Annotated in this window: 61 protein-coding genes (2 of these 61 cut by a window edge); 4 read left to right on the plus strand and 57 right to left on the minus strand. The window is 38.2% G+C overall.

Features of this window, described 5'->3' with window-relative positions; translation table 11 throughout:
- Together recU and U8D43_RS03915 are read left to right on the plus strand one after the other, a co-directional pair.
- A protein-coding gene (recU, locus tag U8D43_RS03910; protein WP_335869679.1) for a Holliday junction resolvase RecU crosses the window boundary here: on the plus strand, nucleotides 1–483 show its 3' portion. Its footprint begins 162 nt before the window's first position; only the last 483 of its 645 coding nucleotides appear in the window; its start codon lies beyond the left edge, outside the window; the stop codon is at nucleotides 481–483.
- A 10-nt stretch (nucleotides 484–493) separates the two neighbouring features.
- Nucleotides 494–3,145 (plus strand): PBP1A family penicillin-binding protein, encoded by a 2,652-nt coding sequence (locus U8D43_RS03915; RefSeq protein WP_335869680.1) that lies wholly within the window; start codon nucleotides 494–496, stop codon nucleotides 3,143–3,145.
- A gap of 35 nt (nucleotides 3,146–3,180) precedes the next feature.
- On the opposite strand, the gene U8D43_RS03920 is transcribed toward U8D43_RS03915, so the two are convergent.
- From U8D43_RS03920 to U8D43_RS04005, 18 genes are all read right to left on the minus strand, one after another.
- On the minus strand, nucleotides 3,181–3,699 hold the full coding sequence (locus tag U8D43_RS03920; protein WP_335869681.1) for a YpoC family protein: 519 nt from the start codon (nucleotides 3,697–3,699) through the stop codon (nucleotides 3,181–3,183).
- The gene (gene nth / locus U8D43_RS03925) at nucleotides 3,689–4,354 is read right to left on the minus strand and encodes an endonuclease III (RefSeq protein ID WP_335869682.1); all 666 of its coding nucleotides are present in this window, start codon (nucleotides 4,352–4,354) and stop codon (nucleotides 3,689–3,691) included. The genes U8D43_RS03920 and nth overlap by 11 nt, the downstream gene beginning before the upstream one ends.
- A gap of 18 nt (nucleotides 4,355–4,372) precedes the next feature.
- Nucleotides 4,373–5,074, minus strand: a complete 702-nt coding sequence (locus tag U8D43_RS03930; RefSeq protein ID WP_335869683.1) for a DnaD domain-containing protein — start codon at nucleotides 5,072–5,074, stop codon at nucleotides 4,373–4,375.
- Nucleotides 5,075–5,329: 255 nt separating this feature from the next.
- A complete protein-coding gene (gene asnS / locus U8D43_RS03935; protein WP_335869684.1) occupies nucleotides 5,330–6,622 on the minus strand; it encodes an asparagine--tRNA ligase in 1,293 nt (430 codons plus the stop codon).
- A 215-nt stretch (nucleotides 6,623–6,837) separates the two neighbouring features.
- Nucleotides 6,838–7,314: a cell wall elongation regulator TseB-like domain-containing protein gene (locus U8D43_RS03940; RefSeq protein ID WP_335869685.1), complete on the minus strand. Its 477-nt coding sequence runs from the start codon at nucleotides 7,312–7,314 to the stop codon at nucleotides 6,838–6,840.
- A gap of 12 nt (nucleotides 7,315–7,326) precedes the next feature.
- Nucleotides 7,327–7,497 carry a YpmA family protein gene (locus U8D43_RS03945; RefSeq protein WP_335869686.1) on the minus strand — a complete coding sequence of 57 codons (171 nt, stop codon included), beginning with the start codon at nucleotides 7,495–7,497 and terminating at the stop codon, nucleotides 7,327–7,329.
- Between the two features lie 204 nt (nucleotides 7,498–7,701).
- Nucleotides 7,702–8,511, minus strand: coding sequence for a ComEC/Rec2 family competence protein (locus tag U8D43_RS03950; RefSeq protein WP_335869687.1), 810 nt, complete (start codon nucleotides 8,509–8,511; stop codon nucleotides 7,702–7,704).
- Nucleotides 8,512–8,593: 82 nt separating this feature from the next.
- Entirely contained in the window at nucleotides 8,594–11,374 is a 2,781-nt protein-coding gene (gene dinG, locus U8D43_RS03955; protein ID WP_335869688.1) for an ATP-dependent DNA helicase DinG, read from the minus strand.
- A gap of 687 nt (nucleotides 11,375–12,061) precedes the next feature.
- A complete protein-coding gene (gene panD / locus U8D43_RS03960; RefSeq protein WP_335869689.1) occupies nucleotides 12,062–12,448 on the minus strand; it encodes an aspartate 1-decarboxylase in 387 nt (128 codons plus the stop codon).
- The gene (gene panC / locus U8D43_RS03965; protein ID WP_335869690.1) at nucleotides 12,441–13,313 is read right to left on the minus strand and encodes a pantoate--beta-alanine ligase; all 873 of its coding nucleotides are present in this window, start codon (nucleotides 13,311–13,313) and stop codon (nucleotides 12,441–12,443) included. Before panC ends, panD begins: the two co-directional genes overlap by 8 nt.
- Nucleotides 13,313–14,149, minus strand: a complete 837-nt coding sequence (gene panB / locus U8D43_RS03970) for a 3-methyl-2-oxobutanoate hydroxymethyltransferase (RefSeq protein ID WP_335869691.1) — start codon at nucleotides 14,147–14,149, stop codon at nucleotides 13,313–13,315. The genes panC and panB overlap by 1 nt, the downstream gene beginning before the upstream one ends.
- A gap of 220 nt (nucleotides 14,150–14,369) precedes the next feature.
- Nucleotides 14,370–15,356, minus strand: a complete 987-nt coding sequence (locus U8D43_RS03975; RefSeq protein WP_335869692.1) for a biotin--[acetyl-CoA-carboxylase] ligase — start codon at nucleotides 15,354–15,356, stop codon at nucleotides 14,370–14,372.
- Nucleotides 15,329–16,534, minus strand: a complete 1,206-nt coding sequence (locus U8D43_RS03980) for a CCA tRNA nucleotidyltransferase (protein ID WP_335869693.1) — start codon at nucleotides 16,532–16,534, stop codon at nucleotides 15,329–15,331. The genes U8D43_RS03975 and U8D43_RS03980 overlap by 28 nt, the downstream gene beginning before the upstream one ends.
- Before the next feature lie 12 nt (nucleotides 16,535–16,546).
- Nucleotides 16,547–17,677: an N-acetyl-alpha-D-glucosaminyl L-malate synthase BshA gene (gene bshA / locus U8D43_RS03985; RefSeq protein ID WP_335869695.1), complete on the minus strand. Its 1,131-nt coding sequence runs from the start codon at nucleotides 17,675–17,677 to the stop codon at nucleotides 16,547–16,549.
- A 2-nt stretch (nucleotides 17,678–17,679) separates the two neighbouring features.
- Nucleotides 17,680–18,393: a bacillithiol biosynthesis deacetylase BshB1 gene (bshB1, locus tag U8D43_RS03990; RefSeq protein ID WP_335869696.1), complete on the minus strand. Its 714-nt coding sequence runs from the start codon at nucleotides 18,391–18,393 to the stop codon at nucleotides 17,680–17,682.
- A 1-nt stretch (nucleotide 18,394) separates the two neighbouring features.
- Nucleotides 18,395–18,796, minus strand: a complete 402-nt coding sequence (mgsA, locus tag U8D43_RS03995; RefSeq protein ID WP_335869697.1) for a methylglyoxal synthase — start codon at nucleotides 18,794–18,796, stop codon at nucleotides 18,395–18,397.
- A gap of 11 nt (nucleotides 18,797–18,807) precedes the next feature.
- On the minus strand, nucleotides 18,808–19,602 hold the full coding sequence (gene dapB, locus U8D43_RS04000; RefSeq protein WP_335869698.1) for a 4-hydroxy-tetrahydrodipicolinate reductase: 795 nt from the start codon (nucleotides 19,600–19,602) through the stop codon (nucleotides 18,808–18,810).
- Entirely contained in the window at nucleotides 19,599–19,919 is a 321-nt protein-coding gene (locus U8D43_RS04005) for a nucleotide pyrophosphohydrolase (protein WP_442893554.1), read from the minus strand. The genes dapB and U8D43_RS04005 overlap by 4 nt, the downstream gene beginning before the upstream one ends.
- Nucleotides 19,920–20,094: 175 nt before the next feature.
- On the opposite strand from U8D43_RS04005, the gene U8D43_RS04010 reads away from it, so the two are divergent.
- Nucleotides 20,095–20,967 carry a YitT family protein gene (locus tag U8D43_RS04010; RefSeq protein WP_335869700.1) on the plus strand — a complete coding sequence of 291 codons (873 nt, stop codon included), beginning with the start codon at nucleotides 20,095–20,097 and terminating at the stop codon, nucleotides 20,965–20,967.
- Between the two features lie 342 nt (nucleotides 20,968–21,309).
- Here the strand turns inward: U8D43_RS04010 and U8D43_RS04015 are convergent, their stop codons facing one another.
- The 32 genes from U8D43_RS04015 to U8D43_RS04170 all read right to left on the minus strand — a co-directional run bounded on the left by U8D43_RS04015 (nucleotide 21,310) and on the right by U8D43_RS04170 (nucleotide 49,913).
- Nucleotides 21,310–21,984 carry a zinc metallopeptidase gene (locus U8D43_RS04015; RefSeq protein WP_335869701.1) on the minus strand — a complete coding sequence of 225 codons (675 nt, stop codon included), beginning with the start codon at nucleotides 21,982–21,984 and terminating at the stop codon, nucleotides 21,310–21,312.
- A 55-nt stretch (nucleotides 21,985–22,039) separates the two neighbouring features.
- On the minus strand, nucleotides 22,040–22,828 hold the full coding sequence (ypjB, locus tag U8D43_RS04020) for a sporulation protein YpjB (protein WP_335869702.1): 789 nt from the start codon (nucleotides 22,826–22,828) through the stop codon (nucleotides 22,040–22,042).
- Nucleotides 22,829–22,891: 63 nt separating this feature from the next.
- Nucleotides 22,892–23,494 (minus strand): lipoprotein heptaprenylglyceryl N-acetyltransferase LhaT, encoded by a 603-nt coding sequence (lhaT, locus tag U8D43_RS04025; protein WP_335869703.1) that lies wholly within the window; start codon nucleotides 23,492–23,494, stop codon nucleotides 22,892–22,894.
- Between the two features lie 111 nt (nucleotides 23,495–23,605).
- Nucleotides 23,606–24,370, minus strand: a complete 765-nt coding sequence (locus U8D43_RS04030) for a menaquinol-cytochrome c reductase cytochrome b/c subunit (protein WP_335869704.1) — start codon at nucleotides 24,368–24,370, stop codon at nucleotides 23,606–23,608.
- A gap of 51 nt (nucleotides 24,371–24,421) precedes the next feature.
- On the minus strand, nucleotides 24,422–25,096 hold the full coding sequence (gene qcrB / locus U8D43_RS04035; RefSeq protein ID WP_335869705.1) for a menaquinol-cytochrome c reductase cytochrome b subunit: 675 nt from the start codon (nucleotides 25,094–25,096) through the stop codon (nucleotides 24,422–24,424).
- Nucleotides 25,097–25,110: 14 nt separating this feature from the next.
- Entirely contained in the window at nucleotides 25,111–25,617 is a 507-nt protein-coding gene (locus U8D43_RS04040) for a QcrA and Rieske domain-containing protein (protein ID WP_335869706.1), read from the minus strand.
- Between the two features lie 147 nt (nucleotides 25,618–25,764).
- Nucleotides 25,765–26,226, minus strand: coding sequence for a YpiF family protein (locus tag U8D43_RS04045; RefSeq protein ID WP_335869707.1), 462 nt, complete (start codon nucleotides 26,224–26,226; stop codon nucleotides 25,765–25,767).
- Nucleotides 26,227–26,348: 122 nt separating this feature from the next.
- Nucleotides 26,349–26,891, minus strand: a complete 543-nt coding sequence (locus U8D43_RS04050) for a ReoY family proteolytic degradation factor (protein WP_335869708.1) — start codon at nucleotides 26,889–26,891, stop codon at nucleotides 26,349–26,351.
- Nucleotides 26,892–26,925: 34 nt separating this feature from the next.
- The gene (locus tag U8D43_RS04055; protein ID WP_335869709.1) at nucleotides 26,926–28,188 is read right to left on the minus strand and encodes a tetratricopeptide repeat protein; all 1,263 of its coding nucleotides are present in this window, start codon (nucleotides 28,186–28,188) and stop codon (nucleotides 26,926–26,928) included.
- Between the two features lie 25 nt (nucleotides 28,189–28,213).
- Nucleotides 28,214–29,110 (minus strand): hypothetical protein, encoded by an 897-nt coding sequence (locus U8D43_RS04060; RefSeq protein ID WP_335869710.1) that lies wholly within the window; start codon nucleotides 29,108–29,110, stop codon nucleotides 28,214–28,216.
- A gap of 124 nt (nucleotides 29,111–29,234) precedes the next feature.
- Entirely contained in the window at nucleotides 29,235–30,524 is a 1,290-nt protein-coding gene (gene aroA / locus U8D43_RS04065; RefSeq protein ID WP_335869711.1) for a 3-phosphoshikimate 1-carboxyvinyltransferase, read from the minus strand.
- Nucleotides 30,525–30,534: 10 nt separating this feature from the next.
- On the minus strand, nucleotides 30,535–31,635 hold the full coding sequence (locus tag U8D43_RS04070; RefSeq protein ID WP_335869713.1) for a prephenate dehydrogenase: 1,101 nt from the start codon (nucleotides 31,633–31,635) through the stop codon (nucleotides 30,535–30,537).
- A 10-nt stretch (nucleotides 31,636–31,645) separates the two neighbouring features.
- Nucleotides 31,646–32,743: a histidinol-phosphate transaminase gene (gene hisC, locus U8D43_RS04075; RefSeq protein WP_335869714.1), complete on the minus strand. Its 1,098-nt coding sequence runs from the start codon at nucleotides 32,741–32,743 to the stop codon at nucleotides 31,646–31,648.
- A gap of 292 nt (nucleotides 32,744–33,035) precedes the next feature.
- Nucleotides 33,036–33,407 (minus strand): chorismate mutase, encoded by a 372-nt coding sequence (gene aroH, locus U8D43_RS04080; RefSeq protein WP_335869715.1) that lies wholly within the window; start codon nucleotides 33,405–33,407, stop codon nucleotides 33,036–33,038.
- Between the two features lie 3 nt (nucleotides 33,408–33,410).
- Complete coding sequence (gene aroB, locus U8D43_RS04085; protein WP_335869716.1) at nucleotides 33,411–34,493, minus strand: 3-dehydroquinate synthase; 1,083 nt, start codon at nucleotides 34,491–34,493, stop codon at nucleotides 33,411–33,413.
- Nucleotides 34,494–34,496: 3 nt separating this feature from the next.
- Entirely contained in the window at nucleotides 34,497–35,660 is a 1,164-nt protein-coding gene (gene aroC, locus U8D43_RS04090; RefSeq protein WP_335869717.1) for a chorismate synthase, read from the minus strand.
- A gap of 137 nt (nucleotides 35,661–35,797) precedes the next feature.
- Nucleotides 35,798–36,574: a CheR family methyltransferase gene (locus U8D43_RS04095; RefSeq protein WP_335869718.1), complete on the minus strand. Its 777-nt coding sequence runs from the start codon at nucleotides 36,572–36,574 to the stop codon at nucleotides 35,798–35,800.
- 146 nt (nucleotides 36,575–36,720) lie between these two features.
- Nucleotides 36,721–37,167 carry a nucleoside-diphosphate kinase gene (gene ndk / locus U8D43_RS04100; RefSeq protein WP_335869719.1) on the minus strand — a complete coding sequence of 149 codons (447 nt, stop codon included), beginning with the start codon at nucleotides 37,165–37,167 and terminating at the stop codon, nucleotides 36,721–36,723.
- A gap of 101 nt (nucleotides 37,168–37,268) precedes the next feature.
- Nucleotides 37,269–38,231 carry a heptaprenyl diphosphate synthase component II gene (gene hepT, locus U8D43_RS04105; RefSeq protein WP_335869720.1) on the minus strand — a complete coding sequence of 321 codons (963 nt, stop codon included), beginning with the start codon at nucleotides 38,229–38,231 and terminating at the stop codon, nucleotides 37,269–37,271.
- Nucleotides 38,232–38,245: 14 nt separating this feature from the next.
- Nucleotides 38,246–38,956, minus strand: a complete 711-nt coding sequence (locus tag U8D43_RS04110) for a demethylmenaquinone methyltransferase (protein WP_335869721.1) — start codon at nucleotides 38,954–38,956, stop codon at nucleotides 38,246–38,248.
- Between the two features lies 1 nt (nucleotide 38,957).
- Entirely contained in the window at nucleotides 38,958–39,761 is an 804-nt protein-coding gene (locus U8D43_RS04115; RefSeq protein ID WP_335869722.1) for a heptaprenyl diphosphate synthase component 1, read from the minus strand.
- A 285-nt stretch (nucleotides 39,762–40,046) separates the two neighbouring features.
- A complete protein-coding gene (mtrB, locus tag U8D43_RS04120; RefSeq protein ID WP_335869723.1) occupies nucleotides 40,047–40,274 on the minus strand; it encodes a trp RNA-binding attenuation protein MtrB in 228 nt (75 codons plus the stop codon).
- Between the two features lie 20 nt (nucleotides 40,275–40,294).
- Nucleotides 40,295–40,861 carry a GTP cyclohydrolase I FolE gene (gene folE / locus U8D43_RS04125; protein ID WP_335869724.1) on the minus strand — a complete coding sequence of 189 codons (567 nt, stop codon included), beginning with the start codon at nucleotides 40,859–40,861 and terminating at the stop codon, nucleotides 40,295–40,297.
- 719 nt (nucleotides 40,862–41,580) lie between these two features.
- A complete protein-coding gene (hbs, locus tag U8D43_RS04130) occupies nucleotides 41,581–41,853 on the minus strand; it encodes a non-specific DNA-binding protein Hbs (protein WP_335869725.1) in 273 nt (90 codons plus the stop codon).
- Nucleotides 41,854–42,586: 733 nt separating this feature from the next.
- A complete protein-coding gene (spoIVA, locus tag U8D43_RS04135; protein WP_335869726.1) occupies nucleotides 42,587–44,065 on the minus strand; it encodes a stage IV sporulation protein A in 1,479 nt (492 codons plus the stop codon).
- A 194-nt stretch (nucleotides 44,066–44,259) separates the two neighbouring features.
- Nucleotides 44,260–44,967 carry a YphF family lipoprotein gene (locus tag U8D43_RS04140; protein ID WP_335869728.1) on the minus strand — a complete coding sequence of 236 codons (708 nt, stop codon included), beginning with the start codon at nucleotides 44,965–44,967 and terminating at the stop codon, nucleotides 44,260–44,262.
- Nucleotides 44,968–44,989: 22 nt separating this feature from the next.
- Nucleotides 44,990–45,187, minus strand: coding sequence for a DUF2768 domain-containing protein (locus U8D43_RS04145; protein ID WP_335869729.1), 198 nt, complete (start codon nucleotides 45,185–45,187; stop codon nucleotides 44,990–44,992).
- Between the two features lie 498 nt (nucleotides 45,188–45,685).
- Nucleotides 45,686–46,741: an NAD(P)H-dependent glycerol-3-phosphate dehydrogenase gene (locus U8D43_RS04150; RefSeq protein WP_335869730.1), complete on the minus strand. Its 1,056-nt coding sequence runs from the start codon at nucleotides 46,739–46,741 to the stop codon at nucleotides 45,686–45,688.
- A gap of 18 nt (nucleotides 46,742–46,759) precedes the next feature.
- Entirely contained in the window at nucleotides 46,760–48,070 is a 1,311-nt protein-coding gene (gene der / locus U8D43_RS04155; protein WP_335869731.1) for a ribosome biogenesis GTPase Der, read from the minus strand.
- Between the two features lie 160 nt (nucleotides 48,071–48,230).
- The gene (locus U8D43_RS04160; RefSeq protein WP_335869732.1) at nucleotides 48,231–48,416 is read right to left on the minus strand and encodes a capping complex subunit for YIEGIA; all 186 of its coding nucleotides are present in this window, start codon (nucleotides 48,414–48,416) and stop codon (nucleotides 48,231–48,233) included.
- Entirely contained in the window at nucleotides 48,413–49,309 is an 897-nt protein-coding gene (locus tag U8D43_RS04165; RefSeq protein ID WP_335869733.1) for a YIEGIA family protein, read from the minus strand. The genes U8D43_RS04160 and U8D43_RS04165 overlap by 4 nt, the downstream gene beginning before the upstream one ends.
- Nucleotides 49,302–49,913 carry a YphA family membrane protein gene (locus U8D43_RS04170; protein ID WP_335869734.1) on the minus strand — a complete coding sequence of 204 codons (612 nt, stop codon included), beginning with the start codon at nucleotides 49,911–49,913 and terminating at the stop codon, nucleotides 49,302–49,304. Before U8D43_RS04170 ends, U8D43_RS04165 begins: the two co-directional genes overlap by 8 nt.
- A gap of 98 nt (nucleotides 49,914–50,011) precedes the next feature.
- On the opposite strand from U8D43_RS04170, the gene U8D43_RS04175 reads away from it, so the two are divergent.
- On the plus strand, nucleotides 50,012–50,146 hold the full coding sequence (locus U8D43_RS04175; RefSeq protein ID WP_335869735.1) for a YpzI family protein: 135 nt from the start codon (nucleotides 50,012–50,014) through the stop codon (nucleotides 50,144–50,146).
- A gap of 804 nt (nucleotides 50,147–50,950) precedes the next feature.
- Here U8D43_RS04175 and fni read toward each other — a convergent pair.
- From fni to ypeB, 7 genes are all read right to left on the minus strand, one after another.
- A complete protein-coding gene (fni, locus tag U8D43_RS04180) occupies nucleotides 50,951–52,000 on the minus strand; it encodes a type 2 isopentenyl-diphosphate Delta-isomerase (RefSeq protein ID WP_335869736.1) in 1,050 nt (349 codons plus the stop codon).
- A gap of 11 nt (nucleotides 52,001–52,011) precedes the next feature.
- Nucleotides 52,012–53,148 (minus strand): 30S ribosomal protein S1, encoded by a 1,137-nt coding sequence (rpsA, locus tag U8D43_RS04185; protein WP_335869737.1) that lies wholly within the window; start codon nucleotides 53,146–53,148, stop codon nucleotides 52,012–52,014.
- Nucleotides 53,149–53,274: 126 nt separating this feature from the next.
- Nucleotides 53,275–53,856, minus strand: a complete 582-nt coding sequence (locus U8D43_RS04190) for a lysophospholipid acyltransferase family protein (RefSeq protein ID WP_335869738.1) — start codon at nucleotides 53,854–53,856, stop codon at nucleotides 53,275–53,277.
- The gene (cmk, locus tag U8D43_RS04195; protein ID WP_335869739.1) at nucleotides 53,853–54,533 is read right to left on the minus strand and encodes a (d)CMP kinase; all 681 of its coding nucleotides are present in this window, start codon (nucleotides 54,531–54,533) and stop codon (nucleotides 53,853–53,855) included. The genes U8D43_RS04190 and cmk overlap by 4 nt, the downstream gene beginning before the upstream one ends.
- A 900-nt stretch (nucleotides 54,534–55,433) precedes the next feature.
- Nucleotides 55,434–55,622, minus strand: coding sequence for a DUF5359 family protein (locus U8D43_RS04200; protein ID WP_335869740.1), 189 nt, complete (start codon nucleotides 55,620–55,622; stop codon nucleotides 55,434–55,436).
- Nucleotides 55,623–55,684: 62 nt separating this feature from the next.
- Complete coding sequence (locus U8D43_RS04205; RefSeq protein WP_335869741.1) at nucleotides 55,685–56,335, minus strand: flagellar brake protein; 651 nt, start codon at nucleotides 56,333–56,335, stop codon at nucleotides 55,685–55,687.
- A 108-nt stretch (nucleotides 56,336–56,443) separates the two neighbouring features.
- Nucleotides 56,444–57,671, minus strand: the 3' portion of a protein-coding gene (gene ypeB / locus U8D43_RS04210) for a germination protein YpeB (protein ID WP_335869742.1). It continues 122 nt past the right edge of the window; 1,228 of the gene's 1,350 nt are visible here — the last part of the coding sequence; its start codon lies beyond the right edge, outside the window — the gene reads right to left on this strand; the stop codon is at nucleotides 56,444–56,446.

Genomic DNA, 57,671 nt, shown 5'->3' on the forward strand with positions numbered 1-57,671 from the left:
CGAGCGGTTATACATAAAAAACCTACTCCTGTTCAAATTGTTCAAGTGGATTACCCTAAACGGAGCGCTGCAGTTATTAAGGAAGCCTATTTCAAACAAGCTTCCACCACCGATTATAACGGTGTCTTCAAAGGTATGTATATCGATTTTGAAGCTAAGGAAACAAAAAATAGAACTTCTTTTCCGTTAGCTAACTTTCACACTCATCAAATACAGCATATGAAAAAAGTTATACAACAAAACGGAATCGCCTTTGTTATTTTACGTTTTTCTTCTACTGATGAAGTATTCCTGCTTCCTTTTCCAGTTCTTCTGTTTTACTGGGAGCGAATGGACAAAGGTGGAAGAAAGTCGATGACAAAAGAGGAGATTACTGAACATAGTCACGCTATTATAATTGGCTTGCAACCTAGACTGGACTACCTTAAAATTCTGGATAAATTATCATTTATGCTAAACGAACCTTTTAATGAAAGAAAGTGAGGAAATATCAATGGCTGGTGACTATAAGTCAAGAGAAGAACGCCGCAAATCCCAGCAAACATCTAAGAAGAAAACGAAGAAAAAGCGCTCGATTTTAAAAAAGCTATTTCTGTTTATGTTTATCTTAGGACTACTGGGATTAATAACTGGTGGTGGATTGTTTGCTTATTATGTAAGTGATGCACCTGATTTGGATGAAGCAATTCTAAAAGACACCCTTTCATCCGAGATTTACGATATGAACGGAGATCTCGTCACAAAAATAGGATCAGAAGAAAATCGAAAATATGTTGAATTTGATGAAATTCCTCCAACCATGAGAGATGCGATTATTGCAACTGAGGATGTTCGCTTTTTTGATCATCACGGGATTGATCCGATCCGTTTGGGTGGAGCTGTTCTAGCTAACATTACCCGTGGTTTTGGTTCTGAAGGAGCCTCGACTATTACACAGCAAGTCGTAAAGAACTACTTTTTCAGTACCGATAAAACATTAGAAAGAAAAGCAAAAGAAGCATGGCTTGCCATTCAACTAGAACAAAAATATGAAAAAGAAGAAATTTTCGAAATGTACGCCAATAAAATTTTAATGGGTGGTCGTATTTACGGGATTGCAACTGCCTCAGATTACTACTATGGAAAGGAATTAAGTGAATTAGAACTTCATGAAGCTGCCCAGCTCGCTGGAATGCCACAGAGTCCTAATAACTATAATCCGTTTGTATATCCAGAAGATGCTCAAAAGCGCCGAGACATTGTGTTAAAGCTCATGAACCAACATGGAAAAATTACCGAAGAAGAGATGAATGCAGCTCTGGAAATTAATGTAACCGAAACACTTCTTAAAGAAGAAGAAAGAGCATCCGCTGAGGAAGAAGATTATAATATTTTTATTTTCATGGTGATTCAAGAAATTGAAAAACAAGGATATGACATCTCTGATGGATTGAAGATTTATACTACTTTTGATCCAGATGCTCAAAAACAAGTAAATAGCGTCCTAACGAATGACAGTATTCTTAGCTATTCCTCTAGGGAAGAGCTTGCGAACACACTTCAAGCTGGTGTCACGTTATTAGATACGCAAACAGGCGCAGTTCGAGCAATAGGTAGCCGAGGAAAAGAGTCGGTTGATTGGGGCTACAATTTTGCCACTCAAGCAAGTTTACAACCTGGCTCGGCAATCAAGCCCTTGATCGATTATGCACCTGCAATCGAAAATTTAAATTGGTCAACTTACCATTTGATTGATGATGAACCTTATGAAGGAGATAAAGGATGGTCACCAAAAAACTGGGATAAACAATTTAAAGGACCCATCACTATGAGGGAGTCTGTCTGGGATTCTCGAAACATCCCTGCGATAAAGACTTTTAAAGAAGTAGGTCCTGAAAAAGCGAAGAAATTCATTAATGGTTTAGGCATTGACTTAGAAAATTACTATGAGAGTGCCTCAATTGGTGGTGCCGCTGGTACTGATGAAATGAAAACTAGCCCTCTTCAGATGGCTGCTGCTTTTGCTGCTTTTGGAAATGATGGTTTGTATAATGAACCTCACTCTATTTCACGAATTGAACTTCGCGATGGTTCTGAGGTAGATTTTACTTCTGAGCCTACCATAGCGATGAAGGATTCTACTGCATATATGGTTACCGATATGCTAAAAAGTGTAATCGATCATCCGAGTGGCACTGGAAGAAGCACAAAAATTTCTGGTCTTCCTTTAGCCGGAAAGTCAGGTACAACAAACTTCGAGGATGCTCAACTTGAAGAGTTAGGTATTAGTTCTCGAAATGCACCTGATTCGTGGTTTGTTGGTTATACCACGAACTACACCTTGTCCGTCTGGACAGGTTATGATGATAAAAAAGGCTATTTAACACCAGAAGAAAGACAAAGCGTAACTCAAGCTGGAATTTTCCGAAGCATCATGAGCCACGTATCTCAAGGTGTCGACACGGCCGATTTTAAAAAACCTGCCTCTGTCATTGAATCACCGGTTGAAGTAGGCTCAAATCCAGCCAAACTTCCAAGTGAGTACACACCAAAAGATAAAATCATTTATGAATTGTTCGTTCAGGGAACTCAGCCAACGAATTATTCAAAACAATTTGATAAAATTGTTTCACCACAAAACTTAAAGGCAAAATATAAGAAAAAAGAAAATTCTATTGAATTAACTTGGAAATACGACCATAAAGAAAACAAAGATGTACAATTTCAAGTATCCGGCTCCCTTGATGAAGGTCCTTTTACAGAGCTTACGACTACAAAAGAATTAGGTTTAAATGTTGAAAATGTTCAGCCAGGCGGAATTTATCAATTCCAAGTGATTGCTGTTGCAGGTGAACAAGCAAGTGAACCGATTTCCATACTCATTGAAATACCTGAGGAAAAACCTTCAAATGACGATGAAGAAAATGATGATGGTAACGGCGAAGAAGGTAATGGTGACGGTAATGGTAATGGTAATGGTAATGGTGACGGTGACGGTGACGGTGACGGTGACGGTGACGGTGACGGTGACGGTAATGGTGACGGTGATGATGACGATAATGGTGACGGTGATGGTGATTCATCAGGAGGGGAAGATGATGAACCGGTAGATGGTAACGAAGGTGATGACTCCTCAGAAGGGAATGAAACGACCACAACGTCATAAATATGATATAAAAAAGAAGATCCGCCTACCAATTATTAAGCAGGCGGTCTTCTTTTTTTGATGGCTATTTTTTTCATTCCTTGTTTGTATTGCTCATTCATCAATTCATTTAGCTGTATAAATGAAGGGTAAGCCACTGGTCTAGCAATGACAAAATCTAGCCTTTCAATTACATTCACTGGCTTATAGGAATACTCTAAAATTGACTTTTGCCAGCTATCCAATGAGACCGGTTTGTCATTGCTCCAAAATAAAAGCTTAAACAAGAGAGAGACCCCTTTTTTCATTTTTACGTCTAACTCGTTAGATCGCTCAGCAAATAGTGAATTTAATTTATTTTGTATACATTCCCACTCTGAAAAAATTTCTTTAAGATAATTTTCTGGATTTTGCCAAGGAAAAGGCTCATCACTTTTTTCGTTCGTGTAATACATAATTTCAAATGGAAAAAGCTCGTGTATCCAATTGGAATTCCTTCCAATGTTTTGTTCGACTGAACAAGAAGCTTGAAAAAAAAGCGGATGAATTAATTGTGACGGAATATTACACTCCATGAGTAATCTCCTTCTTTTTCAACCTCTTCTTCCCTTCCCTGCAAAGGGGCAGAAGTGGACACTCGACACACTGTGGATTTTGGGCTTTACAATGATAACGACCAAAGAAGATGAGACGGTGATGCGTTACGTTCCACTCTTTTTCTGGAATTTTCCTCGTTAATGTTTTTTCTACTTCTAAGACATTATCCTTCCAACGACAAATACCTAACCGTTTACTGACTCGTTCAACATGAGTGTCAACCGCCAATGCGGGAACATGAAAAGCAACGGATAGAACAACATTAGCTGTTTTCCGACCAACTCCGGCTAAACCTACTAAATCCTCGCGAGTATTTGGTACTACTCCATCATGCTTTTCTAATAGTTGAGTGCAGAGAGTTTGTATGTTTTTTGCCTTGTTTCGAAACAACCCAATAGATTTAATATCTTGCTGTAATTCCTCAATCGAAACGTCAAGATAATCTTGTGGGGTTTTGTATTTTTTAAATAACTCCTTTGTAACCTTATTGACTAAGACGTCTGTGCACTGTGCTGATAGAGCAACGGCAATAACGAGTTCAAATGGATTGTCATGTACAAGCTCACAATGAGCTTCTGGATACATTTTTTTCATTTCATCTAGACAGAACCGAATTTGGTTTATATTTAACATAGCTTCTCCACCTTATTACTATTGCTCCAGCCAATTATAAAACGGAACGGATTTATTTCTTGGTATTTCTTTTTTCTCTCGTTGTGGTTGTTTTTGTCGAAAGCGTTCGCTATGTGCTCTTGCTTGTTCGATTGTGTTCACACCACTTTTCTTCCACTCGAACAAAATGCGATCAATATACCTAAAATTGACTTTTCCTGAAATCACCGCTTCTTTAAGCGCTGCTTTAATAATGGTTGTATTTTGATGATCTTGATCTATCCACATGGAAAGTGTTTCTACTTCAATTGGAGATAAGGGTCGTCCAAATTCTTGTTCAAAAGCTTTGTATAAATCACCTTCATCCATCAAGTTTTGTTGAAGATTACTTGATTTTTCTTCTAGTTCTAAAGTAGATATCATTTTTTCCCAGAGCGATTGAAGTGAATATTGCTCATATCGAATCCCTTCAGGAGAAGTCCCCTCTTCGATTGTTAGAAGACCTTTTTGTAAGAGTTGACGAAGAATCGAACTACTGTGTTCCGACGATATAGTCATCGTACTCGCCAGCTGTTCAGGGGTGGGAAATCTTATCCCTTTTTGTTGATAAGATAATATCTGTATCAGCAGAACAAGCTCTGTTTCTGCGATGTTCATTTTTGAATAATGGGAGAGTAACATGTTGGGGAGCTGAATGCTTCCTTTTTCTAACCATGTCAACAAAAGTTGTTTATAATCCATTTCAGACACCTCAATTTTAGTATATCACGGGAAGATAAAATTGGCTTCGTGAAGGTGGGAAGTGTTGAAATTGTTCAATCAAAAGCCTATTTTCACGAAGAATAATGTTATTTCATCTCAGTAATTTCCCCTTACTTAATCATTAAATCTTACAAATTATCGGATATTTCGTGAATTTTAAAACACGAGAGGCCACGTACTTTATCATTGTACGTGGCCTTAAGACGATTCATGTATAGCAATACATGGGAATCTTTATGGATAAAGACGATTTAAAAGACGGGGGAACGGGATTGATTCACGAATATGTTCCACTCCACTAATCCACGCTACTGTTCGTTCTAGACCTAGTCCAAAGCCTGAGTGTGGAACTGATCCATATTGACGTGTCTCTAAGTACCATTTATACGCCTCAGCGTCTAAATCATGTTCTTCTACACGTTTTTGCAGTAATTCAGTGTCATGAATACGTTCTGACCCACCAATGATTTCTCCATATCCTTCAGGAGCTATTAAATCTGCACAGAGAACGACATCCTCATTATTCGGATCAGGTTGCATATAAAATGGTTTTAAGCTGGTTGGATAATGCGTGATAAACACAGGCATATCAAAGCTTTCTGCAATCGCCGTCTCATGAGGAGAACCAAAGTCATCTCCCCATTGAATATCATCAAATCCATTTTCATGTAGAAATTTAAGCGCATCATCATAGGTTATGCGCGGAAATGGCACTTTAATTTTTTCTAACTTAGATGTATCTCTTCCTAAACGATCTAATTCTAACGTAGAATTTTCAAGGACCGACTGAACAACATACGATACATATTCTTCTTGAACTTTTAAGTTATCTTCAAATTGATAGAATGCCATTTCCGGTTCGATCATCCAAAACTCAATTAGATGACGACGAGTTTTGGATTTTTCTGCACGAAACGTCGGCCCGAATGAGAACACTTTACCAAGGGCCATCGCTGCCGCTTCCATATAAAGCTGTCCACTTTGCGACAAAAACGCATCTTCATCAAAATATTTGGTATGAAATAACTCTGTCGTACCTTCTGGTGCACTTCCTGTTAAAATAGGAGGATCGACTTTAACAAATCCTTCTTTATTAAAGAATTCATATGTTGCTCGAATGATTTCATTACGAATTTTCATTACGGCGTGTTGACGTTTAGAACGTAACCAAAGATGGCGGTGATCCATCAAAAATTCGGTTCCATGCTCCTTCGGCGTAATAGGATAGTCGACTGCTTCATGAATAACATCTACACTGTTCACTTGCAATTCATATCCAAATGGAGAGCGAGTATCCTCCTGCACAACCCCCGTAACAAAAAGTGACGTTTCTTGTGTTAGCGATTTGGCTTGTTTAAAAACCTCTTCTCCAACTTCACTTTTCACAACAACTCCTTGAATAAATCCAGTACCATCACGAAGTTGTAGAAAAGCTATTTTTCCACTAGAACGCTTGTTAGCAAGCCAAGCGCCTAATGTGACTTCTTCTCCAACATATTTACTAACTTCACTTATTGTAGTTTTCACGTTATTTCCCTCCAAAACAAATAAACACTCATATGTAATTATCGTTATTATACATGCAATTTGCTAATTATACAATTTGACATGCACGGTATCAATAGATTTCATTGATTTTTCTAATCTATTCAGCAAATAGATTGAAGAAACTTGTTTTAAAACCGCTTTCCTCTTCAGAACCCGCATTGATTGATACTATACATGCTGGCAATGAGATTTCTTTACAAGTTTTCTATTGATCTCCACCATTCTCCCGTTTCAAACAAAATATAATAATAATTTAAATCTTCTTCTTGATCTAGATACGCAATTTCCCAGACTGGACCCACATTTTCTAATCCTAGTTGAGTCGAGACAAGTTTGCTTATTGTCTTTTCATTCTTCAATTTCGTTAGTGCTTCATTTTCAGACATTCCATTGGCCCATTTTTGTACGGTTATTTCTTTCTTTTTATTTTCAGGTACAAAAGCAATTAATTTTTCATTTTTTGCATTGAGGCCTACAACTGATACTAATGATTCTTTTCCATTGTAATAATATGTTTCAAGTACTTCTTGAATCTCAGTGTTTTCTATTGACTGATTGATGGCATAATCCTTTGCGGATTCAAAAGGCTCACGCGCATTCAAATAAATATTAACTCCTAATCCTAAGAGGCAGAAAAAGAGGATAATTGAGATTATGATTCCCTTATTCATAAAACCACCACTTTATGTACGATAGATCGTAAAAACAGCTTGTTCTTGATCTTCTCCGTCTAAGGCTAACCCAAACATTAAATCCTTCTCTTTCAATGTGCGATTCAAAACATCCACTATTTTATATAAATCAGGGGTGTTTTGAATGCGTAATGTTGAAATGACTTCGATTTTGCTTTCCATTCCTTTTCCTCCTACTAGCAATTATTGTTACTCATACTGATGATTATTTTGGCAAAAATAATCATAGACAAACCCTCAAACACATTATATCAGCTTCAACAGTGGTTTCTACAACAAAATAACAGAAAATTAATCTATTCTAATTCACACACCACATAACTAAGCAAGTCCATAGTAGGACTTGCTTCTTTTTTATTCCTCATACTACTTGTCGATAAATGAATTTTTGGGAAAAGTTAAAACTTCATAATTATTTTTATTAAATTTAATCGAAATTAATCCATTTTGTTTAGTAAAATAAACATCCACCCAGGTTTCATAAAATGCTTCTAATAAATCTTCATTTTTTTTGATTACAGTGCCGTTATTGCCAATAACCGCTGTTTGTGCATCTAAATGATGAATAAATTTATCAGATACAAAATACGACTTCGACCATAGAGGGAGTTTCAAAATATTTACTTTCTGTAACTCTTGGTTTAGGTGAATCCCTTCAATATTCTCATTCAAGTTTTCCATCCAAAATAGCTCATGATTATGGAACTTGATGAGGAAATTAACACCCTCTCCTTCATAGTTCACTTCAATCTCTACACCTTCATCTATCGACCACTTTTCTCCTTTAGAAATTGTCGTTTGCTTTAGAAAGAGACTTTTGGCATTAATCGTTAGCGGAGCGAGCAAAACCAATTCTTCCATTCCGTACTTTTTTTGCAAATTTTGTATAGTCGTTGAATTCACCATAGATGTTAATAAAATCCCATCTAGTTTTTCAATGTGAAATTGACGCAGAAACTGAAAGATTTCCTCTTCATCTTCTTTTACACCCGCATTGATTAGAAAGTTCCGATTATTAGGTAAATGGAGAATGGCACATTCACCAGAATCCAGTGGCAAGTAGGAAAACACCACTTCATTTTCCTCTACTTTAAAATCAATCATCGTTTTTTCTGCAGCGTTTGCAGGTAGTGTTGAGACCCATAATAAACAAATCAACCATAGTAAGCATCTCATTTTCTCAGTCCTTCAAGCTGTTGTCTTTTATAGCGTGTGTTAATGAGAGGAATTTATGAGAGCAACTCTTTCAAAAAAATAGTTATAACCACGAATTTATTGTATCGAGAATTCCGTCTAGAGGTACTTCACTTACTGGAATATCTGGAATCGATTCTAAAAATTCCGTTCCATAACGGGCCGTCAAAATTCTCCGATCAAATATTAGAATGAGACCCTTATCTGAACTTCTTCGTAGTAGTCGTCCAACTCCTTGTTTAAAACGGATAACCGCTTCTGGTAATGAATAATGAGAAAACGAATTTATCCCTGATTGCTGGAGTTTTTTACTTTTCGCTTTCGTAACCGGTTCACTGGGAGATGCAAACGGAAGGCGAACCATGACTAAGCAGGATAAATCATCCCCTGGAATGTCTACACCTTCCCAAAAGCTATTTGTTCCAAATAATATCGCTTTTTCAAACCGCTGAAAATTTTTGGTTAGCCGTTGACGACTTCCACCTGTAATTCCTTGTGCCATCAAAATGTAATCGTCAAGTAAGCCGCTTTCTTTCATCAAGTCATAAGTTAACTTCAGCATTTCATAGGAAGTAAATAAAATCAACATTCTCCCTTTTGTAGCCTCTGCAATAGGGATTAAATGACCCGCAATCGATTCTGAATACTCTTCAATTGAGACGGATTGAATATCGGGAATATCTGTTGGAATTAGCAATTTAGACTTCTCTTTAAAGGCAAAAGGAGAAGGAAATCGAAACGTTCCAACATTTTCAGTTAACCCTAAAGCTTGTTGAAAATAGGCAAAGGAATGTTTGACAGTTAACGTTGCAGATGTGAAAACAATGCTTTTCTTTTTGGAATATAAAGACTGAACTAACACAGGTCCTACTGATATCGGTTGCAACGTCAATTCAAGGCTATTCGGGATCGAACGAACATCACCTTCTAGCCAGACCACATCTTCATTGTCAGGTTTCAATAACATACTTTCTACATTCATTCCAAATTCATTCCATTGTGTGAGAAAGGCATAACATTCTTGAATAAACACTTTATCACGATGAGGAAGCCATTTATACGCTTCTACAATTTGTTCGACTATCATGCGTAAGTTCTTTTCAACATCCCCTACACTGCTATATACACGCTCTGCGGCGTAGATAAGCGGTTTTCTCATCGTTTGCTCCAGCGAGACGGTTACTTTTTGATTGGTTTTTGATCTATGAAACTGTAGTACTGTTTGACCTAGTAACTGGAATAATTCATGAATGTTTTCAAAGGACTCACCGATTAGTGAATCTAATTCAAATGGATTATACGGCACAGCCAATGCGTGACGGTGGATGAGTTCATCGAGTTTATAAAACAACTGTTTTTGTTCAAGGGTCCCTAGTTGTCCCATTAAAAAGCGCACTGATATAAAATCGACTGAGCTTCCTAAGTATCTTCTCGCCACACTTTCAACATGATGAGCTTCATCAAGAACTAAATATTGATATTTCGGTAAAATTGTCCCCATAGTTTTCACATCTGTTAATAACATACTATGATTTGTAATAATAAGATGAGCGACTGCAGCTTTTTGTTTTGCATGAGCATAAAAGTCCCTATCTAGCCACGGGTTCTCCGTTTTTGAAAGAGACCAATTGTCATGCTTTAATCGATTCCAAAAAATTCGTCCACCACTAGATAAGTTTAATTCATCAACATCCCCATGTTCAGTCTTTAATAACCAAACGAGTAATTGCATCTTCGTTATGACTGTATCATACTGACTGTCTTCTTCAGCTAGTAGTTGTTCGAATTTATAGATATTCAAATAATGACTTTGTCCTTTCAATAATGCGATGTTCAATGAAAATGGCAGAAGGCGTTCTAGGTTTGGTAACTCTTTGTGCAACAGTTGTGTTTGCAATTGAATCGTATGAGTACTGATTACTACCGGTTCTTCTGTTTCATAAGCGCGATACGCTGCAGGAAGTAAGTAGCCTATTGACTTTCCAATTCCAGTTCCAGCTTCAATCATACAGTGACGATCATGAGTAAAACTGTTATACACTTCATTCATCATCTCTACTTGACCTTCTCGTGATTCAAACCCTGGTAGTTTTCTTAAAATTTCTCTTTTTTCGTTTTCCGTACGTGGATATGTACTTGCTTGTTTTGGATGTACATCAATGATTTTTTTCCTTTTACGCAAAGCCAGCCCTCGGAATATTTCTAATTGTTGTGGAAGTTCTTCGACTTTCTTCTCTTTCGCTCGAATGGTTGCTTGCATAATCATACCAATATCACTTTTTAAATAGCTGGCTAGCTCCTCTAAAATACGGAGAGTTACTAGTGGAAAATCATTTATTTGCTTAATAAACAATAACAATAATTCCGCAGTTACGATAGCATCACTATCGGCACGATGCGGTTGGTCATGTTGATAGGCAAAGCGTTCTGAAAGCTCCGTTAATTTAAAACTATCCGAAGTCGGTAAAATAATTTTAGCTAATTCAACCGTATCTATTGTAGGCCCTGAAAAAAGTGGATATCCCGCTTGCTCCAATTCTGCCAGAAGAAATGTTAGGTCAAATTGAACATTGTGAGCAACAAAGACCGAATCCGCTAAGATTTCTCTAATTTTTGGAGCAATATCTGCAAAAACGGGTGCATCCTGAACCATTTCCTCGTTGATTCCTGTTAATTCTTCAATAAATAAAGGGATTGAGGTATGGGGATTTAGAAAGGTTGTATATTGATCGATAATTTTTCCATCTTCCACAATCACTGCTGAAAGTTGAATAATTTTATCCCCTTTTTTTGGTGAATTTCCAGTTGTTTCTAAATCCACGACCACCATTCGCTTTAACTTCATTTCCATCACTACCTTTAGTTTCTATCTCTATTAGTTTGCCTTAGTTTTCTATATTCAAACTCCTCTATCCCTTGTTAGTTTACCACATAATCGTAGCGAATGACTTCTTCAAAACAATGCCTAAAACACTGAAAAATCCGGATAAATAAGGATATATTTACAAAATTTGTGGCTTTTCGAATCAATTAATCATCTATGATAAAGCTTTGTTTTGCGTATCCTTTCGTCTATTTTGATAAAAACAACGTGATATGAAGGATTTAATCAAAATTAAAATGAAATTGCCACAATATATACGAAAAGAACCATAAATAAAGGACCAACTCCTTGAGTTAGTCCTCATTATTTTATACAAGCCTGTTTTCACAAAGCTGTTTTCGCAAAGGTTGTGGCTTTTCGAATTAGCTCTCAATACGTGATGAAGATTGACTTCGGGCATCTTTTCGCATCATTTTTAACACGGAATGAGGAATAAAAAGAGTGTTTCCATCCTTTTTTGTATGCTACAGCAACAAAGTATGCGAAAAGAGCCTTTCACAAAGAATGCGGCTTTTCGAATCAGTCTATAAACCTATATTTAGATCAATTTAAGGGCATCTTACATCTATTTTTGATGCGAATCAAAAGCAACATGGAGGATTTCATCAAAAAATAGATGTAAGAGCAACAATGCATTCAAAAAGTGCCTTATACAATAACCGTGGCTTCGGGTTCAGTATAGAGCATCTCTTTAATATGATTATGCTCATTCATTACAGCAACTTTTGGTTGGTGAGTAGCTACTTTTTCATCTGACACAAGAGCATAAGATATGACGATAATTACATCTCCTACTTGAACGAGGCGAGCAGCTGCCCCATTTAAACAAACAACACCGCTCCCTCTCTCACCGGATATAATATACGTTTCAAGACGTGCGCCATTATTGTTATTCACGATTTGCACTTTTTCATTAGCGACCATGCCCACTGCATCCAAAATGTCTTGGTCAATGGTAATACTTCCGACATAATTTAAATTTGCTTCTGTAACGGTTGCCCGATGAATTTTCCCGTTCATCATTGTTCTAAACATTATGAATCCTCCCTGGTTGACTGATATCGATTATGATGTTGTCAATTAATCGTGCTTTTTGAAAATGAACGGCAAGTGCTAGAATGATCTTCCCTTGAAGTTCTTTCATACTATCTAATTGTGGGTAAGAGTATATTTCAACATAATCCACCATTCCATTTGTATGTTCTTCTAAATATAAGATTATCTCTTGCCTTATCTCTAGCGGGTTTCGTTTTCCTTGCTCTATCAACTGCTTACCAAGTAAGAGGCTTTGATAAAGATAAGCTGCTTTTTCTCTTTCAGTTTGCGAAAGGTACACGTTGCGAGAGCTTTTAGCTAGTCCATCTTCTTCCCGAATTGTAGGAACCGAAACGACGGTAAGTGGAAAATTAAAATCATTTACTAGTCCTTCTATGACCGCAACTTGTTGGGCATCTTTTTGCCCAAAATATGCGACATCAGGTTGAACTAAATGGAACAATTTTGAAACGACAATAGCCACTCCATCAAAGTGACCCACTCGTGTTCGTCCACAAAGAACATTCACACGTTCAATAACCTTCATTTGTACAGAAGCTGGTTCCGGATACATCTCCTCCACACTAGGAAGGAATAATACATCTACGCCATGATCTCGAGCCAATTGCTCGTCTTTTTCCATATTACGTGGGTATCGGTCAAAATCTTCATTCGGTCCAAATTGTAAGGGATTCACAAAAATACTCATCACCACAACATCATGACTCTTTCTTGCTTCCTGCATTAAGGACAAATGCCCTTCATGCAAAAAACCCATCGTAGGAACAAATCCGATTGTCCTATTTTTTTGTTTTAAAGATGAGATTGTCTGCCTTAGTTCTTGTATGGTTGTGATTTTCATCATTATTTTATTCCACCGTATAAGGAAGTTAGTTCTTCTTCTTTCATAGAAAAAGTATGTTTTTCTTCAGGAAATTGGACTGTTTTTACTTCCAAGACAAATTGCTCTAAGCTACTGCGAATTAATTCATTGGCGTCCCCATATTTTTTTACGAATTTTGGGATACGATCCACACCATAGGTGATGATATCATGATAAACCAATACTTGTCCATCAACAGCAGCTCCAGCACCAATTCCAATCGTCGGGATAGTCAGTTCTTCTGACACACGTTGGGCAAGTTGATGAGGAACGCATTCTAAAACAAGCATAAACGCGCCTGCTTCTTCGCATCTTTTGGCGTCCTCAATGAGTTTTTGAGCATCATCAGCTGTTTTCCCTTGGACTTTATATCCACCCAGCACACCAACCGATTGAGGAGTTAGTCCGAGATGAGCAACGACGGGGATGCCAGCTTCTGTAAGAGCAGCAATCATGTCGATGACTCTTCCAGCTCCCTCTACTTTCACTGCTTCTGCCTGTCCTTCTTGAACTAACTGTTGAGCTGATAATAACGTCTGCTCTCGCGAAAGATGATACGTCATAAACGGCATATCCGTCACAGTAAAAGTATTAGGAGCACCTCGTTTGACAGCTTTCGTATGGTGAATCATATCAGACAATGTAACCGGAACGGTTGAGCCGTAACCAAGGACGACCATACCAAGCGAGTCACCGACTAAAATCATCTCCACCCCCGCTTCTTCTGTAAGTTTAGCTGAAGGATAATCGTATGCTGTCACCATCGAAATTTTCTCTCCATGTTCTTTCATCTTCTGAAAACTAGTTGTTTTTTTCACTCTTCTTCCTCCTTTGTTAGAGGAGACGAAACTAAATAAAGGATCCTTCAATAAGACAGAAGGACCCTGCGGTTGCGTTAGCGTTTCGACCCTCTGTCCCCGTCCATTATGGATCAAGGCAGAATATTACGTTTTTATGAAATTTACAAATTAGGTGCAGTTCTTACCAAGATACTGCCCACTTGCATTATATCAAAGAATATCCTTATTGAACATCTTCTCAATCTGACTGTATTTGAATATCAGCCGAGTAGATTTCACGAATTTCCCCACTCTCTTCTCTTACCAGTAAAACTCCTTCATCGGTTATCCCCATCGCTTTTCCGTAAATCGTTTCATTCATCGTACGAGCCATGATGTCCTTACCAATTGATATAGCATAACTTTCCCATAAAAGCTTAATCGGATAAAACCCTTCTCTCATATATAGAGAATAGTATTTTTCAAGTTTTAATAATATTTGTTGAACAAGTGCCGCTCGGGAAACTGGTTTCCCTCCTTCCAACCGAATGGATGTAGCGACATCTTTAATTTCTTCTGAAAAAGATTCTACTTGCTGATTCACATTGATTCCAATACCAATGATTACGGCATTAATTTTATCTGATTCCGCAACAAGCTCAGTTAGAATTCCGGTTATTTTTTTACCATTAATTAACAAGTCGTTAGGCCATTTAATTTCGGCCTCAACATCTGTCAATTCTCGGATGGCTTGAACAACTGCGACAGCTGAAATTAACGTAAACTGAGGGGCTTTTTGTGGCGGAAGATTCGGTCGTAAAATCACACTCATCCAGATCCCCGTATATTTTGGAGAATCCCATTTTCTCATGAGTCTCCCTCTTCCAGCAGTTTGTTCTTCTGCAATCACAATGGTCCCTTCAGGCACATGATCATGAACTAAAATATGAGCCAACTTTTGCGTGGATTCAACAGAGTCGTTGTAATGAATGACACGGCCAAGCTTTTCGGTCGCAAGCCCCATTAACAATTCATCTTCTGAGACTTTATCAGGTGCTTGGAGAATACGGTACCCCTTTTTTCTAACCGCTTCTAGCTCGTACCCTTCTTTGCGTAATTCCTCTATATGCTTCCATACTGCCGTTCGAGAACATCCGGTCTCGTTCGCTAAATCTTGGCCAGATAAGAAAGCGCCTTGTGCTTCTGCGAAAGCTTCTACTATTTTTTTTCTGATAGGAGATTGCACTCTTTTACCCACTCCTTAATGGAACTTTCTTCATTTTCAATATCCCGCTCCACAACCGCTTTTTCTATATCCGTTAGTAATTTTTTCACCCAAGGTCCTCCTGAGCGATCACCTAGAGCCATTAAATCGGTCCCTTTTACTGCTAAGTCGCTTCTCTGCTTGATAGGTAATTTATCATACTTTACTTTCAGTAAGTTTGAATCTACTGCTTTATTCTCTAGCGCACCATAGATCTCTTCAACCGTAAGCGCAGTATTGATGCCCGAAAGATATAATTGATGCTCATTTAAAGGACCTCTCACCCTTTCATTAAGAACAGACAATGCTTGGTAAATTGAATTTTTTTTCACATTGGACATTCGCCATTGAGATAAACATTCCTTGGGTTGCTTACACTTCGTAAGAAATAAAAACAGGACCCAAAACGATTCTTCAGAAGAAAGGAAAGTCATATAAGCTGATAATTTGGATAACTCTTCCTTCCGTCCTCTCATTCCTGGTAAAAACTCGAACAACCCCGTTTGAACAATGATTACTAATGACTGACTAGAATTTTTCCCTCCTAGTAATTTCTGCATTTCTGCATAAATTCGTTCGACAGCGATATGCCGTAAAAGATGTCCATATTCTTTTAATGCGTCTGTCGTGGTTGCAGATAAATCAAAACCTAGTTGACTGACAAACCGCACCGCTCTCATCATCCTCAGCGCATCCTCCTGAAATCGATCACTCGCTTCTCCAACGGTATGTATTTGTTTATTGAGCATATCTTCTTTCCCATTAAACGGATCGATAATGATCCCATTTTCGTCCATGGCCAGACTATTCATCGTGAAATCTCTGCGCTTGAGGTCTTCTTTTAAAGACCTAATAAAGTGAACTTTATCCGGCCTTCTAAAATCTCTATACTGAGATTCTGATCGGAAAGTAGTAATTTCATAAGTCCTGCTATGGTATTTCACTAAAATGGTCCCATGCTCGATTCCGACATCAATGGTAGAAGAAAATAGATCCTTAACTTCTTGAGGAAGCGCTGAAGTCGCAATATCTACATCTTGAATAGGGCGCTGGAGCAAATAATCTCGAACCGACCCACCAACAAAATAAGCTTCATGCCCTGCTTGTATTATTTTTCTTAGAACTGGAATCGCGACCGAAAAAGGTTTGGATAGTGTCATAACCCTTCCTCCTTATTTCTCCATTAGCTCATGATATATATCTTCATATTGCTTTACGATTCTTTTAGAGTGAAAATGATTTTTCACACTGTTTACTGCAAACTCAGACATACTGTGGTGAAGAACTTCATTACTTAACACTTCAACTGCTTTTGAGCTAATATCAGCAACATCCCCTAAATTACATATATATCCATTCTTGTCGTTTTGTATGACCTCTGGAATGCCACCAACATTGGTCCCAATACATGGCACACCGCATGCCATTGCCTCAAGAGCAACCAAACCAAAACTTTCTTTCTCAGATAATAAAAGTAGTAAGTCACTCATAGAGTAAAGGGCTTCTAAGTTTTCTTGCTTTCCAAGAAAAAGGACACGATCTTTTAGACCGAGCTCGTGTACCATATTGCAAATCATGCTAATTTCTGGACCATCACCGACTAATAACAGTTTACTTTTGACCTTCATTGACACATGATGAAACACTTTAATTACATCTTCGACTCGCTTAACCTTCCGAAAATTCGAGACATGAATCAACACCTTTTCCTCAGGAAAAATGCCATACTCTTCTCGTAAATGATGAGAATCAATTTTTCGATATACTCTCTCATCAATAAAATTATATACGGTATGAATGGCTTGATCCGGTTTGATTAAGTCATAGGTTTGTTGAACTAAAGATTGAGAAACGGCCGTTACATAGTCTGATTTCTCAATGCCAAACCGAATGCTATCCTTAAGTGAATGATCATTCCCTAAAACCGTAATATCTGTCCCGTGTAGAGTGGTGACAATCTTGATATCTTTTCCTGACATTTGCTTCCCTAATATTGCACACACCGCATGCGGTACGGCGTAGTGTACATGAAGGATATCAAGTTTGTCACGTTTGATAACTTCAGACATCTTATTTGCTAAAGCAATATCGTAGGGTGGATATTGAAAAACGGAATAGCCATTAATATCAACTTGGTGAAAAAAGATATTTCGATACACTTTATTTAAGCGAAAAGGCATGGATGATGTGATAAAGTGAATTTCATGTCCTTTTTCAGCCAGTAATTTTCCAAGCTCTGTTGCGACTACACCTGACCCGCCAACACTCGGGTAACACGTAATACCAATTCTCAACTTTTTCATTCTTACTCTCCTAACAAATCTTGATCCAATACGATGGCTTTTTCTGTTTTAAAACCCTCTGCGTAAAGAAATCCAGTTTCTTTTCCAAAGACTCGTTCACGGGCCATCACCCCGTCGATGTATCCATTGGTTAACGGAGTTTCCACCCCATTATCTCCTCTTGTGAACTGGCTTTCATACGCTTTCAACGAACAAATTTTTTTCTCCATAAACTTATCAATTTCAACAAAAAAATCCGGCTGATGAAACCCATTAATCATGTAGTAATGAAGAGCCTTTGGCCGATGAGCAGAATCCTGTGTTTCTGCCATAAATTTATGTATACCTGCTGAGAAAGTCGCTTCTCGAACAAGCCTTGAGGCATTACCGTGATCAGGGTGACGATCTACAGCAAATGGTGCGAAAACGAGCTTTGGTGCATAAGCTCGGATTATTGCCACAATTTTCTCTATGTTTTCTTCCTTCATATACAGTCCCCGGTCAGGTAAATCTAATGTCCTGCGTTCAGTCACACCTAAAATGTTAGCGGCATTCTTAGCTTCTTCCATTCGTAATGAAACGGTTCCATTAGAGGAATAACTCGCTTTTGTTAAATCACAAATCACTACTTTTTTCCCTCGAGCCGCTAGTTTAGCAATGGTTCCACCCATGCCAATCTCCACATCATCTGCATGGGCCCCGAACGCGAGTATATCTGTTCGATATTCTGCTGTCATATTATTTCTCCTTTATTACACTTCTCCATGTTAAGTCTCCTCTTTCAAGTCCTTTAATCAGTATTTCTGCAGTTCCCATATTGGTAGCTAAAGGCACAGCGTAAACATCACAAAGACGAAGCAGTGCTGTTACATCAGGTTCATGAGGTTGAGACGTTAAAGGATCTCTAAAAAAAAGAATCAAATCTAGATTATCTTTCGCAATCATCGCTCCGATTTCTTGATCTCCACCGAGAGGACCAGATTGGTACCTGTGAACAGCTAACCCTGTTGCTTCAATAATCCGAAGCCCTGTTGTGCCAGTGGCGAACAATGAATGATCCTTAAAAATATGGGTATACGCTATAGCAAAACCGATGAGATCATCTTTCTTTTCATCATGGGCAATTAAAGCAATGTTCATAACTCCACTTCCTAATCTAGTATATTTTCCAAACCATATACAAGTGTATCAATTTTCATCACCGTTTCAACCGAAAGTTTGATACCACTCATAAATGACTCTCGATGAAAAGAGTCATGTTTAATCGTTAAACACTGACTGTTTGACCCAAACATCACTTGTTGATGGGCAACAAGTCCAGGAAGACGGACACTATGAATGCGAAATCCATCTAATTCTGCTCCCCGAGCCCCTTGTATAGATTCAACTTCTTTTTCATGACCTTGCTTTTTCGACGTTCGTTCAGACTGAATCATCTCGGCTGTCTTAAGAGCCGTTCCAGACGGGGCGTCTAACTTCTGATCATGGTGCATTTCAATAATCTCTACATCCTCAAAATATTTGGCGGCCATTTTCGAGAACTTCATCATCAATACGGCACCTAGGGCAAAGTTTGGTGCGATAATGCCCCCCAAATTCTTATCCTCTGAAAGTTGTTTTAGTTCTGAGAGTTGTTTAGATGAAAATCCCGTTGTACCAACGACAGGTCTAACCCCGAAGTTCAGTGCCGTTTTGGTATGCAAATACCCTACCTCTGGTACGGTTAAATCAATTAATACATCTGCCTCTATATCTTGTAAACAATGTTCAAGGTTTGAGAAAACAGGAATACTCTCTTGATATTCCGTAATGTCTTTTAATTGCTTCCCATCATGCTTTCTGTCTAGAACTGCGGTAAGAACGAATTCAGGCTGATCTAAGACCATTCTAACCGCTTCACTACCCATTTTCCCTCTTGGACCTGCAATAACGATTTTCACACTCATTCTGTATCGTCCTTTCTAGTCCAGCGATCTTTATCTCTCGTGGAAAATTTCCGCAATACTCTGTCATGCGCTTCTTCTAAGTTAATTCCTTGAGAATTAGCAAAACAAATTAAAACAAATAAAAGATCCCCAAGCTCTTCTTCAATCGTTTTCTCTTCCTCAGTTGTTTTTTTTGGTTTCTCTCCATAATAATGATTCACTTCTCTTGCTAACTCTCCAAGTTCCTCGGTGAGCCTAGCCATCATGGTTAAAGGACTAAAATAACCTTCTTTGAATTGAGATATGTATTGATCTACTTCATTTTGAAGTTCGACAATAGTTTTTTGCTTCTTCACTGGGTACTCCCCTTTCACCTTTTCTTTTCCATGTTAGCTAAAAGGAATGTTTTTGACAAATAATAATAACTATCTACTCGTTCGCTCATTGCTTGTACTGTGGACATCCTATATAATATTTCTGTTATACATTAGATTACTTTAGGGAGGAAAGAACATGTTGTTTGGACTTAGATTAAAAAACATTTTGTTTATTATCTTTGGATCTGCTATCTTCAGCTTTGGCATAGTTCACTTTAATATGCAAAACAATTTAGCGGAAGGCGGATTTACAGGTATAACGCTCTTATTATATTTTACCTTAAAAATCAATCCTTCTTATAGTAATTTACTTCTGAATATCCCATTATTCTTTATTGGTTGGAAGTTTTTAGGTAAGAATGTTTTCCTTTATACCGTTATCGGAACAGTTTGTGTTTCCGTTTTCTTGGAGGTTTTCCAACGATTCGAAATCGAAATTGGATTAGATGGAGACTTATTTTTGGCCGCACTTTTTGCTGGAATCTTTATCGGTATAGGTCTTGGGATTATTTTTCGCTATGGCGGTACAACTGGTGGTGTCGACATTATTGCTCGTCTTACCCATAAATATATTGGTTGGAGCATGGGGAAAACGATGTTTTTATTTGACGCCATTGTTATTACCATTTCATTAATTGCTTATTTAGAGGCACGAGAAGCGATGTATACTCTTGTTGCGGTGTTCGTGGGTGCAAGAGTCATTGATTTTATGCAAGAAGGTGCATACGCGGCAAGAGGTGCAATGATTATTTCTGAACATCACGAGCAAATCTCTGCTAAGATTCTCGAAAAAATGGATCGAGGTGTTACGGTTCTTAAAGGGCATGGTGCTTTTACAAAGTCTGAGCGAGAAGTTTTATATTGTGTGGTGGGGAAAAATGAAATCGTTCGCTTGAAAAATATCATTACCGCGGTTGATCCTCATGCCTTTGTCTCTGTAACGGTTGCACACGATGTTTTAGGGGAAGGCTTCACCTTAGATCAGGACAAGAATCCGATCGAAGTCTAATAGGTAACTATCGTAACTCTTTTGAAAAGGCTCTTTTCGTACACATTGTGGCTATTTCATCTGATTTCTGATTAAATCGCCTATTCCACTGTTTATAGACTGGTTCGAAAAGCAACAACCTTTGCGAAAACAGACTTTGAAAAATAACCCAGTACTTATTAACAGATTTTTAGAGATCTGACTGTAATCGTAAAACGTAATAACCAATAAAAATATGTGTTATCATGCAGGTATTTATTGATTCTGTTGTTCGTGATTCAGAATTTGTAAATAAAAATTGAATAGGTTCACGTGCGGAATTTGAGATCTAAAAAAGAAGTCACGGTAACCGTGACTTCTTTTTTAATCATCGCCCTGCATTCCTGTATAGATAAGAACAAGACGTAATAATTCAATCACTGCTACAGCAGCGGCTGCAACATATGTTAAGGCGGCTGCATTCAATACCTTTTTTGCATGGCGCTCTTCATCATTACGAATCAAGCCTAAATTCACAATTTGATCCATTGCACGATTGGATGCATTAAACTCGACTGGCAGGGTAATTAATTGAAATAAAACACCCGCTGCCATTAATACAATGCCCAATAGCAACATACCAGAAAGTTGCGAAAAGAACCCAATCATAATAAAGATCCAGGATACGTTTGAACCTATGTTAGCTACCGGTACTAGCGCATGACGAAATCGTAGAAATGCATAACGTTCTTTATCTTGAATTGCATGGCCCACTTCATGTGCAGCAACCGCAGCACCCGCAACAGAATGTCCTTGATAATTAGTGGGGGATAGAGCAACGGTTTTCGTCATAGGATTATAGTGGTCACTTAGAAAGCCACGACCCTCGACCACTCTTACTGCTTGCAAACCATTCTCGTCAAGAATTCGTCTGGCTACTTCTCTTCCACTCATTTCCGCCGTCGTTGCTACCTGTGAATATTTCTTATATGTCTTTTTCACTTTCATCTGTGCCCAGATAGGAATCAGGGAAATTAAGATGAAATATAGAATAAACATTTTCTACCTCCAAGGTGATGTTTTCATCGTATATTATACCCTATAAGAAGGTTCGTCAATCTTTAAGTTTTTTTTGCTTTTTCTCCGTCTTCTCCACGGAATACTTTCGGAAGCTCACATAAGATAATGTTCCCATAATAATACTGCCTGTGGTAATGATAACCCACCACAAAGATGGATCAGCTTCATCTTCCATCATGTTATCAAATAATTGTTCCAAATCCTGTTCTAATTCATTTATTTGTTCCAAAGCCTCTGCACTTTCCATCACTTCTGTCCTGTAATGATCTATATAAGCTATTTGAGTGTCTAGCCTTTGTACATTTTCAACTTTCACATCTAACTTGATGCTTGGTTGAATCACACTGTACTGAGATAAAAAAACATTGAGAGAGCGATGGTAGCTTTCGTGATTTTTGTGTTCAGCAGCGACCTTAACTTCATTGTAAGCTCTCATGATTCTATTTTCCATCTGGGTCCATAATGGCTGATATTCAGACGAAAGAGCATCCACCACTAAACGAAAACTGGTCACACTCTTAATTCTTTCTTCAGTTGGAAGATTCGCACTGTTAACGGATTGTAGTGCGCCATCATATGATAGGGTCACTATTCTTAGTTCATCCATTGTAAATGACTGCTCATGTACAGTAATTGTCGTAAACTCATTGGAAAAATACTCTAGTAATTTCTTTGCTTCCTCGTATTTACCCGCTTTCGTCATCTCTAAAGCCTTATCTGCAATGTAGTCTAACTCTGAAAGCGGAGACTCTTCGGCTAGGATAGGTACTGCATACATCACAAAACAAAAAATGATAGCCCATGCAAAAAAGAACTTCTTCATCCACGTCCCCCCTCATACTCCTACTAAAATGTATGATGAAGTGGACAAGTTTAGACCATCATTCTATTTCTGAAAAGGTAGATCAAGATCTACCTTTTGTTTGCGAAGGGAATACCAATAGGCCAAGCCAATTGATACTAAACTTAGCCAAAAAGTAAAATAACCAATTTCACTGATGTAGAGGTGTAAACTAGAATATATAGGGTATTGCATATACACATAATCGATAATATCATTATGTAAGGTCCAAATAGCGGCTAGAAGTAGATGCCACCCTTTTATTCGGTAAAACGGCGCATAGAGCAGCCCTTGAATCGCCATCGCTCCATGAGAGACAATCAACATATATCCCTGCCAAGGAAGATACCCCGTCACATTTAAGGTCAACAAGTTCATCACTACAGCCCAAACGCCATATTTAAACAACGTGACGATGGCTAACGCTTCAATTACACCCCAATTTTTCCCAAATAAAAAAGCGAAAAGTGCTAAACAGAAAAACAAACTAGCCGTAGGACTATCTGGAACAAACGGAATAAAATAAGCACTCGTTATTTCAAGTTGCGGCATATACCAAATATATCCATATGCCGTTCCGAAAATGTTTATTAACAATAATAAACCAATAAAACGTTTATCTCCTAAAATTGAATATATAATAGTCATCAAAATCACCCTCTGTTTCCAGTTCAAATAGCTAGAAATATAAACCATTTCAAATAATATTTCATCACTCTGTAAAAAAAAGAGCCAGTATATGAACTGACTCTTTCCTCATTATTTTTTCGACATCTCAGATAGGTATTGAGCAAGTTTTTCTAGTTCTTCATCAGAACCCTTGAAAATACCACCCATCATACTACCTTGACCATTCACAGCAATATCTGCCACTTCTTCTGGGTCTAAATCAGCACCTACTAGAGCAGGTCCAGCTACACCTTCTAAGTTCTCACCATGACAGTTAATACAGGTTTGATCTGTGTAGATTTGATATCCCTCAGCTTCTTTATCAACTTCAACTTCAGCGACAATTTTCCCTTGAGCTTTTGCAGCATCCCAATCATGGAATGCTACTGATTGCCATGTTAAGAAAATAATCCCAGCTAGAGCTAATAACATAAAGCCTGTTGCAAAAGGACGCTTCGACGGTTTACGTTCAGGTCCACGATCGATAAAAGGAGCTAACAATAAGCCACCAAAAGCAAGTCCTGGAACAATAAATGCTCCAACTACGTTATAGGGACCTGAAGCAAATGGAAACTTCAGCAATTGATATAGAAATAAGAAATACCAGTCAGGTAATGGAATATAACCCGCATCTGTTGGGTCCGCAATACGTTCAAGCGGCGATGGGTGAGCAATTGTCAAACTTAAATATCCGATTAAGAATACAGCTCCAACCATCCATTCTTTTAATAGAAAGTTGGGCCAGAAGGCTTCTGTTTTCCCTGGGAATTCCGAATAGTCTTTAGGTATGTTCGGTTTTCGTTCTGCTGGTACTCGTGAGTCACCAACAAATTTCATCCCTTTTCCGCGATGCATATTTGTCCCCCTCCTTCATTTATAGATTCATCATTAGTATTGTGGATTTTACTACAATGGTCCTGAAATACCTTGTTTACGGATCATTATGAAATGAGCGCCCATTAATCCAAGTAGTGCAGCCGGAAGGAAGAATACATGAATCGCAAAGAAGCGTGTAAGTGTTTGAGCACCGACAATATCAGGATCTCCAGCGAGCAATGTTTTTACAGCATCTCCAATAAATGGAGTGGCTCCAGCAATTTCTAAACCTACTTTAGTTGCAAATAGCGCTTTCATATCCCAAGGTAATAAATAACCTGTAAAACCTAATCCTAGCATGACGAAGAATATTAATACTCCGACTACCCAGTTTAATTCACGAGGTTTTTTATAAGCACCCTGGAAGAATACACGTAGTGTATGTAAGAACATCATCACGATAACCAGACTTGCTCCCCAGTGATGCATACCTCGGACAATTTGCCCGAATGCTACTTCATTTTGAAGATAGAAAACGGATTGCCAAGCATTTTCAATGTCTGGCACATAATACATTGTTAAAAACATACCAGATAAAATTTGAATTACAGTTACAAAAAAAGTTAAACCTCCAAAACAGTAAACGAATGCCGAAAAGTGATGGGCCGGGTTTACGTGTTCCGGTACTTCGTGGTCTGCAATATCGCGCCATAAAGGCGTAATATCTAGTCGCTCATCGACCCAATCATAAATCTTATTAAGCATGTATTACGCCTCCTTTACGAAATATTGTTTGCCATTGGCTTACCTAAGTATAAGTAGCCGTCACGCACTTCTGTTGGGTATGCATCTAGTGGTCCAAGTGGTGGAGTTCCTTTTACATTTTCACCAGATTTCTTGTACCTGCCTAAATGGCATGGGCAAAAAAATTGGTTTGGGTGCTCTGGATCACTGTTCCAGTTCACGGTACAACCTAAGTGTTTACATACTGGTGATAATGCGATAATTTCGTCTGCTTCATCCTTGTAAACCCAAGCTGATTGTGTAACATCTGATGTGTACCATGCATCTACTTGTTCATACGTAAAATCAACACGTACCGGTTCTGCTGATAAATCAGCTACTTTAAATGGTGTCGCTTTAAAGTCTCCAGCTTCCGTCTTTTTCAAAACGGGATCCACAGCAAAACGAACCATTGGCATTAACATACCAGCAGCCATAAAACCACCAACACCAGTCAGTGTATAGTTAAGGAATTGACGTCTTGATACACGTTGTTTGCTCATCCTTCTTCCCCCCTCTATCGTAAGGTCAGTCCAGCGGACATATTCGCACAAAATATAAAACTAGGACATACTCATGATATATCAATCTTTTCCGAAGGTCAATATAAGACTAGCCAAAATCCATCATTGTGCTTAAAATTATTGTAATCAAGTTCTTTGCCATACTTCGATAAATATTTTAAGCAACGATTTCACTTGATCCTCCATTATAGAACGTTTGTATTTCTCATCCATATCCTCAAGAGGTATTGCTGGAATCCAAATTAGCTTTCCAGATAGCTTGTCCTTAGATTCTTTCCATTCAGGATCACTAGTTACATACATAATATGTTTAAATGGTAATTTTTGCACAGCTGTCGTCCATGATTCTAGAAGATGCAGCTTTTCTTCTTTTCCTATTTCTTGTAAATATGTAACATTTGGAAGCATCAGGAGTCTCCCTTTAAATTGGGTTTCTATTTGTTGAGTTAGAACGCTAACAAACTCCATAGTTGACGCATTTTTCTTCATTTCATCCCCAAAGGTAATCGGAACAAGTGGGAGTACCACCGTATCAATATATTCACTTTCCTTACTAATTTGCTCAAGATCTGCCACATTCCAGTTCATCATTCCACCTCATTTATGTTCATTGCTTTTATCATATCATTTCTCACCGCGTCACACCTAAACAAAGCTCTCCAATAATTAGAGAGCTTTGTTTAGGTGTGACTAGTCTATTTTCTAGCGCTTCAATATCCTAGATTATTTAATTTAGCAGAAAGCTCGCGAAATTTTTGTTCGTCCTGATTATCCAGTGCAAGATCAATTTCCTTCAGTAGTTTATTACGATTAAAGTCTTCCATCACCTTTTTGAGAAATTGCTCCGCCAATAGCCGGTCTTTTTCATTCACCTTCATATATTTCGGCATAAAAGGATTTTCCTCCAAGACTGCCGCGTATTGATACGTCTTCTGAGCTGAGCGAAAATTCAATTGAATATAAATATCTTCATCTCGATTTAAACGAATGTCATGGAAGGATTTCTCAGCATCCGTTGTCATGACGTTTTCTTTATAAAACTTGAATGGAGCTTCATCCATACAATGCGTCGACATGATCAAACCTCTTGGACAATATTGAGCTTCATCAACAAAATGGACTTTTTCCATAAGTTGATCATGACTCATTAAATAATTTAATATCCAAACACATTCTCTTCGCTTCAGTTGATAATGATTAAGAAACCAGCGGATAAAATCTTTCTTCTCGTTGACAGATACAGGGGTGGCCATATTATTTCCCTCCTCTGCATAATTTTTTGGTGGTTTATTGACTAGCTAGTCGTTCTAACAGTAAAGCAATGTTTTCATTCGTAGGATTTTTGGCTTGTAAATCCTCGAATACTTTCTGAGCCTCTGCTTGTAATCCTTCTTCAAGGAGAAAATATCCATACTCTTCAAGGAAATCTTCATTTTCTTGTAAGTCAGTATAGGCTTCTTGGTAATTTTTTAAAGCTTGAGCATATTGTTCTAATGCATGATTCGCTTTAGCATTATCCCATAAAAACTGCGGTACATTCGTTCCTTCTTGATTGACAAGGTTCACAATTTCTAATACCTCTTCGAATTTCTCTTCCGCCAACAGCAAGACATTTAAGGTTAAAGCGGCTTCAATATACTCTGGATCAAGAGCCAATGCGTCTCTAAGATACTTTTCTGCACGATCAACTTTCCCTAACTTAAACGCGATCTTCCCACCATAGAACGATAACTCTTTTTGAAACGAATCTTGCTCGAGTCCTAGTTCTATACTTTGAAGGCTATCTTCTAACTGCTCTTCATGCTCATATGACTTGGCTAGATAAAGGTACACAGAATGATAATCTTTATCTATCTCTAGGACTCGCTTAAACTGCTTGATAGCTCTTTCGTACATACCTGCTTGAAACGCGGTAAAACCATACCCAAACAACATGTTAATGTCTACATGATGATCGATTGCTTTTTCAAAATGAGTGAGAGCTTCTTCAAAGGCACCTCCAGCACTCAACGCTTCTGCCATTCGTTGATGAATATTTATTCCTGCCATCTCAAAAATATTCCTCTTTAGTAATGAATCATATTGGCGAATTGCTTCTAAAAATTTCCCTTGTTCGGAATACAATTCACCTAATGCAAAATCAATCACAGGTTCTTCTTTCAATATACTTTTTGCTTCAACTAGCTTCCGTTCACTTACTTCAAATAATCCTTGCATTTGATAGAGGTCTGCTACAAGGAGAAGCGCTCTTGGGTATAAAGGATCTTCTCGTCTAATAGGTTCTAATTCCATTAATGCTTCTTCTTCTAAATCCATCTCTACTAGCGTTTCAGCTAACATCACCTTTAATTCTGTTTCATCAGGATAAGTCATTAAAAGATCTTTAAGTAAGCTTTTTGTTTCTTCTAAAAAACCTAAAGAATAAAGCTCTTCTGCTAAATCAAATTTCTCTTCGTCAGAAGCTGTTCGAAGGACTTGTTGAAAATACGATTGTGCAGATTGGAGGTCTCCATTATGTAGAGCCTCAGTCATTTTTTGTGCTACATTCATTCTTATAATCCTTCCTATACTTCGGCTATACAAAGAATGCCGGTGTTTTAATTATTATCTCCTGTCCGATCGTTTCATCAGAAAATGTTTGATCAAAGAGCTTAACAGTCTTTTCTCGTAGGACGGTCAAGAGGAGTCTATCATTATCATAATGAATCCTGGGCTCTTCTTCAACTTTTGTGTTTTCCGAAGGATAGTAGAGGTTATAACTAATTTCTCCACCTACTAAAAAATTCCCTCTTTTCGGGTATATTCCAATTTTTTTCAAATATCTAATAGGAAGTGGTCGATAAGCTTTCATTGGTGCAGGAATAAAAGGGATTTTGTCTTTTTGTAGTGTTTTTTGCCAAACGAGCTCTTTTCTTTCTTGGGAGATTGTGTCGTTTTTAGTATTAAAATGGGGAGCAAAAACAATCGGATAACGATCTAATGCTTGTTTTATCCAAGACCACTTAATTTCATTCACTTGCTCATTGGAAGTGAATTGGACGCGAATGATTGGGATTTTATACCTTTTACACTTTCGAACGAAATCAAGTGTCACAATCTCGAATGGACAAGTGATTCCTAATGTATAGTCGATTCCAATTTCCTGTAATCCTTTTCGTGCTTCTTTTAATGTAGATTCCAACTGGTATTCGTACTTAATTGGTAAAAACACGAGGACGGTAGTACATCCTTTTTGGAGGAACTGAGTATTAATATATTCTTGCTTTTCTTGATTCGAAGCTGTTACGGGAAAATTCCAATCGGCCATGGTATGAGTAGGGGTTAACGTGAACGGTTCAAGGTTCATCCTCATATAGCGATAATAAGAATATTCTGGTTGAATTCCTTGTATTCTCCCATTTTGAACTAACATAGACCCACTATATACACGTTCATCTGTGGACCAATTTGCTTTATGAATAATATAGGACATTTTGATCTCACCCCTTCTCTCTTCTTATGACAAGCTATGAGAAGTAGGGAGAAAAAATGCCTCAAAAAAAGACCGACACCATTAATTAGATTGTCGGTCCTTTAAGATTCTATAAATGCTTTTTTTATACTAGTGAATGTAGATCTTTAAAAAAATCGGGATAGGATATAGAGATGGAATCTTCTTTCGTAAGGTGGATGTCTCCTTTAGTAATCAAGGAAGCTATCGCTAACATCATGCCAATACGATGATCATGTCTTGAAGAAACACTTCCTCCGTGTAGCAATGTTTTTCCTTCTATGATCATCCCGTCGTCTGTTCCCCTTATGTTCGCACCTAGTGTGGATAATTCATCTACAACAGCCTCAATACGATTCGTTTCTTTCAATTTTAATTCGGATGCATCCTTAATAATTGTGGTTCCCACTGCTTGAGTCGCAAGCAGGGCAATGACAGGGAGCTCATCTATCAGTGTCGGTATCATATCACCTTCAATTGTGATACCAGATAACTCGGACGACTTCATCGTAATATCTCCCCAAGGTTCTGCTGAATCATCCATCTCATTTTCTGTTATCTCAATTTGAGCACCCATTTGCTTAAGTACGTTTAGGATTCCAGTTCTCGTAGGGTTCAACCCTACGTTTTTCAAGGTAAGATGACTACCCGGTGTAATAGCCGCTCCTACTAAAAAGAATGCTGCTGAAGAAATGTCCCCAGGAACAGAAATCGCTGTTCCTTTTAAAGCTTGACCACCAGAAATCGTTATACTTTTCTCTTCAACATTTCGTTGAATTTTCCCACCGAACATTTCAATCATTCGCTCTGTATGATCACGACTTTTCATTGGTTCAATAATGGTTGTATTCCCATTTGCTTGTAAGCCTGCAAATAGAATGGCAGATTTAACTTGAGCACTAGCAACAGGCATCTCATAGGTTATCCCTGTGAGCCCTCCACCTCTTATGGCAAGAGGTGCGTATTCCCCCTTGTTACGACCATCTATTTTTGCTCCCATTTGTGCTAAGGGGGTGACCACTCGTTTCATCGGCCGCTTCGCAATCGACTCGTCACCAATAATAATTGAATGAAAGGGCCGACCAGCAAGCAATCCCATTAGAAGTCTTGTCGTGGTTCCTGAATTGCCCATATGTAATAGATTCAATGGCTCTATTAGTGCATCAAGCCCATCTCCATATACAACCAGTTTTTCATCATCTTCCTCAATCCTTACACCGAGTTCACGAAAGGCAGCAACTGTACTTAAGCAATCCTCTCCTCTTAAAAAATGGCGGATCTCCGTCTTCCCTTCTGCGATAGCGCCAAACATCACCGCACGATGGGAAATCGATTTATCACCAGGTACCATCACTTCACCTTTAAGACCGTCTAGACTTTTCTTTAATATTATCATTTCATCACCCTTATATTAGATATACATCATACGTTGTATTCCCTTGGATACATGCCGAGGCTTTTTGTCGATCTCTTTCATTTTGAAAACTAATGACTAATATCCCAAAAATATCTTCTCTCGTTTCAACGATACGAATATTCGTTAAACTAATCCGTTCATCTGCTAGATATCCTGTTATCTCAGAAATAATTCCTGGATAATCAGGAACATCAATATAAAGATCATAGTATGCAGGAATAGCCCCTTTTGTAGATTGTGGAAGCTCATCCCGATATTCTTTAGCACTTTGAAAAAACGCCAGTATTTCTTCGTTATTTTCTTGTTGAATTAGGTCCGAAAGTAGGTTCATCTCCTGCTTCCAATTTTCTATGAGCGTTAACAGAACCTGTTTATTTTCTAGCGTGATTTCTTTCCACATTGTTGGGCTCGAGGATGCGATTCTTGTAATATCTCGAAATCCACCCGCAGCGAATCGTCTCGTCAATAAGGAATGTTCAGATTCACTTGCTGCTAGGCGAACTAGCGCCGAGGCAATAAGATGCGGAAAGTGGCTGATAACTCCTGTTACATAGTCGTGTTCTTGTGCAGTCGTTAGGACAAATTGAGCTTTGGTACCTTTTAACCAATGCTGAATCGTTTGAATGGCGGTTGAATTCTCTTCATCTTGAATTAAAATATAGAATGCATTTTCAAATAACACTTTCTTAGCTGCTGTCACTCCAGTTTTGTGAGAGCCAGCCATCGGATGTCCACCAATAAACGTAAATCCTTTGCTCTTTAAAAGAATCGCTTTCTCTAAAATTTGCTTTTTTGTACTTCCAGTGTCGGTTATGATGACATCAGATTTTAAAGAAAGCTGACTAAGAATCTCTATGATTTGCTTCGTTTGGATCACGGGTGTAGCTAAAATAATTAAATCGGCTTCCACTGCGCTACCCTCAATGGTTTCAGCCACTTCATCAATGATACCTAACGCAACGGCTAGTTCGGCATCCTTCTGCTGTGCATCAAAGCCCATTACACGACAAGTTGGATAGGTGTGTTTAATATTTTTCGCAAGTGATCCACCGATTAAACCTACCCCAATGATTAGAACTGTCTTGTTCATAAGTCACCTCTTAGCTATCTGCAATTTGTTTTAAGAACTTTCTTAAAGAAGTGATCACCTTAATATTCGTCTCTTTTCTTCCTACCGTAACGCGGATACAGGTTGGATAACCTAGTGCCGTTCCTGAGCGAACAATATATCCTTCACGTAATAGATACTGGAAGACTTTGTCTCCATTCATTTTTAAATCTATTAATACAAAGTTTCCTTGTGATGGGTAACAATAAAGACCGTGCTCTTTACAAAACTCTTCATACAATTCAATACCTTCAATATTTTTTTGTCTACATGTTTCTATAAATGATTGATCTTGTAAGGCTACGGTCGCTGCTCCTTGGCCTAACGTATTATTATTAAAAGGCTCACGTAAAGGATCAAGTTTGCTTATGATTTCACTTGAAGCGATCCCATACCCCACTCGAAATGACGCCAATCCATAGATCTTTGAAAATGTTCTTGTCACGAGAAGATTTGGAAATCTTTTAATAAAATCCATTGAATCATGGTAGTCGTCAGCTGTCACGTATTCATAGTACGCTTCATCTAAGACAACTAGCACATCGTCTCTAACACCTTCCATAAACCTCGTTAACTCCTCATGGTTGATATATAAACCTGTTGGATTATTGGGGCTACATAGCCATACAACAGCTGTTTCACTATTAATTTGACGTAACATCTCATCAAGATCATGCGCTCCATCCACTAGAGCGACTTCTCTAATCTCTGCTCCTTCTATCATGGCATTATGCTTGTATTGTGGAAAAGAAGGAGACGGCATCACGGTATTCACCTCCGGATGTAACAGCGCCCGAGCAATCATCTGAATAACCTCATCTGAACCGTTTCCAAAAATAAGCTGATTTTCCGATATTTGCAATCTACTGGCAAGTTCCTTTCTTAAGCTAGTTGAAAATCCGTCTGGATAGACTTGTGCAGCCAACTGGGTTTCCTTCAAGAATTTATCGACAAGAGAAGAAGTTCCATATGGATTCTCATTGGAAGCCATTTTGGTGATTTTGCTTAGTCCTAATTCTCGCTTGACTTCTTCGACGGATTTACCTGGTTTATATGCTTTTATATTACTTACTCCTGTTTTCCATTTCACGTCCAAACACCTCATACTGGTTTCTATAACCATTTAGTTTCCATTGTACACACAGGTTCTTTTCAAATACATTTTTGCTAATTAATCTAGTTCTCTGTGCATTACTCTATTCAGGTAAAGATTTCTTTAACGCAGACGAAGAATTGTTCTGAAACCTATACTTTTAACAGGATATACACTGATGAGAAAACAGCCAATGTGTTAAACAACTACTTATTTTTTTGAGATTGCGATCCATCTTATCCTTCCTTTAAAAAAGAAACAATGTTCCCTTACAAGGCGTTCATTTTCACTAAGAGTTGGATTGATTTAAATCCGGTCGAAGTTCCACTGCCCTTTTCAGATATATATGAACGATGTCTGCTTGGTTAGATAACGAATTGACATGAATCATCACGCGAATACATTTCTCAATGCTTCCTAGGACTGGAACTTCCTGCATACACATTACAGGTACAAAACTCCATCCTGGTAATGTTCGTAACGCCTTTGCCGGAAAAGTGGAATTAAGGTCCTTCGTAACAGAAATAAAGACAGATGCCACGTCATCCGCGAGAAGATTATTAGACTCAATCATCCTTGTTAGAAGGGCTGAGGTTGCTTCCAAAACGGAGGTTGCTTGATCCTCTTCAACTGTTATCGCACCTCGAATACCTCTAATCATCCTTCACTCTCCTTTGATGCTTGATTTTATATTTTCAAATGTTTCCTCTAATTGATTCTTATGAATATTATAGACACTCGGAGAACCTATTTCTTTCAACAGGACAAATCTTGGATGTCCTTTTTCTGCTTTCTTATCTAGCTTCATGGTAGAAAATAACGAGTCAAATGGATAATTTGGAATCTTCAAGCTATACCCTAGTTTCTCAATCCACTGGTGAAATTCTTGCAGATCAATAGATAAATCCAGTTTTGACTTGCTTAAATGAAGAGCAAACATCATGCCAAACATCACTGCTTCCCCGTGATTGATGGACGAATAATTCCCTTGTTTTTCGATTGCATGACCAAATGTATGACCAAAATTCAAATAGGCACGAATGCCTTGTTCTCGTTCATCTTGGGAAACAATGTGATTTTTAATTTCTATCCCTTTCAGCAAAACTTCTTCCAGAAAGTCTCCCTTGAATTCCTGTAAACTCTTTTTACTTAGCAATTGTCGATAGAAAAACGGATCGGCAATCAAACTGTGCTTGATCACTTCTGCCAATCCAGAACGAACCTCTCTTTCAGATAGAGTTACCAAGAAGGACAAATCATAAATGACTGCCGATGGCTGATAAAAGTGACCAACCATATTTTTACCGAGTTCATGATTGATTGCGACTTTACCACCAACCGCACTATCATGAGCTAAAATCGTAGTTGGTATGCCGATAAACGCTATTCCACGCATATACGTCGAAGCCACAAAACCAGCAAGATCACCAATCGCGCCTCCACCAAATGCCAGAATAACCGCTTGACGATCTAATTTAGCAGTAAGAGCGGCCGATATCGTTTCCTCATAGACTGCAAATGATTTAGCTTGTTCTCCTTGAGGAACTTTACAAATATGAAAAGGGATGTTAGCCGGGATTTCTCGAACTAGTTTTTGACCGTGAAGTTCAAAAACAAATTCATCCGCAATAATAAAGACTGACGAATAATTCTGATCTTTTAGCACGCATGATATTTTCGATCGAACTCCCTCGCCAATATAAACATCATATTGCTTTGAATCGGTTTGAATAGTCAGTTGAGTCACAGTTTAAAACTCCTTTGCCGATTGTCTATAGTCTTCAATAGACTTTTTTAATACCTGGAATTGATCAGAATTGAATTGACTCAGCAATTCTTTCGCTAATTCAATTGCCACGACACTTTCAGCGACGACACACGCGGCAGGAACTGCACAACTATCACTTCGCTCGATACTGGCTGTAAATTCTTCTTTCGTTTCTATATCAACACTCTTTAATGGTTTGTATAGAGTCGGAATCGGTTTCATCACTCCACGCACGACAATCGGCATCCCTGTTGTCATTCCTCCTTCGAATCCACCTAATCGATTACTTTTTCGAACATACCCCTCTTCTTTACTCCATTCTATTTCATCGTGAACTTCACTCCCAGGTCTTTTCGCCACTTCGAACCCTATTCCAAACTCGACTCCCTTAAACGCATTAATACTCATAATAGCTGAAGCAATCTTTGCATCTAGTTTTCGATCATAATGTACATAACTACCAACGCCAGGAGGCATGCCCTTTACAAGGACCTCTACAACCCCACCAATGGAGTCACCTGCGTTTTTAGCCTCATCTATAGCCATCATCATTTCTTTTTCTGCTTGTGGGTCTAAACAACGCACAGGAGAGGCTTCTGATCTTTGTTGAATTTCTTCTAATGAATCAGTTCGAATATTTCCAGCCTGAACGCCACCAATTTCCGTTACATGTCCAGCTATCTGTATGCCGATCTGAGCTAGTAGAGTCTTGGCTACAGCTCCAACCGCTACTCTTACTGTAGTTTCTCTTGCGGACGAACGTTCCAATACATTGCGCATGTCTCGGTGTCCATATTTAATACCTCCGTTTAAATCCGCATGACCTGGGCGAGGTCTCGTTACAGTCCGTTTGGTTTCTTCTTGATCTGTCGGTTCGATGCCCATTATTTTTGTCCAGTGAGTCCAGTCTCGATTCTCGACGACTAAACAAAGTGGCGAACCTAACGTTTTCCCATGACGCACTCCCCCAACAATTTGAACCATATCTTTTTCAATTTGCATTCGTCTTCCTCGGCCATAGCCTTTTTGGCGACGAGCTAATTCTGCATTAATATCATCAGCAAGCAACGGCATGCCCGCAGGTAAACCTTCAATTATGGTCGTTAATTGGGGACCATGTGATTCCCCAGAGGTTAAATATCTCATTATGCTTTCTCCCTTCAACTCGTTAAAGAATTATGTAACAATATATCATATATTTTATCATCTTACATCGATTTTCTAAAAAAATAAAAAGCTGTGATTTGAATCAGCAGCTTTTTCGAATAAAATATAAAAATATTTCAAGATTGTTTTCTGTAAAAAAAAGTATCCTCAGGTTCGAAACCATATTTTCCTGGATTAAAGATTTGTTCTGTGCTACCTACAAAAAAGACGCCTCCCGGCCTCAAAGAATCATTAAATTTCTTGTATAATTGATCCTTCGCTTCTTCAGTAAAATAAATCATGACATTACGACAAATAACTAAGTCAAATTGTCGATCAAATGAATCTGCTAACAAATTATGTTGCTTATATGTCACACATTTTTTGATGCCTTCTGCCACAGAGAAAAAATCTCCGTCTTGTTTAAAATACTTTGTTTTTATTTTTGCTGGCACTTCATTTAACGAGCGAGAAGGATAAACAGCTCTTTTCGCCTTTTGAATGGCATTTTCATCCAAATCAGTTGCTAGTACTGAAAAGGACGAACTAGGGGCTAGATTAGACATAATCATTGAAATGGTATAAGGTTCTTCTCCCGTTGAACATGCCGCACTCCAGATTTTTATTTTTTTATTTTCACGAAATAAACGTGGAAGGATTTTGTTCTCCAATACTTCCCAACGTTTTTGATTTCGATAAAATTCTGTAACATTAATCGTCATACGATCTAAGAAATCGTTCAATAGTGCAGAATCTTTGCTTAACGCTTGAAAGAAAGGACTAAAAGAATCAAAACCCTTTTTTTCGTATAGAGAGGTTAAACGTCTCTTCATTTGGGCTTCTTTATAAAGTGATAAATCAATTCCTGTTTTTTGATAAATTTGACGAATAAATCCTTCGTACTCGTTAGCCATTGTTATTCCTCTCCTGATACATTTTGGTTCATCTGTTTAAGTATAGCGAAAAAGCGATTAAAAGAGGAGAGATATTTTCATCCAGATAATAATAGAAAGCGCATACAAAAAAGGACTCTAAAAAGAGTCCTTTTTGGCTGTCAGGGTTAGTATACCCACTGATTAATTAGTTTTGTGTATTCTAACGATTCGTTCTCGCCAAAAAATAAACCAAGCTCGCGTTTGGCACTTTCTAAAGAATCAGATCCATGAATAATATTTTTCCCTACTGTAATTCCATAATCTCCACGAATTGTTCCTTGCAATGCTTCTGCTGGGTTAGTAGCTCCCATCATTTTTCTAGCCGTAGCAATAACATTCTCCCCTTGCCACACCATGGCAAACACAGGTCCAGACGTAATGAACTCAACAAGTTCTCCAAAGAAAGGGCGCTCTTTGTGTTCTCCATAATGCTCTTCAGCTAACTCTTTTGAAATGTGCATTAATTTTGCACCAGCAAGTTGAAAGCCTTTATCCTCAAAACGAGAAACGATTTCACCTATTAATCCTCTTTGTACACCATCAGGTTTGACCATAAGAAACGTTTGTTCCATAATAACTCTCCACTCCCTATATGTAAGTAGGCTGCAAGCAACAGCCCACGAAAATAGTAACACTGATTAAAGCATTTGGCAACGGTTCCATTTGAAATATTCTAATATTTTCGTTTACCTATGAATAAAGCAATATTTCTCAGAGATTTTGTCGCTTTAATATTGGGGAGCTGATTCAATTCTTTTAACGCTTTTTGCAAATATTGATTACTTAATTGATAGGATTTTTCAATTGCACTCGAATTCTTAATTGATTGAAGGACAAATTCAAATTCTTCTTGACCCATTTGTTCATGTACCACTTCGACTTCCTTACGAATAAAAGGATTCTCCATTGCATAAAGTGAGGGCAAAGTTACATTCCCTTGAAGCAAGTCACCACCGGCTGGCTTTCCGAGCTCCTTTTCAGTTGAGGTAAAGTCCAATATATCATCTGTTATTTGAAACGCCATTCCCACAAAATAGCCAAACCGATACAAATGTCGAGATTGTGTAGTCGATGCACCTGTTGCTATTGCACCTAATTGACAGCTTACAGCAATTAGTAAGGCAGTCTTTCTTTTAATTCGACGTAAGTAATCTCGTAAATGTTGATCAAAATTATACTTGTCTTTGATTTGAGCAATTTCTCCAATACACACCTCAACTATAGTTTTCGATAGAATTTGGTGAGCTTCAATTGAAGGAATTCTCGTCATAAACTCAAGAGAACGGGCAAAAATATAATCTCCTGTATACATGGCAACACGATTATCCCACTGGGCCTTAATAGTCGGACTTCCCCGCCTTAATTCAGCGTCATCGATCACATCATCGTGGACTAGAGAGGCCATATGTATAAGCTCAAGTGCAACCGCCACATTCTTCACTTTTTCAATGTCGTAATCCCCGAATTTAGCTCCTAACAACACAAAGACCGGTCGAATTCTTTTTCCACCAGCTTGAAGTAAGTGAAGAGATGCTTCATTCAATAAAGTGGCCTCTGATTGAATGGCGTTTTCAAGCTCCTTTTCAATTTGTTCTATATCCGTTTTAAAAAACGAATACATCTTTGCTAATTTCATCACATTCACCTAGCTTAGTCGTTTTTCTTCCTTCCGATATGCATCGCCGCCACTCCACCTGTAAAGGGTTTAAAGTAAACATCTTGAAACCCAGCCTGTTCAAATAGAGAAGCTAACTCTTTCATACCTGGAAAATCCCTTGCCGATTCTTGTAACCATGAATACTCTTGATAGCTTTTCGCAAATAGCTTCCCAAATAAGGGCATAACAAAACGGAAATACAAATAATACGTTTGCTTAAATCCCAACATGGTAGGCTGAGATGTCTCCAAGCAGACCGCTATTCCCCCAGGTTTTAGTACACGGTTCATTTCTTTTAACACCTGTAAATAATCTGGGACATTCCGAAGGCCAAACCCAATTGTAACGTAGTCAAAAGCATTATCTTCAAAGGGAAGCTCCATAGCATTGCCGTGAATCAGAGAAACCTGATCCATAGATAGTGCCTCTACCTTTTCTTGTCCTATACTTAACATGTTTTGACTAAAATCTAATCCAACCACATTCCCGCCTTTCCCAACGACTTCACCAAGGGCAAGCGTCCAGTCGGCTGTTCCACAACAAACATCAAGGGCAGAGCTACCTGGTTTCACATTCATCTTTTTCATTGTTTCTTTCCGCCATCGTTTGTGTTGTTGAAAACTTATTAAGCTGTTCATCTTATCATAATTTCCAGAAATTTTTTCAAATACATTATGAACCTTTTGTTCTTTTGAGTGCGTCATATCAACCTTCCTCTACATACAAATTCGTTACGATTTTAGGTTGTTTCGTACGGGAGAACAACTCTTTCACGAACGGGTTTTGCACAGTATGATTTCTCCACTGAGAATAAGTGGTTTCTTCAATCAAATCTATTTTTTGATTTATTTCCTTAATTAAATCCTCTTTATCCGCTTGTGTCAATTGAGCTAAATTCGCCACTTTATCAGGATGTAAGTTTCCTTTTACATGATAAAATAAAGCTGAGTGCTGATTTTGCATAAATAGTTTTTTTTCCTTCTCTAACCTCTTTCCTAACAGGTAGTCACTTACATTACCGATAAGGTCATCTGCTTTGAAAAATGAATAAAACGATTGAATTAACCCAGCTTCTACTAGTTTTAAACTATTATACGTGTCTTCTATGCTCAAAAGCTCGCTTTGATAAAGCAGAATTTTATTTTCATTTACGATTTTTATTCCCGAAGCAAGCGCTTTTATTAATTCGATATTATTCATATTGGCTAAAATTTGATAGTACAATCCACTAAAATAGTCTCCCGCTAACACCGTTAGTTGACGGTTAATCTGGGTTTTTTCTTCCTCTACCGAAACACTATCATGGGTAGTCAAAGCAATTTCAACCAACATTGTGGTCGAAATAAATTTCATCTCTTCCTCTCCAATTTCCCCCTCAAAGGGCACCATTAAAAGTTTAAGCTTTTCTTCATCTATTGTATAAGTTCCTAAATACTTTTTAAGGAATGGATGAATGAGCTGTTTTCCAATATAGTCTTTAATGGTCTGCATATTTGTAGAAAGCGACATAACCTTGAATCCCCATTTCTTCACTTATGTATCTTTGTTATTAAAATCTACCTGAAATAAAAGTATTTTTTTAGTGCGATTAACTAAATCTTTTAGTTAATTGCTGCTTAATTCATCCATTAATAAAACTAATCGAAACGCTCCACCTTTCAAATAGGTGTAAAAAGGTATGTATCATTTTTTTGAAATGAATGCCTTGACCATTATAACATAGTTTAGAGTAGTACTGCGAATTGTAAAAAGATGTAAAAAGCTGCCTTTCAAATTGAAAAGCAGCTTTTTGTCCTATTTTTTTGCTTCACTTTTGATATCACCAAAAGAAGTCATGATCGTTGATTTTCCTCTCACCTTAACCGCGGATGTATGATCCGTAAATTGAGCAATCATGACTTCCCCTTCATCCAGTTTTTCAGAATGATGAAACCGGGTATCAGTCCCTCTAGTTAACCCGATCACATTTACCCCATCTTCTTCTGCTTTAATTACTATATAATCACCAGTCTGGTTTTTCATGAAAACCACCTCATCATTCTTTAATTCTTAATAAAAGAGAGGATTTCAGAGCGTGCATGTGCATCTTCTTTGAAGCTACCTCTTACAGCCGTTGTAACGGTTTTAGCACCAGGTTTATTAACCCCACGCATTGTCATGCACATATGCTCAGCTTCTACGACTACCATCACACCATGTGGATCTAATTTTTCCATGATTGAATCTGCAACTGTAGACGTAATGCGTTCCTGTAGTTGTGGTCGTTTCGCAACTGCCTCCACTGCTCTTGCAAGCTTGCTCAGTCCTGTAACCTTACCATTTCGTGGAATATAAGCGACGTGGGCATGCCCATGGAATGGCACCAAATGATGCTCGCACATTGAATAAAACGGAATATCTTTGACTAATACAACTTCTTCATGATTTTCTGTAAAAATTGTGTCAAAGTATTCACGCGGATCAATTCTTAAGCCTTGGAATACTTCCTCATACATTTTCGCCACTCGTTTGGGTGTATCAAGTAACCCTTCTCGGTTAGGATCTTCACCCACTGCTTCTAAAATTAAGCGCACCGCTTCTTCTATCTGTGTACGATTCACTTCCGCCATCTTTTGTCCTCCTGTGTCTCTATCTAGTTGACCTAGTTTTCTTGTTTGGGATCAGATCATTCTTCCGGCAATCTTTGTTTAATTAATGGTTTTGTTCTTTAACCAAATTCCTATTGACGATCCACTCCCGACAAGCCCAAATATTTATAGTTTTTATGTAAATTCAGCTTGAACGGGATTAAAGATTATCTTAGCATAACCCCAAAAACATAGCAAAAGAATAGGCCACCCATTCCCATTTGATCTCCATAAGAAAAGTAAATTTATCGTACAGAATAATTGAATGACATATTATTCAATGGGGGAAAGTTAGTAAAGAATCTTCATATGAGAAATCATAGATTGCAAAGGACACTATTTCAGTTTCAGCTTCTTCCGTTTTGAAGCATATAAGCCACAAAGATTTTATATCTTCTTACTAGCTCAAACATTATTCATTACTATTTGCCTATCCAAATTTTCATTTAAAATGAAAAAAGCATTTCTCTTTCAAAGGCTGTTTTCGTCAGGAATATTGCTTTTCACATTAGTCTGTTAATCACATTATAGACAGGTTTCTGGATTTTTTTCGTATCATTTGAGAAATAGTCACTGCTTGAATAGATAGAGCAATCAAAGTTTTGGTTCATTTACTACAAACCATACGAAAAGATCCTGTTCAAAGCACGTAAAAAAGGCCACAAAATGTGGCCTTTTTTCCTAAAAGGATATGTAAAAATTTATTTTACAGCATCTTTAAGGGCTTTACCTGGTTTGAAAGCAGGTACTTTGCTAGCTGCGATTTCAATTTCATCACCAGTTTGTGGATTACGACCTTTACGTGCTGCACGCTCACGTACTTCAAAATTACCAAAACCGATAAGTTGAACTTTATCACCGTTTGCTAGTGCGCCTTGAATTGATTCAAACACGGCATCAACTGCTTTAGTTGCATCTTTCTTAGAAAGTTCACTTGCTTCAGCTACTGCATTAATTAAATCTGTCTTGTTCATGCCATTCACCTCCTCCCAAATAATAAGAGTCGTATAGAAATCTTTTATTTGTTACATTAGTGAACAAATTGAGCGAATATTATACATACAAATGTAGAAATATCACGCCAGAACTTTGTCGAATGGTTATTCAACAACAATTCTGTTAAAAGATTATCACATTAAAATAGCTATAGCAAGAATAATCCCTGATTTTTTGGGAATCTTTACTTATAAATCCGTCTTTTTTCGACTATTTTTGATATTCACATACATATTTGATATTTTTTCACTCCCCCTGACCAATATAGAAGAACAACTTCAGCTGTTCTTCTATATTGGTTTAGGCAATAAATATTCTGACGTAACCGTTCGTCGGTTATTTTCTCCCTATGTTATTCGACCCTAACCTTAAGAGAAACAACCACCCTCATCCCCTTCATGGTGAATTTTTTCATACACCATGAACTCCTGTCTATCGACTTATGACCTTGAGAATTGAAGTCTGGAGCCGACACTTATCTTACTCCACTAAATTCATCAAATCAAAAGGCTGTTTTCGCAAAGTTTGTTGCTTTCCTATCAGATTATCATTTTTAATATAGCTTTGTTTCGAGCATCATTTCGTTTATTATTGATGAAAATCAACGGTGAAATGCAGGATGTAGTCAAAAATCAGGTGAAATAGCCACAATTTATACGAAAAGAGCCTATCAAAAAGACCATTAAGAGAAATTCTCTTAATGGCCCTTTTTTATAAAATGATTGCGATCAATCCACCTGATCCCTCATTGATAATTCTCTCCAAAGTTTCTTTTAGTTTATAGCGTGCATTCTCTGGCATTAAAGAAATTTTGGCTTGAATGCCTTCTCTGACGATTGAACTCAAACTGCGACCGAATATATCTGAATTCCAAATGGAAAGCGGATCATCTTCAAAATCCTGCATGAGATAGCGAACTAATTCCTCGCTTTGTTTTTCTGTGCCAATAATCGGAGCAAACTCTGATTCAACATCCACTTTGATCATATGAACGGAGGGAGCCACGGCCTTTAACCGAACCCCGAATTTGGATCCCTGACGAATGATCTCCGGCTCATCTAAGCTCATATCGGCTAAAGAAGGTGCTGCAATACCATAACCTGTTTGTTTGACCATTTTAAGAGCATCAGATACTTGATCATACTCTGTTTTCGCATGTGCAAAGTCCTGCATAAGCTCCAACAAGTGATCTTTTCCACGAATTTCTACGCCAACAATCTCTTTCAATACTTGGTCATATAACTCGTCTGGTGCATATAAATCAATTTCAGCTACCCCTTGCCCCATTTCTATCCCAGCTAATCCAGCACTTTCGATAAACTCAAATTCACTAAAGTGGTGAACAACTCGATCTACGTCCCTCAGTCTTTTTATATCTTTGACTGTTTCTTTGACAGATTCTTGGTAACTCTCTCGTAACCAATGATCTTCTTTTAGTACCATTACCCAACTCGGGAGATTTACGTTCACTTCTAGTACTGGGAATTCGAACAAAGCTTCGCGTAATACAGCTAATACATCCGTCTCCCTCATACTCTCCACACTCATCGCGAGGACAGGTATATCATATTTTTCTTGTAACTTAAGTCTAAATTCCTCTGTCTCGGGATGATAAGGACGAGCGGAGTTGACGACCATAATAAAAGGCTTTCCTACTTCTTTAAGTTCTTCAATGACTCGTTCTTCAGACTCAATATAATCTGAGCGTGGGATGTCTCCAATCGTTCCATCAGTCGTCACGACAACACCTATCGTAGAGTGTTCCTGAATCACTTTCCGCGTCCCGATTTCCGCCGCTTCATGAAACGGGATTGGCTCTTCATACCAAGGAGTGTTAATCATACGAGGGCCATTCTCGTCTTCATATCCTTTGGCTCCCGGTACCGTGTATCCTACACAGTCAACTAATCTTATATTTACATCGAGTCCGTCCTCTACATGTATGGAAGCTGCTTGATTTGGAACAAATTTTGGTTCTGTCGTCATGATTGTTTTTCCTGCTGCGCTTTGAGGAAGCTCATCTTGTGCCCGAGCTCTTTCTGACTCGCTCGCAATATTGGGAAGCACAACTAATTCCATGAATTTTTTAATAAATGTTGATTTGCCTGTTCGAACTGCTCCTACAACGCCTAAGTAAATATCCCCACCAGTTCTCTCTGCAATATCTTTAAAAATATCTACTTTTTCCAAGAGTTTCCCTCCCATCGTTATCCTCTAGGACATTTCATCCGTGTATATTACTGAACACTATATATCTATGATGTTGTCCCAATTTCTTATGACTATGATTATGATTTTTTTTACCTTTTATGCTTATTTGTTTTTGTATTGGCATAAAAAATATCCCTTCCCCTACAATATATTTTGCAGGAAAAGGGATAGAACTAATTTACTTGAAAGTCTGGTTCGTTTTTTTCATTTAAAACATAGGGAAGGGAATAGGCAGGGACAAAATGTGAGTCCTGTACTAATAGAGGGCGAAGATCTTCCCCTATTTCATACACTTCCGATGGATCTTGTAGTTTTCGAAAAAGATCTTGTCGATAATCAACAAAAATGTCTCCGTTTCCTGTGATAACAAACGGTAAATTATTCTCAGAATAGGGACTCACAACAAATGGGTCTTGTTTATATCCAAGCTTAGAGAAATCCAGCGTATAAACATTATCTCCTATTTGCTCTTTGAACGGTGGATATCCTTGCGAGCGAATTCTAATTGAGATTTCCCGAATTTTCTCAGCGATTCTAATATCGAAAAGTTTCACCTTTGGAGCGTCCTCAACATCAATTAACACATATTGAAATACTCCGCCTTTTTCATAGGCATTTCCAGGAGTTGAAGCCATATATCTAGGAACAATTTTCGAAAAATCAATAAGATATTTTCGGTAAATAGGCGTTTCATTCTCTTTTGTTTTAATCGGAATTAATCCATTTTCATCCTCTCGATATTGATTGACAGCGGCTTGTACAGACTGTATTTGTTCTTCATAGGGTATTTTATTTTGGGCTAAGTCACCTTCTGGGTATAAACAACCTGATAACACGACCACTACCATAAGGGTAGGGATTATTTTCAAAAAACGTTTCATCTATTTTCTCCTTTGATTCTTTTTAACCTGTTGGACCACTAAATACAATAAAAATCATCATCAGCCCACCAGTAATCATTAAAAAGTAAGCAATAAGGGCAGTGAAAAATTTAAGGAATTTTGATGATATTTTATATCGACTAAAATAAATGATCAAAATGGAAAAGAACATAAAGCCCATTGAGGCAAATGAAATCCACATTTTTGTCATTGATGTCATGTGTATGTACCCCTTTCTTATATCAATTAGTATTATATCAAGACTAATTTGCAAAGTTCAATTAGAAAAGCGCAAAGCACTTGGGGTTCTAAATGAAACTTTTTTTCTATGTACACATTCTTTACAACAGACTGTTTTCTCAAAGAATGTTGCTTTTCGAACAGGAAAAGAACCCTTACTTTGTATAACTTTGCGCCCTCTTTCTAATGAATAAAATTTTTCATTCCAATGGTGAAAATATGAAATAATCCCAAAAACCTTACTGCTCTTTTTTCAGGAGCAACAATATTTAAGAAAAGTACCTTACAAAAAAACTGAAGTGAAGGGGGCGCTTCACTTCAGTTTTACAAAATAACGACCTTACCCATCCGTCATTATAACTTCACTACAATGCATATTATGCATAAACCTGGCTATTGGCAACATTTTTTTGCATTATGGAGAATCATTGTTTGTTTCACTAAAGCACCAAAGATTATAACAAATCTTTTTGCGAATTTAGCTATCACTTCTCGTTTGACCTACTTGTTTATAGAGATCTTCCATTTCATGTTTTTTTACTCTACCCATTAAATTGTCTAGTCCTTGTTTTGGATCTATTTTATTGAAAAGGACATCGTACAACGCTTCTGTGATAGGCATGTCGACTTCAAACTTATGAGCTAGCTGGTAGGCGGCTTTAGTGGTTCGAACGCCTTCTACCACCATACCCATACTATCTAGGACTTCATCAAGTTTTTTTCCTTTTCCTAGCATATTACCTGCACGCCAATTCCGAGAATGGACGCTTGTGCAAGTGACGATTAAATCACCAATCCCAGTAAGACCTGAGAACGTCAGTGGGTTTGCTCCCATCTTTGTTCCTAATCGAGCAATCTCTGATAATCCTCTCGTAATCAAAGCGGCTTTTGCGTTATCACCGTAGCCTAGTCCGTCTGTTACGCCTGCTGCTAGTGCAATAATATTTTTTAAGGCACCACCAATTTCTACACCAATAACATCAGGGTTGGTGTAAACACGAAAATAGTGATTCATAAAAAGATCTTGAATTCGCTCAGCTGCTTCAAGGCTTTTGCAAGATACGGTAACGGTTGTTGGATGACGCAGACTTACTTCCTCTGCATGACTAGGCCCCGATAAAACCACAACCTGGTCTAAATTCTCACCCGTCATTTCTTCCTCAATCATTTCCGTTATCCGTAAATGCGTATCCGGTTCAATCCCTTTACTTACATGAACTAGGGTTAATGGCTCTTGTTGCACATTTTGAAGTTTCGAAACCACTTCTCGTATTGCCTTAGTTGGAACAGCCACAATCACAGTTCTTACGTTGATTATCGCTTCCGCTAAAGAGGTATACCCTACAATTCCTTCAGGTAATTCAATATTGGGGAGATACTTACTATTACGATTATTTGAATTAATATCTTGAATTTGCTCAGAGTTAGTACCCCAAAGTCGAACATCGTGACCATTATCAGCTAAAACAATAGCTAATGCTGACCCCCAACTTCCTGCCCCTAATACAGCTATCTTTTCCTTATTGCCATTCATGCTCTCACCTACTTAAAATTATTTACGTGCTCTTGGAATAATTTTGATGGGTGTTCCTTCAAAATTAAACGTATCACGTATGCGGTTTTCAAGAAAGCGTTTATAAGAAAAATGCAATAATTCTGGTTCATTAACAAACACCACAAACGTTGGTGGTTTAATAGCTACTTGTGTCGCATAATAAATCTTCAAACGCTTTCCGTTATCCGTTGGCGTAGGATTCATCGCAACAGCATCCATTATCACATCATTTAATACACTAGACTGAATTCTTAGCGCATGATTTTCACTTGCCATATCGATGACTGGTATTAAAGTATGAATGCGTTTTTTCGTTTTAGCTGATAAGAAAACGATCGGAGCATAGCTTAAGAATAGGAAGTGTTCTCGTATTTGTTCTTCAAACTTCTTCATCGTTTTCTCGTCTTTTTCAATTGCGTCCCATTTATTAACGACGATCACAATCGCACGTCCTGCATCATGAGCATAGCCGGCAATTTTTTTATCTTGCTCACGAATCCCTTCTTCACCGTTTAACACCACTAAGACTACATCAGAACGATCAATTGCACGAAGGGCACGCAAAACACTATATTTTTCAGTCGACTCATATACCTTTCCTCGTTTTCTCATTCCAGCAGTATCAATAATCACATACTCTTGATCATTGATTGAGTAGGATGAATCGACAGCGTCACGAGTCGTTCCTTCAATGTCACTTACAATTACCCGCTCTTCCCCAAGAATCGCATTTACAAGCGACGACTTTCCTACGTTGGGACGGCCAATAAGGGAAAATTTGATTACTTCATCTCCATATTCTTCTTCTTTTTCTGATGGAAAATGCCCTACAACGGCATCGAGCATATCTCCCAAGCCAATCCCATGTGATCCTGAAATTGGGAAAGGTTCCCCAAATCCTAACGAATAAAAGTCATAAATGGTTTCTCTCATATCAGGATTATCTACTTTGTTTACAGCAAGCACAACCGGCTTGTTAGACCGATATAATATTTTCGATACTTCTTCATCTGCAGCAGTTACACCTTCACGACCATTTGTCATTAAGATAATCACGTCTGCTTCTTCAATAGCAATCTCAGCTTGTTGGCGAATTTGATCTAAAAACGGGGCATCCCCAATATCAATTCCACCAGTATCGATAATATTAAAATCATGCGTTAGCCATTCTCCACTACTATAAATCCTATCCCGCGTTACACCTGCTACATCTTCAACTATCGAAATTCGTTCTCCTACAATCCGATTAAAAATAGTCGATTTCCCTACATTAGGTCTTCCTACTATCGCAATAACTGGTTTCGACATTTCGTCTCACCCTTCCTTCTCTATATCAAAATATTTCACGTTTCATTTTTCAGCTATAAAATGTTAATGAATATGTTCACATGAAAATAAAACCCTTCTCACTGGAAGGGTCAACTATATTATTTTAACAGTTAAAGAGTATTCTAGCAATATTCTTCCGCTAGTGCTTCACAATTACATATAATTCTTCGGTCAATTCATGAGCTATTCCATCTAATATCGCTTCTAGATTCGCAGCAACTGTTTCAAGTTCTGACTTGGATTCACAGTGAAAAACAGCCGCTCCACTAGGAACCTTTTTGGGATTTGTCGTAATCGCGGCTAAAATATATTTTTCTAAATTCACTTTAGCTTTCTTCCTTTCTTATTTGCCTTTGACTCCGTTGGCATACGAATCGCATTCTCCAAAGTTGGCACTTGCTTCAGAATTTCAATTGCTTTCTCAATATCTTTCTCTTGCGGAAGAACAAAAACCCCTACTCTCCCATCATCTAAATCTCGTTTTGCCAATGGAACAAGAGCTGGTGTTCCGGAATCTCGATACACACCTAGGGCTGTAGATATATCGTGCAATATCGCTTGACGCTGTCCTAGGTTGGCAATCGTCGACCTCGCGTTAAAGTTCTTCGGCTTTAACACAAACCCCATCCCATAATTCAAAACTTCCTTTTGCCTGTCTTTTAAACCAATATTCATAATGTAAATGTTATCAACATATAATCCTGCTCCGTCGAAACGGGGTTGGATGAATTCGATGTCGACAATATCCTTTAATCGCCCACCTGACATTAACTTTTTCGAAATGAACATAGCCACTAAGCCGAAAAAAAGAGCAGCATATACGTTTAGTGCTAAATAGGAAAAGGTTGCGATAAACGAGGTAAATATCACTAAATAATTCCGACTTTCAAACGCAATAGCCACACCTTCAATATAGGTTGCTCCTCTTGGAACTAGTTCATAGCTGTCGAGTTCTGCAAGAGTGTTCCTTTCCATATTCCGGACATCTCTAAATTGAGAAGCAGCCAGTGTTAAAAAGGTAATAGCGGTAAATTCCTCCTCCATAATAGCCGGTACCGCAACAGTCCCTAACCCTGCAGCGATAAATCCTAATGCGATATGAATAATTTTTCCGTGAAGATAGGTAGGGTATTGACGATAATCTGTTCTTAGCATATAGATTCTCGTTAATGTACCTAGAAACACTCCGAACATAACCGGGTATACATATTCATTCATAAGTAATTTGTTTCTCCTTTTTCAGTGGAATTTTCATCTGTAAACGTATCATAGAAGCTGAAAGGTGGAAGGATATACTCGTAAAGAGCATAGTTAAAAACAATACATCTAAAAATGCACTTCCTCCTACCTTGTAAGGTAGTCCCACAGAACGGAATGTCGTGAAAACAAGCATCTCTCCGAGCATCCCTCCCCCCATTAACGCTACCGCCCATCTACTTTCTTCTTTCTTAAACAGGAGAAGCAAACTGATTGTCAATAGCAACGGAAACAGCAGTCGACGATCCAGCACAATCCAGATTGGATCATATACTTCAATGAATAGGAAAGAGGCGTAAAACATACCTGTAATCCAAACCGTTAGAAGAAAATATATTTTTTGATAGATTTCATAGCGTGCTAACCAGATAAACAGAAAGATTCCTAAAACAAAAAAAGGACCTTGAATCATCATTTCTCCTATTTGAAATTGAAAGGGGTACACCACGACCTGTATTAACGTGACCAACGCAATCACAAACCGATAAGGATGTTGTCTGTTCAATAAAAATGTGGCATAAATCCAGATAAACCAAGCTGACCACAAAAACCAATATCCTTCCATCTTCCACCTCCTCCTATACCATTATGGGAAAAGAAATAGTATTTCATTCATGTATAAACTGATTTAGATTATGAGAATTTAAGAAGGGAGGTGTAAATATGGGAAAAGATCGACAAGAGAAAAAACTGAAGAAGAGCGGTAGAGTTGAATCAGATCGAGATCAAGCACTTCACTTTGGTGGAGCAACGCAACTTGATTCTGCCCAAAAGGCTCGTGAAAGTCAAAAAGAATAACAGGCACTAGCTATTAAGAAAAACCGGGCAAAAACCATGCCCGGTCCTTTTTTGTCTAAATCCGTTAGTTTGTACTCCTGGTCATGAATCCTAATATAATATGTATAAATCTAACCTAGATATGGAAACGAACGCATTTTCATCTGTTTTTATCTGTCCTCGACTATTTTTATATGATTTGATGGATTTTTCATGAGAGGGCATGAAGAAGTGGTGGTCATTATCCTGAGCAACAATAATCTTTAATTTTTCATCACGAACAGGATGGTTGGCCGGATTTTTACCCACGTGTTTCTGCTAGAACGACTCACATTGACCTTGATGCTCAACGTAAAGGAGGTTCGTTTCAAATGATTTGTCGCTATCATAGATAAAACACAACCCAAAAGCCGTGGTAGACCTAATTTATATACCTTCTACCTTTCACGAAAATCGCAAGTTTCTTTCAATCGGTAAAATACACAAGAAAAGGGCTCGTCCTGATATGATTTTTTCTCATATCAGAGCTTGACTTCCATCTCCGAGCCTCTGGTTCTTAGAACTAGCCAACAAAACCATTTGAAAATTTTTAATATTCTTATTTTACAAAAAAAGAGAAGAACCTAGATGGTTCTTCCCCTTTTTTATGAAGGCTCTTTAGTCTAGTTTTAGATGGAAACCTCTATTTTGCTGTTGATACCCATCAAAAACAGACGAAATGATGCCCAAAACAAAGTTATATCATAAATGATAAACTGATACGAAAAGCAACAAACTTTGCGAAAACAGCCTTAGGAAAACATCTTTGATGAACAATATTCGAAATTAGTTCCTTCTCGCAAAAGTTTCTGGTTTATATCCGCGAACCTTTAACCAGTGATAACTTTCCCCAGAAATAACCATAGGGACGTTCAGCAATTCTTCTATTTTAGTCACTCCAAGAGCACACATTAGATACGCTAAATCTTCATGAATTCCCTGTATTTCTTCTAAAAGATTCTCTAAAGACTGCTCCACCAATACCTTTAAAAGAGTCCCCGCCATTCCTGTCGCTTTTGCACCTAAAGCAACAGATTTGATTACATCAAGTGCTGTTTGAATCCCACCTGACGCTATCACATCTCTAGTGAAGGATGAGCGAGCCTCAATAATCGAAATAGGCGTCGGAATACCCCAATCATCAAAATAAGTAACTAGCCGCTTTCGTCTAGCATTTTCAATTTTGCTGAAATTGGTTCCTCCAAATCCTCCTACATCAACGGCGGTCACCTCAGTCTGATCTAGTAAAGAAACTGCTTCTGCGCTCATGCCGAAGCCTGTTTCTTTCACAATCACCGGAATCGGTAAAGCGGTTGAAATAGCACTAATGCGTTCGAGAGCACCTTGAAAGGAGCGGTCTCCTTCAGGCATTGCTAATTCTTGAATGACGTTTAGATGAATCTGTAATGCATCTGCATCGATCATTTCGACGACTTCTAACGCTTGAGATACACTTGCCTCACTACCAATATTGGCTAATACAACGCCATTCGGATTCGTTTTTCTGACGATTTCAAACGTCTTTCGTTCAGATGGATCCTTAATTGCAGCCATTTGCGAGCCTACTGCAATCGCAATCCCTGTTTCTCTTGCAGCAATCGCTAACTCTTGATTGATTTTTTGCGTATTTTCACCACCGCCACCAGTCATCGCATTGATGAAAATTGGCGAACTTAAAGTAAGTTCGCCAATTTTCGTCTGAAGACGTACATCTTCTACAGAAGTATTCGGTAAGCTATGATGCACAAAAACAATGTCATCAAAGGCCGTCTGACCTTGATGATCTGTTGATAAAGCATGTTGGATATGATCTCTTTTTCTTTCTGCTCTTGACACCTACATCACCATTATTTTAAGTCTTTTAATTTATCGCCAATCATTTCACCTAGTTGGAAACCGGTATTTTCTTCAGGCATTTCATATTTTTCTTCATATTGTGGTGTTCTTTCTTCCAATTCTTTAATACTAAGAGATAAACGTTGATCATTTTCATTCACGTCTAATACTTTCACTTTAACCGTTTGGCCCTCTTGAAGCACTTCGTGAGGAGTACCAATGTGTTTGTGAGAAATTTGAGAAATATGAACAAGTCCCTCAACACCTGAGAACACTTCTACAAAAGCTCCATATGATACAAGTCGCTTGACAACACCTTGTAACACTTCACCACGAGGTGCTTTTTCAGAGATGTTGCTCCACGGTCCAGGAAGTGTTTCTTTTATTGATAGCGAGATACGCTCATTATCACGGTCCACAGAAAGAACCTTGACGTTAACTTTTTGGCCTTCTTCAACAACATCTGAAGGTTTCTCAACATGTCCGTGAGATAGCTGCGAGATATGAACTAAACCATCTACACCACCTATGTCTACAAATGCGCCGAAATCAGTAATTCTCTGAACGGTCCCTTCAATCTCTTGGTTTGCTTGTAAAGAATCCAGCACTTGTTTTTTTCTTTGTTCCTTTTCCACTTCCACAACGGCACGGTGAGAAAGAATTAATCGATTTTTTTCTTGGTCAATTTCAACGATTTTAAATGTTAAGGATTTTCCTTTATAGTCAGTGAAATCTTCTACGTAAAAATCCTCAACAAGGGATGCTGGGACGAAGCCTCGGACGCCTAAATCAACGACTAGGCCACCTTTAACTACGTCTTTCACTTCTGCTTCAAATACTTCTCCAGCAGTGAAACGATTGTGCATTTCTTCCCATGCTTTTTCTGCGTCTACTTTACGTTTGGATAAGACAAGAAGTTCTTCTTCTACTTTCGTTACGATTAGTTCTAGCACGTCACCCTCTTGAACGGCATCAGATGCTTTTTCAATATGAAGACTAGATAGCTCACTAATTGGAATAATGCCATCTACTTTGCTTCCTTCAATGTCTACAAGCACTTGCTTTTCTTCTACTTTTGTCACGGTACCTTTTACTTTCTCGCCAACTTCTAGTTTTTTCACTTCTACTTGATTCATGTCTTCTGACATATGTACTCCTCCTTAATCCATGACTGCTCTTAGGGTAAACATGTGCTTTACTCCACACAGATCTCCTAGAAAGTTCTCTTTCTATAAACTTCTAATAAATACGAGTATTTGTCAAGCAAGAAACTTTTACGAATTCTGTCTAATTAAGTCAGCTATTTTTTGCATGATGACTTCTGTTACTTCTTCTGCACTCGCTTTATTTTCTCTTAAAGTATCCATCTCAATGGGTAGACCATAGACAACTTTTAGCTTTCGAAATGGCTTATATGGTCCGATGATTGCACAAGGAACTATGTGTGCTCTCGTACGGGCAGCAAAAAAGCCTGCGCCAGCTAATCCTTTGCCTAACTCTCCGTTTTGACTACGAGTTCCTTCAGGAAATAGACCTAATACTTTACCTTCTTTTAAGGCTTTTAAACCTGTACGCAAAGCTTCCCTATCGCTCATTCCCCGTTTAACAGGGAAGGCGTTTAAATTTGTCACAATTCTTCCTAATACCGGCATGGAAAACAATTCTTCTTTCGCCATAAATGATACCGGTCTAGGTGCTGTAATTCCAACAACAGGGGGATCTAGTGCATTAATATGATTTGTACATAGTAATACACCACCGTCTTTTGGAAAGTGCTCAGTACCAACAACATGAATACGATAAAAGGGGGTAAGGACGCCTTTGACAAGACCTCTCACAAACGTGTAAAAATTCATTTATTCTCGTTCCTTTCCAATACCAATGTCATGATTCTATCTACAACGCCTTGTATGTTTAAAGAAGTTGTATCAATTTCCGTCGCATCGGCTGCTTTTCGTAAAGGAGCAACTTTTCTTTCAGAATCTAATTTATCACGTTTTGAGATCTCTTCTTTTAAATTCTCTATATTTGACGAAAATCCTTTAGAAATATTTTCTTCATGACGTCTTTTCGCTCTTTCTTCTACACTAGCTAATAAAAAGACTTTGATTTCCGCATCAGGAATGACATGTGTACCTATGTCTCTACCGTCCATGACGACCTTTCCTTTTTCTGCTAACTGTTGCTGTCTTTTCACCATTTCTTCTCGAACGAGACCGTGTTTTGCTACATGAGAAACAGAATTAGTTACCTCATGTGAACGGATGTCTTCCGTAATGTTTTCCCCGTCCAAAAGTACTAACTGATTCTTTTTACCAGGTTCAAGATTAATCTCAGTCGCATGCAAAATGTCAGCAATCATTTTTTCATTTTGTAAGTCAGCTTTTGCTTGTAGTGCTTTATACGTGAGCGCACGGTACATTGCCCCCGTATCTATATATATATATGATAATTTTTCCGCTAGAATTTTTGCAACTGTACTTTTCCCCGCTGCTGCAGGACCATCTATCGCAATCCGATAATTATGTGTCATAAATATCCACCTTCAACTTTCATATTAAATTCTACTAAAACTCGTATTATTCTATCATAATTCCGTTGTTACTGTAAGGAACATTCAACAATTGAAATGCGGAAGGTGCCTGGTTACCGGCGACATGCATTTGACAAGGACAGACCTGGGGCGCTCTTTGCCTCATGTCTAGGCTTGGCTAATGACCTCGAACCGGTGGCACCTGGAGCTAGACACATTGAAATGTGGAAGGTGCCTGGTTACCGGCGACATGCATTTGACAAGGACAGACTTGGGGCGCTCTTTGCCTCATGTCTAGGCTTGGCTAATGACCTCGAACCGGTGGCACCTGGAGCTAGACACATTGAAATGTGGAAGGTGCCTGGTTACCGGCGACATGCATTTGACAAGGACAGACCTGGGGCGCTCTTTGCCTCATGTCTGGGCTTGGCTAATGACCTCGAGCCGGTGGCACCTGGAGCTAGACACATTGAAATGCGGAAGGTGCCCGGTTACAGGCGACATGCATTTGACAAGGACAGACCTGGGGCACTCTTTGCCTCATGTCTGGGCTTGGCTAATGACCTCGAGCCGGTGGCACCTGGAGCTAGACACATTGAAATGCGGAAGGTGCCCGGTTACCGGCGACATGCATTTGACAAGGACAGACCTGGGGCGCTCTTTGCCTCATGTCTGGGCTTGGCTAATGACCTCGAGCCGGTGGCACCTGGAGCTAGACACATTGAAATGCGGAAGGTGCCCGGTTACCGGCGACATGCATTTGACAAGGACAGACCTGGGGCGCTCTTTGCCTCATGTCTGTCCTTGTCAAATGACCTCGAGCCGGTGGCACCTGGAGCTAGACAGAAAAACAAGCTAAAAAGGTATTTTTTCTTCTCCCATTAGAAAAAAAGACAGGTTTCACCTGCCTTTTACTCCATTAATAGTTTCAATAATGTCTCCGTGCTCCATCGTGTTTACACCTTCATAATAAGTCACTTTTTGAAGCATCGTCATCGGTGACCATTCGCGGACAAGCACCTGGACACAAATTAAAACAATAAATTGAAAGATAATGATTTTTATTAAAAGACGATCAATGTGTTTCATTTCCTACATCCTTATTCGTATTTTTACCTAGTATAGGTTGAATAAGGGAGGAGTATTCAAAATCAGGAGTTTATATACCCTTTTCTTCGAAGAACAAGTTGTCGTTCAAAACAATACCTCATAATGAACTGCATACTAGCTTCCTCTAACTCTTTGAATTGGATAGAAGCTAATCTTTGCTGATCTTTTTGCAGAACTCGAATAGCCTTTGCATTTACCGAAAGATAATGATAGTCTCCAGTTTGCATCGGTAAGACTAACAGTAGTTTTAGGTCGCTATTTTCAACTAATTCAATACCCTTAGGAAGATTGATGGCACAGCCACCCGCACTAATATCATCAGTAACGGTTGAGAATTGAAGAAATTCATTACCTTCAACCGCTACATCAATCGTTGCCTCAACTCGAACAAATTGTCTTCGTTGAATTTTCAAAAGCTCTTCTTTGCCAGGATAGTGAAGCGTAATCATTGGTATGTTTTTTTTCACTCTACCTAACACTTCAGTATCAAACATATAAGGTACCTCATCGACAACGAATTTCGCCTTTAATTGCGTCCCGTCAATTAGAAAGAGGGTTTTACCTGTTTCTCTATGGATTGGGTAATCAATCCATATTTTCGCATCATCTAGCTCTACTATCTTGCATCTATAGGTTTCTTGTTTATCAGAATGCACAGGTTCTAATGTTAGCGATGCTCCAATTTTTATCATTACTTTCACACACCCTATTTTGCAATCCTTTTTGTTTATTATGGCATGTTTTTCGAAACTTAGCTACATTCCTATGACAGTTGTTTCTTTCACTATCGGTTGGTTTTTCTAAACAAAGTCTTCATAAATTGGTTCAGCATTTTGAAGTTTTTCTACTTTTTCCTCTAAACCCGTTTGACTATTTATAAAGATTCGATAAGTGTCATTCTTTAACGTGCCCATGAACTCATAACAAAGCACCTCTTCATTTAATTCATTTACTATGACAGCCATTCCATCTTGCAAGATCTTCACATTCGGATTGATATACTCCATTGCTTCTTCCTTCGTTAAAATTGGCTCTGGTATTTCTCTAGATTTATTGTTTTGAATATAGTCACTAGCTGAAAATCCAATCACTTCTCCTGTGTCAAGTGCAACTTTCATTTTTATGGTATCGGGATAGATTCTTACATTATTGATTGATGTCACAAACGAAAAAACCCCTACGCTATCATATTGAGCACTTTCAAATAAATCTAGATCCTTAAATTTGTATTCTTTTAAAAACTCAGCACCTTTTGTAGCTGCTTCATTCAGGCTAATGCTACTTTCCTTAACATCACGATTGTTAATGTACCATAGAGGATAACCACCCGTTTTCGTAATATCCATACTTGCTTCAATATTCCCTTTTGAAAGTAAAGAGACACTATAAAATCCGTAGTCTGAGCCCTCCCCATTTTCCGTCACCTTTTGTTTTTTTATGTCGGAAAATTTTGTGTAATTTTTCGCAATTTGAATGGCTTCCTCTTTCGTAATTTCTTCGCCATCTAAATTTTTTAAGTTTTCATTTCTTTTTTGCACATTGATGAATGACGTGCCTCCTACATCTGATTCATCATATCCTTTAACCGTTTTTTCTACCGTTTTAAAACCATCAATAATCGTATTATCTACTGTTTCTTTATTCGTTGCTAAGGCAAGCTCCACATCCATCCAACGTAGATTATTTTTAATAACCAAATGTTGTACTTTACGTAATTCTTTTTGGATTTCACCGCTTTGTTCATACAATTGCTCTAGCCTCTCGTATTCTTCTTCACTCAGCGGATTCTTGTCTAAATTTCTCACCGCTGTTCGGTAACTAAAGTCCCCTATTTTCGCCAAGAATTCTTCTGTTTTATTAAATGGGAGTAAGGTAAGAGGTAACTGTCCCACATCGCTATGAGCTTGTGAGGTGATCCTCCATACATCTGCAAGTGCAGGAGATAAAGATTTTTGCGAATTCATTGCTAATGTTGTACCAATTTTGTCATTGAGCAAATCAATTTCAAATGTCAAATCATGAAATGCA

It is taken from the genome of Bacillus sp. 2205SS5-2, from assembly GCF_037024155.1.
Classification (GTDB): domain Bacteria; phylum Bacillota; class Bacilli; order Bacillales; family Bacillaceae_K; genus Bacillus_CI.

What these genes read in the sequence shown, in the direction of transcription:
- U8D43_RS03915 (WP_335869680.1), top strand. Translation starts at nt 494, where the DNA reads ATGGCTGGTGACTATAAGTCAAGAGAAGAACGCCGCAAATCCCAGCAA.
- U8D43_RS03920 (WP_335869681.1), bottom strand. Translation starts at nt 3,699, where the DNA reads ATGGAGTGTAATATTCCGTCACAATTAATTCATCCGCTTTTTTTTCAA.
- nth (WP_335869682.1), bottom strand. Translation starts at nt 4,354, where the DNA reads ATGTTAAATATAAACCAAATTCGGTTCTGTCTAGATGAAATGAAAAAA.
- U8D43_RS03930 (WP_335869683.1), bottom strand. Translation starts at nt 5,074, where the DNA reads ATGGATTATAAACAACTTTTGTTGACATGGTTAGAAAAAGGAAGCATT.
- U8D43_RS03940 (WP_335869685.1), bottom strand. Translation starts at nt 7,314, where the DNA reads ATGAATAAGGGAATCATAATCTCAATTATCCTCTTTTTCTGCCTCTTA.
- U8D43_RS03945 (WP_335869686.1), bottom strand. Translation starts at nt 7,497, where the DNA reads ATGGAAAGCAAAATCGAAGTCATTTCAACATTACGCATTCAAAACACC.
- U8D43_RS03950 (WP_335869687.1), bottom strand. Translation starts at nt 8,511, where the DNA reads ATGAGATGCTTACTATGGTTGATTTGTTTATTATGGGTCTCAACACTA.
- dinG (WP_335869688.1), bottom strand. Translation starts at nt 11,374, where the DNA reads ATGAAGTTAAAGCGAATGGTGGTCGTGGATTTAGAAACAACTGGAAAT.
- panD (WP_335869689.1), bottom strand. Translation starts at nt 12,448, where the DNA reads ATGTTTAGAACAATGATGAACGGGAAAATTCATCGGGCAACCGTTACA.
- panC (WP_335869690.1), bottom strand. Translation starts at nt 13,313, where the DNA reads ATGATGAAAATCACAACCATACAAGAACTAAGGCAGACAATCTCATCT.
- U8D43_RS03980 (WP_335869693.1), bottom strand. Translation starts at nt 16,534, where the DNA reads ATGACACTATCCAAACCTTTTTCGGTCGCGATTCCAGTTCTAAGAAAA.
- bshA (WP_335869695.1), bottom strand. Translation starts at nt 17,677, where the DNA reads ATGAAAAAGTTGAGAATTGGTATTACGTGTTACCCGAGTGTTGGCGGG.
- bshB1 (WP_335869696.1), bottom strand. Translation starts at nt 18,393, where the DNA reads ATGACAGCAGAATATCGAACAGATATACTCGCGTTCGGGGCCCATGCA.
- mgsA (WP_335869697.1), bottom strand. Translation starts at nt 18,796, where the DNA reads ATGAACATTGCTTTAATTGCCCATGATGAAAAGAAAGATGATCTCATC.
- dapB (WP_335869698.1), bottom strand. Translation starts at nt 19,602, where the DNA reads ATGAGTGTGAAAATCGTTATTGCAGGTCCAAGAGGGAAAATGGGTAGT.
- U8D43_RS04010 (WP_335869700.1), top strand. Translation starts at nt 20,095, where the DNA reads ATGTTGTTTGGACTTAGATTAAAAAACATTTTGTTTATTATCTTTGGA.
- U8D43_RS04015 (WP_335869701.1), bottom strand. Translation starts at nt 21,984, where the DNA reads ATGTTTATTCTATATTTCATCTTAATTTCCCTGATTCCTATCTGGGCA.
- ypjB (WP_335869702.1), bottom strand. Translation starts at nt 22,828, where the DNA reads ATGAAGAAGTTCTTTTTTGCATGGGCTATCATTTTTTGTTTTGTGATG.
- lhaT (WP_335869703.1), bottom strand. Translation starts at nt 23,494, where the DNA reads ATGACTATTATATATTCAATTTTAGGAGATAAACGTTTTATTGGTTTA.
- U8D43_RS04030 (WP_335869704.1), bottom strand. Translation starts at nt 24,370, where the DNA reads ATGCATCGCGGAAAAGGGATGAAATTTGTTGGTGACTCACGAGTACCA.
- qcrB (WP_335869705.1), bottom strand. Translation starts at nt 25,096, where the DNA reads ATGCTTAATAAGATTTATGATTGGGTCGATGAGCGACTAGATATTACG.
- U8D43_RS04040 (WP_335869706.1), bottom strand. Translation starts at nt 25,617, where the DNA reads ATGAGCAAACAACGTGTATCAAGACGTCAATTCCTTAACTATACACTG.
- U8D43_RS04045 (WP_335869707.1), bottom strand. Translation starts at nt 26,226, where the DNA reads ATGAACTGGAATGTGGCAGATCTTGAGCAAATTAGTAAGGAAAGTGAA.
- U8D43_RS04050 (WP_335869708.1), bottom strand. Translation starts at nt 26,891, where the DNA reads ATGGCCACCCCTGTATCTGTCAACGAGAAGAAAGATTTTATCCGCTGG.
- U8D43_RS04055 (WP_335869709.1), bottom strand. Translation starts at nt 28,188, where the DNA reads ATGAATGTAGCACAAAAAATGACTGAGGCTCTACATAATGGAGACCTC.
- U8D43_RS04060 (WP_335869710.1), bottom strand. Translation starts at nt 29,110, where the DNA reads ATGTCCTATATTATTCATAAAGCAAATTGGTCCACAGATGAACGTGTA.
- aroA (WP_335869711.1), bottom strand. Translation starts at nt 30,524, where the DNA reads ATGATAATATTAAAGAAAAGTCTAGACGGTCTTAAAGGTGAAGTGATG.
- U8D43_RS04070 (WP_335869713.1), bottom strand. Translation starts at nt 31,635, where the DNA reads ATGAACAAGACAGTTCTAATCATTGGGGTAGGTTTAATCGGTGGATCA.
- aroH (WP_335869715.1), bottom strand. Translation starts at nt 33,407, where the DNA reads ATGATTAGAGGTATTCGAGGTGCGATAACAGTTGAAGAGGATCAAGCA.
- aroC (WP_335869717.1), bottom strand. Translation starts at nt 35,660, where the DNA reads ATGAGATATTTAACCTCTGGGGAATCACATGGTCCCCAATTAACGACC.
- U8D43_RS04095 (WP_335869718.1), bottom strand. Translation starts at nt 36,574, where the DNA reads ATGGCTAACGAGTACGAAGGATTTATTCGTCAAATTTATCAAAAAACA.
- ndk (WP_335869719.1), bottom strand. Translation starts at nt 37,167, where the DNA reads ATGGAACAAACGTTTCTTATGGTCAAACCTGATGGTGTACAAAGAGGA.
- hepT (WP_335869720.1), bottom strand. Translation starts at nt 38,231, where the DNA reads ATGAAATTAGCAAAGATGTATTCGTTTTTTAAAACGGATATAGAACAA.
- U8D43_RS04110 (WP_335869721.1), bottom strand. Translation starts at nt 38,956, where the DNA reads ATGACGCACTCAAAAGAACAAAAGGTTCATAATGTATTTGAAAAAATT.
- U8D43_RS04115 (WP_335869722.1), bottom strand. Translation starts at nt 39,761, where the DNA reads ATGTCGCTTTCTACAAATATGCAGACCATTAAAGACTATATTGGAAAA.
- mtrB (WP_335869723.1), bottom strand. Translation starts at nt 40,274, where the DNA reads ATGAAAAACCAGACTGGTGATTATATAGTAATTAAAGCAGAAGAAGAT.
- folE (WP_335869724.1), bottom strand. Translation starts at nt 40,861, where the DNA reads ATGGCGGAAGTGAATCGTACACAGATAGAAGAAGCGGTGCGCTTAATT.
- hbs (WP_335869725.1), bottom strand. Translation starts at nt 41,853, where the DNA reads ATGAACAAGACAGATTTAATTAATGCAGTAGCTGAAGCAAGTGAACTT.
- U8D43_RS04140 (WP_335869728.1), bottom strand. Translation starts at nt 44,967, where the DNA reads ATGAAACGTTTTTTGAAAATAATCCCTACCCTTATGGTAGTGGTCGTG.
- U8D43_RS04145 (WP_335869729.1), bottom strand. Translation starts at nt 45,187, where the DNA reads ATGACATCAATGACAAAAATGTGGATTTCATTTGCCTCAATGGGCTTT.
- U8D43_RS04150 (WP_335869730.1), bottom strand. Translation starts at nt 46,741, where the DNA reads ATGAATGGCAATAAGGAAAAGATAGCTGTATTAGGGGCAGGAAGTTGG.
- der (WP_335869731.1), bottom strand. Translation starts at nt 48,070, where the DNA reads ATGTCGAAACCAGTTATTGCGATAGTAGGAAGACCTAATGTAGGGAAA.
- U8D43_RS04165 (WP_335869733.1), bottom strand. Translation starts at nt 49,309, where the DNA reads ATGAATGAATATGTATACCCGGTTATGTTCGGAGTGTTTCTAGGTACA.
- U8D43_RS04170 (WP_335869734.1), bottom strand. Translation starts at nt 49,913, where the DNA reads ATGGAAGGATATTGGTTTTTGTGGTCAGCTTGGTTTATCTGGATTTAT.
- U8D43_RS04175 (WP_335869735.1), top strand. Translation starts at nt 50,012, where the DNA reads ATGGGAAAAGATCGACAAGAGAAAAAACTGAAGAAGAGCGGTAGAGTT.
- rpsA (WP_335869737.1), bottom strand. Translation starts at nt 53,148, where the DNA reads ATGTCAGAAGACATGAATCAAGTAGAAGTGAAAAAACTAGAAGTTGGC.
- U8D43_RS04190 (WP_335869738.1), bottom strand. Translation starts at nt 53,856, where the DNA reads ATGAATTTTTACACGTTTGTGAGAGGTCTTGTCAAAGGCGTCCTTACC.
- cmk (WP_335869739.1), bottom strand. Translation starts at nt 54,533, where the DNA reads ATGACACATAATTATCGGATTGCGATAGATGGTCCTGCAGCAGCGGGG.
- U8D43_RS04200 (WP_335869740.1), bottom strand. Translation starts at nt 55,622, where the DNA reads ATGAAACACATTGATCGTCTTTTAATAAAAATCATTATCTTTCAATTT.
- U8D43_RS04205 (WP_335869741.1), bottom strand. Translation starts at nt 56,335, where the DNA reads ATGATAAAAATTGGAGCATCGCTAACATTAGAACCTGTGCATTCTGAT.